This is a genomic window from Edaphobacter lichenicola (genome assembly GCF_014201315.1).
Lineage (GTDB): Bacteria > Acidobacteriota > Terriglobia > Terriglobales > Acidobacteriaceae > Edaphobacter > Edaphobacter lichenicola_B.
The window spans coordinates 1-57,671 of sequence record NZ_JACHDY010000007.1; the positions used below are offsets into that span (position 1 = coordinate 1).

The window sequence follows — 57,671 nt, forward strand, 5'->3', positions numbered from 1 at the left end:
CCGCCGTCAGCGTCGTCTTGCCATGATCGATGTGCCCGATCGTCCCGATGTTTACGTGCGGCTTTGACCGGTCAAACTTTTCCTTGCCCATGACTCTCTCCGTGTTTCGTACTTCTAAAGTTCAACTACTAAATTGTTTGCGCCTTGCGGCACCGGCTTATTTGTCGTTACCGTCTTTGCCCTGCACCTTGGCAATAATCTCTTCCGAGACCGAGCGGGGCGCCTCTTCATACTGCTTGAACTGCATGGAATAGTTAGCGCGGCCCTGCGTGGACGACCGCATGTGGGTGGCGTAACCGAACATCGTGCTTAGCGGAACCGTGGCCCGTATGGCCTGGGTGGTGCCGACCATCTCCATACCTTCAATTCTTCCGCGGCGCGAGTTCAGGTCGCCGATGATCGTGCCCATGTACTCTTCGGGGACTGTAACCTCGACTGCCATCACCGGCTCCAGCAGAACCGGCTTTGCCTTGCGGGCAGCCTCCTTGAACGCCATCGAACCGGCGATCTTGAATGCCATTTCGTTCGAGTCGACATCGTGATAGCTGCCGTCGTAGAGCGAAACCTTGACGTCCACCATCTCGTAGCCGGCCAGAATGCCACGCTGCATCGCGTCCTGAATTCCCTGATCGATCGGCTTGACGTACTCCTTCGGAATAGCGCCACCCTTCGTATCGTTGGTGAACTCATAGCCCTTACCCGGCTCGTTGGGCGAGATACGGATCTTGCAATGGCCGTAGTTACCCGAACCGCCGGTCTGACGGATGTACTTGCCTTCAGCATCAGAGTTCGCGCGAATGGTCTCACGATAGTTCACCTGGGGCTTACCAACGTTGGCCTCGACCTTATACTCACGCATCATGCGGTCAACGATGATCTCAAGGTGCAGCTCGCCCATTCCGGCGATGATGGTCTGGCCCGAATCAATATCCGTGCGGACGCGGAACGTAGGATCTTCCTGCGCCAGCTTGGCCAGCGCCATACCCATCTTCTCCTGGTCAGCCTTGGTCTTCGGCTCCACAGCAACCTCGATAACCGGCGCTGGGAAGTCGATCGACTCGAGCACTACAGGGTGCTTGTCCGTGGTAATCGTGTCGCCGGTGACGAGATTCTTCAGACCAACCGCAGCGCAGATATCGCCTGCGAGAATCTCAGTGATCTCTTCACGCTTGTTGGCATGCATCTTCAACAGGCGGCCAATGCGCTCCGTCTTGCCGGTACGCGGATTCAACACCGAGTCGCCGGTCTTCAACTGACCCGAGTAGACGCGAATGAAGATGAGCTGACCAACGAACGGGTCCGTCATGATCTTGAAACCAAGCGCCGAGAACGGCTCGTTATCATCAGCCTTGCGGATAACCTCTTCTTCCATGTTGTCGGGGTTGTGTCCGATCATGGGAGGAATATCCAACGGGCTGGGCAGGTAGTCGACCACTGCATCAAGCAGCGTCTGAACACCCTTGTTCTTGAACGACGAACCGCAGAGCACCGGGAAGATGTTCATCGCGATGGTCGCCTTACGGATGCCAGCCTTGAGCTGTGCTTCGGTAGGCTCCTGACCCTCAAGATAGAGATGCATGATCTCGTCATCAGAGTCAGAGACAGCCTCGATCAGGGAAGCACGTGCAGCCTTGGCCTTCTCGAGCAGGTCGGCAGGAATCTCTTCCACCGAGTACTCAGCGCCCATGGTCTCGTCGTGCCAGTAGATCGCCTTCATCGTAACCAGATCGACGACGCCGAGAAACTTCGCCTCGGCACCAATCTGAATATTGATCGGCACAGCGCGTGCGCCCAGGCGATCAACAATCGTCGAGGTCGCATACACAGCATCCGCGCCAGCCTTGTCCATCTTGTTGATGAAGCAGATCCGGGGAACCTTGTACTTGTCAGCCTGACGCCAGACAGTCTCAGACTGAGGCTGCACACCGGCAACGGCATCGAAGCACGCAACCGCACCGTCGAGCACGCGGAGCGAACGCTCCACCTCAGCCGTAAAGTCCACGTGGCCGGGCGTGTCGATGATGTTGATGCGGATGTTCTTCCAGGTGCAGGTCGTCGCGGCGGAGGTAATCGTAATGCCGCGCTCCTGCTCCTGCTCCATCCAGTCCATGGTCGCAGTTCCCTCGTGCACTTCGCCGATACGGTGCGTGATGCCCGTATAGAAGAGAATGCGCTCGGTCGTCGTCGTCTTGCCGGCGTCGATGTGCGCCATGATTCCGATGTTCCGGCAACGATTCAGAGGTGTAGTGCGTGCCACGGTCTATCTCTCATCTGCGAGCGTCTGCTCGCGGTATAAAAAGCGCTAAAACAAAACAACACTCTTTGCTGAAAAACTTCTTCTTTACCAGCGGTAGTGCGCGAAAGCCTTATTGGCTTCGGCCATACGGTGAACGTCTTCCTTCTTCTTCATCGCTGCGCCACGGCCATTGGCGGCATCGAGCAACTCAGCGGTGAGCTTCTCAACCATGCCCTTCTCGCCACGTGCGCGGCCGTAGGTCACCAGCCAACGAATCGCGAGCGAGGTGCGGCGCTCCGGCAGAACTTCAATCGGCACCTGGTAGTTCGCTCCACCAACACGGCGGCTCTTGACCTCGAGAAGCGGCTTGCAGTTCTCGATCGCCTTCTTGAACAGCTTGAGGGCCTCGTCGCCACCCTTCTGCTCAAGGTTGGTCATGGCGGTGTAGAAGATTCCCTGTGCGGTCGACTTCTTGCCGCCCCACATCATCGAGTTGACAAACTTCGTGACCAGGGTGGAGTTATAGACCGGGTCTGCAGCAACTTCACGCTTAGCGATGTAACCTTTTCTCGGCATTGCTTTCTCTTCTCGTCTTCCTTCAGGACCGTAGAACTCTCAAGCCCTGAACCTGATTTATGCAGCCAGCCCAAGCCATCGGGCCAGCCGGGGTTAATCTAAAAACTCAAACTGCTTCAAACCACAAACTACTTCGCAGCAGCCTTCGGACGCTTCGCGCCGTACTTCGAGCGGCTCTGCTTCCGGTTGGCCACGCCGACCGAGTCGAGTGTTCCGCGAACGACGTGATACCGAACGCCCGGCAGATCCTTCACGCGGCCGCCGCGGATCAGCACAATCGAGTGCTCCTGCAGGTTGTGGCCGATGCCCGGGATGTAGGTCGTAACCTCAATCCCGTTGGTGAGGCGAACACGCGCGACCTTACGGAGAGCCGAGTTCGGCTTCTTCGGGGTCTGGGTGTAAACGCGGGTGCAGACGCCACGGCGCTGGGGCGAACCCTGGAGCGCGGGGCTGGCGGTCTTATAACGAGTGGGCGTGCGGCCCTGCTTGACGAGCTGATGGAACGTAGGCACTAGAACTCCTTGTTAATGCGCGCAAAACATCTACAACCAAACCTGTGTGAGACGCGCAGGTAGGATTCAAGCTTCGCCTCGTGCGGTACCTGCACGGCACACGCAAAAAAATGAGAACGCTGAAGCGTCTCGGACGAAGATCTTCCCTGCTGCGTCTGTAAATCGGTACAACAAACCAGACGTAAACAGTCGACGGTGGTCGAGCGTCTTTCCTCAGTTAAGGATGAGCCGACTCCGTTTCGCTGTCCCGGCCCGCATAGCCCATCCAGGGTGGAGGGTGTCGCAGGCACGATTGCGATAGGCCGCAGACTTACAACATTTCAGACCGAGCAACAATGATCAGGAATGCTCTGCGGTGAATCTCTTGTATCCAGTATAGCGCAATCCTTCGGCACCCGCCTTGCGACAGGGAGACGAATCTTGGTGATTGCGTGGGTTTTTCTCCACCCATCCGTGCGTCGAGCTTGCCAACAACTGCGTTGAGCTTGCCCTACAACACGGTCCGGATACTCGCGGAACCTTCTTACAATAGCAATCTAATGGCGAAACGTCAAATTTTTTGGCGATTTCTACCGTCAAATCCTGCCAATTGCGCCAACGGTCCCGCCAATTGCACCATCACGGCTGCACCCAGCTCTGACAAATGCGAGCCCTCGCCATGCTAGGCTTTTCGCATGGCTTTGGCAGATCTCCGCAAGTGTTCCCCCTCCTCTGGTTTCACCGCCCTCACCGCCGCCGCATTCACCGCCCTGCTGATGCTTGGAGCCGCCTCCGCAGCCCAGGCCGAGTCCGACGCCACACCCCTCGCCAACGTCTCTAATCTCAAAGACCCGCGGATCGGCTCCCTGATCCAAACCCTCGGCCAGACCAGAACCCCTTCCGCCGCGGCCATCTCGCCCGATGGGTCCACCGTCGCCTGGTCGGTCCGCACCCATGATGGCACTCAGATTCACCTCTCCGACGTGGCAAACCCAGGCCCCGCCAAAGAGAAGATCGTCACAACCGGCTCAGGAGCGACAAACTGCAGCAGCTCCGATCCAAAGTGGTCACCCGACGGCGAGTCCCTGGCCTTCGTATCCGACTGCACCGCCAAGACAGATCAGCCCGGACAGGATCAAGTCTTCCTCTGGTCGACCACCACCGGCGAATCGAAGCAGCTCACCCACCTCACCGGCAACATCGACTCTCTCGCCTTGTCGCCCGACGGCAAATCCATCGCCTTCCTCTTCGTAGAAAACGCCACCCGCTCAGCCGGAGCCCTCGCCGCCATGAAGCCCTGGTCCGGTGTCATCGGAGAAGACGGCGTCGAGATTCAGCGCGTTGGCGCAGTCGACATCGGCAACGGCGCATTCACGCAACTGACTCCCGCCACGCTCCACGTCTATGAATTCGCCTGGGCGCCCAACTCCGAACAGATCGCCTTCGTCGCCGCCCCACCTCCCGGCGAAAACAATTGGTGGGTCGCGCAACTCTACACCGAAGACATCGTTCACGACGGCCAGGGACACTTAGTGAACGACGCATCGATCAGAGAAACAATAGAAATGCTTCCCCACTCCATCCTCGACACCACCAAAATCTCCGGCCCCCTCCACGGCCTCCAGATCGCCGTCCCCCGCTACTCCCCCAACGGCAAGCAGATCGCCTTCATCGGCGGCATCATGTCCGACCAGGGATCCACCGGCGGCGATCTCTACCTCATCCCCTCTACCGGTGGCGAACCAAAGAACATCACGCCAGGCCGCGCAGCATCGATCGCCTACTTCGGCTGGGCCGGGCCCGAACTCATCGCCATCGCCGAACACGCAGGCGGCAACAGCCACCTCACCGCCCTCGATCTCGCCACCGGCAAAGACATCCCGCAGGCCAGCGTCACCTTCCCCGAGACCATCGGAGCCGGCGGCATGGTCATGAGCGTCTCCCTCTCGCACGAGCACACCATCGCGATCATCCGCAGCTCCTTCGAGCGCGCCCCCGAGGTATGGGCCGGCCCGCTCCACGACCTCAAGCAGATCACCCACCTCAACGACGGCCTCAAGCCCGCATGGGGAAAGACCGAGAACATCGAATGGACCAACGGCGGCTTCAAGGTCCAGGGATGGCTCCTCTATCCCGCCAACTATGACCCCGCCAAAAAATATCCACTCCTGGTCAGCGTCCACGGCGGCCCCTCCGCAGCCGTCACCCCGCGCTGGCCCGGTGTCGGCTACGGCGGAGTTCCATTCTCCGCACTCGGATACTTCGTCTTCATGCCCAACCCGCGCGGCAGCTACGGGCAAGGCGAGAAGTTCACCCAGGCCAACATCAAGGACTTCGGCTACGGCGACCTTCATGACATCCTCACCGGCATGGACGTTCTCGAAAAGCGCCTCCCCATCGACAAGAATCGTGAGGGCCTCACCGGCTGGAGCTACGGCGGCTTCATGACCATGTTCGGCGTCACCCAGACCACGCGCTTCCGAGCCGCCGTCGCCGGAGCAGGCATCAGCGACTGGAAGAGTTACTACGGCGAAAACTCCATCGACCAGTGGATGGTGCCCTTCTTCGGCAAGACCGTCTATGACGATGCCGACGTCTACGCAAAGAGCTCCGCAATCGAATACATCAAGAAAGTAAAGACTCCAACCCTGGTGGTCGTCGGCGATCGCGACGGCGAATGCCCCGCTCCGCAGAGCTTCGAGTTTTGGCATGCGCTCCGTGCCGAAGGCGTAAAGACGCAGTTGGTGATATACCCGAACGAGGGGCATGCGTTCCACGACCCCGCGCATCGCAGAGACGTTCTCGAGCGGGCCCTCAACTGGTTCGAGACGGAGATGCCCGCAAAGTAGAAGTCTTCCGGTCTCGCTCCCCGCCGCAATCTTTCGCGAAAGGGAGCAATCTTCGCACGATGCGAAACGATTGGTTGGATCGTCCAACCAACGTTCGAACAGTATTTATGTCCGGAAGATTTGCTTCCGGTCTGTGCAGCTTTTACACTAAGGGTTCAGCTATTCAGCGGTTGCGGTGTGACCGTTCAGCTTGAGTTCTGGTTGGACGGGGAGGTTCAATGCGTCGGTTTGCCACGTTAGTCTTTCTTTTGCTTTTCACGATTCCTTTTGGTGTCTCGATCTCGGGTTGCTCCAAGAAAACAGCCGCAGTCTTCTGCAACGGCGGAGACACCGGCCCAGTCGTCGGCCAGGTAGCGACCATTAACCTCCAACCCAAGATCTTCGGCATATCGTTGAACTTCGCGCAGATCGGCCAGGTCGGCTCACCCGCCGCCATCGACTGCAAGGGCACCGCCGTAACGGTGACCGGCTACACCTACGCCACCTTCCTCCCCAATGGCCAGCCCGACATGACCATCGCCGACGTCCAGCCAACCACCGGCCGGCTCTGCGCTGGCACCTGGAACAGGAACACCGGTGGCGGCATCGCCGACTTCACCACCTGCAACCCCACCAACAAATCCGGCACCGTCTACGTCATAGCCAATGGCAACGGAGTCAGCAGCAATCCGCTCCCGATCTTCATCCATCCCGTGGTCACCAATGTGACCCTCGGAGCGCTCTCAACCGACTGCGTCAACGACCCGGCCACCAACTGCAGCCCCGCAGCCTTTATTACCCAGACATCGACCTGCGCGCAGACCACCAACGGAAACGGTTGCTGCGCCGTGCCGGTGCCCCCACCAGCTGCCGCGGTTCCGGCAACAGGTTGTGTCTCCCAATTCGTCACCAGTCAGCTTGCAGCCAGAGTCCTGGCCGGAAACGGGACCAACATCAGCTGCCAGGTCGGCCATCTCTCCTACGCCCCGCAGACCGCCTCCGTCGTCACCATCGACCAGAACGGCGTCGCCACCGCGCAGCAGCCCGGATCGACTGTCATCACCGCAAACATCGCGAACGCCGGAAGCTCCGCCGGCTTCTTCTCCACCTGCCCACCTGTCTCGATCGCACTCACCGCCTCCGTCGGCACAGGCAACTCAACCAGCGTGACCGTAAATCCCAACAACGTGCAACCGATCAACGCGGTGGCAACGGATACCAACGGAACGATCCTCACCGGCCTCTCCCTTAACTTCGAATCCACCACTCCGACGACCATTCCCGCAGCCTCCGCCGCCTCGGTGACCCCCATCTTCCCGGGTGCAGCCGCCATCACCGCGGTCTGCCAGCCTCCCACCTGCAACCCGTCCCCGTTTAACCAGATTGGCCTCTTCGGCAACGGAAAAGCAGTCACCTCGAATCCAGTCCTCGTCACGGCCCCTGGCGCCAACAGCACCAACCTCTATATCGCGAGCACCAACTCCTTCTATCTCGTACCCGTGGACTTCACGCAGCCTCAACTCGGAAACCCCGTACGCCTGCCCTATCAGCCAAACTCCATGGTCATCAGCAACGACGGCGCCTCCATCTACATGGGAAGCTCCTTCGAACTCATGACCTTCAGCGCGACCACAAACAGCTTAGGCGCTCAGGACGCCACCGTACCCGGCACCGTGCTCGCAGTCTCGCCTGACGGCACAACACTGGTCATCACCGACCCTATCCGTCAGTTTGTCTACCTCTACAACACCAAGGGCAGTATTCAGACCCAGTACGGCGGCGTTGCCACCCACGCCGTCTTCTCGCCCGACAACACCACCGTCTACATCACCCTCGGCGACTACAACGCCTCGACCGGCGTCACGACTCCCAACAACACCCTGCTGGTTCACTCCACCTTCACCGGCTGGTATCAGACGACGTCCTCTCAATCGACCAGTGACGTGGCCATCGGAGTACCAAGCGTCGGAGCCTTCTTCGGCGGCAACCCAACCACCGCCCGCTCCTACTGCCCGGTGACAACGATCGTCGGTGGCGCCCCCACCACCTCTTCGACAACCACCAACCTCTTCTATCCCGACGCCGGCGTGCTTGGACCGCAGACCGACCGAATCGCCACCACCAACGATGGCCTCCACGTTCTCGGCGCAACCGTCACGCCTACACCGACCTTGACCGACCTCGCGATCAGCCACCCGGCCGTCGGTACCGTTGCCGCCGGCCCGCGCCTGCCGATCAACGCGTGTCCCGGTCAGACCCCAGTAACCGCACCGCAGACGTTCACCACCACCACTGCCTTCACCGGTGCACTCCCCGGCGTGACCGCCTCAGCCATCACCGGCGTCTTCCCCACCTCTGACTCGAAGATTGCCTTCGTGACCTACCAGGGCAGTGGTGCCGTTGTGCCCGCCTATACCCCCCAGACCACTGGCGCCGGCACTCTCGGCAGCATCCCCCTGTCGACCGCGCTCGGAACCCCTATCGCGCCGATCGTCGGCGTGGTCAGCGCGGACAACCAGACCTTCTACGCAGGCACCACGGGAGACAACGCCGTCCATCTCATCACCAAGCAAAGCGACGGCACCTACAAGGACACGACAACCCCACTCGCACCGAAGCTGCCGGATGTGAATGGAAACATCGTCGCCCCCAACCTGCTGGTGCAGAAGCCGCGCAAGGCTACCTCCTAGAGAAGCTGTCCTGCCGGACGGGCGCCCTGCGCGGGCGGCGGTCACTTCGTGACGCGTATACCGGTCTTGGCTGGACTCACCCTCAGGCCCTCCCGTTGGTCGGCACGAACTCCTCCTTGCGACCAACGGGAGCACCACGCGAAGCGGTATACAAGTCACGGAGTGACCGCCGCCCGCGCAGGGCGCCCGTCCGGCAGGACAGCTTCTAAGCCAGCCGCTTCTTCAGCAGATCCCGCGCAATCGCATCCAGCACGCCATTCAAAAAGTGAATCGACTCCGGCGCAGCGTACCGCCGTCCAATCTCCAGCGTCTCGTTGATGATGATCGCCGCAGGCGTATTAGGAAATCCCAGCATCTCCGCCACCGACGCCCGCAGCAGATTCCGATCCACCACCGGCATCCGCTCCAGCCGCCAGTTCTGCGCATGCTCTTCAATCAGCTTGTCGATCTCCTCATCGCGAGTCGTCGCAATGCGATAAAGATCCTCCGCAAACCCACGCGTCTCGGCATCGACATCCTCCACCGACGCCCAGAAGACCTTCTGCACCTGCTCGGGCGACTGCTTGCCCAGATCACCCTGAAACAGCATCTGCATCGTAAGTTCGCGCGACTTGCGGCGTGTGCCCATTATTTTTTCCCCTGGCCGTTCTGCGCCGCGAGCTTGCGCTGGATCGACACCATCTCAATCGCCGCGCTGGCCGCCTCAAAGCCCTTGTTTCCCGCCTTCAGCCCCGCGCGGTCGAGCGCCTGCTCCAGCGTCTCGCAGGTCAGCACCCCGAACGCATGCGGAACCCCAGTCTCCTGCTGCGACTGGCCAATCCCCCGCGCCACCTCGTTGTAGATCGCCTCGTAGTGCGCCGTCTCCCCACGCAGCAAACATCCCAGCGTGATAATCGCATCGAACCTCTTCGACTCCGCAAGTGTGCGCGCGGCCGACGGAACCTCCCACGCACCAGGAACCCGAACAATCTCAATATCAGCCCGCGCCGCACCGCTGCGATGAAGCGCATCGAGCGACCCCTGCAGCAGCCGGTCGGTAATCACCGTATTCCACCGCGTCGTCACCACCGCAAAGCGCATACCCGCCGCGCTCAGGTCGCCCTCCACAGCCTCAGGCTGGCCATGCAGCGGATTCTCCGACTGCCAGAACCCAATCCGCAGCTCGGTAGTAATCTGCACCGTGAAGAGCCGGCTGTTCCAGTGCGTCAACTCCGCGGCAGAGAGAATCTCCGGAATCTCCTCCGTGCGATAGCTCGCAAGCAGCCACTTCTCCACCAGCGAACGCATGTGGTCCAGCTGCGTCACCTCGACCAGCACCGTTGGCACCGCGGGCTCCCTGCCCGTCACAAACTCAAGGTTGCCGATCGGCGCAAGGAAGGCAGCGCCACGGCCCTGGGCATCCTGCCAACCCTTACCCTGTTCAAAACCAAGAGCAGAAAAGAGGCTGGAGACACGGTCAAACTCCGCCCCCGAAGCAATCGCGCTGACGTGCGTAATTCCCTTAATCATAGATTCGATTGTATCGTCTGGAGTGCGGTGCGAGATCGCCCACGAGATCGCCCAGAGGAGAGGTCCGTGAACTACGAGACGTTGCTGTGCGAGGTAAAGGATCAGGTAGCGCGAATCACGCTGAACCGCCCCCAGGTGCTCCACGCCCTGAACACCCAGGTCTTCAACGAACTCGAAGCAGTGTTCTCCGCACTCGCCGCAGACCCCACCGTCCGAGTCATCCTCCTCACCGGCGCAGGCGAAAAGGCCTTCGCGGCCGGCGCAGATATCAAAGAACTCGCAGACACTGACGCAGCCGCCGGAGAGTCCAAAGCCCGCCGCGGCCAGGGCGTCTTTCGCCTCATCGAGACCTGCGGCAAGCCCGTCATCGCCTGCATCAACGGCTTCGCTCTCGGGGGCGGCTGCGAGCTGGCCATGGCCTGCACCATCCGCCTCGCCAGCGAGACCGCGCGCCTCGGCCAGCCCGAAGTCAAGCTCGGCCTCATCCCCGGCTATGGCGGAACCCAGCGCCTCCCACGCCTCGTCGGCCAGCCCATGGCGCTCAAACTCCTGCTCACCGGCGAGATGATCAACGCCGCAGAGGCCCTGCGAATCGGCCTGGTAGATGAGGTCCTGCCTGCAGACAAGCTGATGGAGCGCGCAGACACTCTCGCCAAAGCCATCGTCGCCATGGCCCCCCTGGCCGTCACCGCATGCCTCCAGGCGGTTCGCGACGGCAGCGAGATCAACCTCGAAGAAGCCATCGACATGGAAGCAAAGATCTTCGGGCAGCTCTGCGGAACCGCCGACAAGGAGGAGGGCACAAAGGCCTTTCTGGAAAAACGCCCCGCCGTATGGACCGGCCGATAGCGATGGGCCGAACGATAGACGATAGGCCGAACAAGAAGCAGAGAAGAAATGGACCAGACGATAACCACTCGTCTTCATCGAAAAATGCCGGGAACTTTGGCCTTTTGATCGATGCCATCGCTTGATATGCTGGTGATCGTGCCCTCGCTATCCAGATATTCGCTATCCAGACACTCGCCGACCGGAAGGTTTTCGTTGCTACGAGACTCGCTCCTTCCCGCCGCCCTTCTGCTTCCGCTCGCCCTCGCCGGCTGTTCCCGGCCCGCCATCCCCGCCATCCCCAACGTCGCCGAGCAGAACGCCCTCGCCGCCGAACACCAGCAGGAGAACAACCTCGCCCGCCAGCAGATGGAGCTGATCCCGCCCCCTTCGAAGACCCGCTACATGGCCGTGAAGAGCCTCAATCTCTGGGAGAATCCCTACCTCACCGTGCAGGGCGAGATGGCAACCCTGCACGTAGTCGTCGCCGACGGCAACACCAGCGGCCTCGGCGTAGGCGGAATGCTACGGCCCATCGGCGCCCGCCGTCGCGACCTGAACGTGCGCGTCATCGATCTGCCCACCGCGCTCAACGCCATCCCCGAAAACTCCTGGCCCTATGGACGCGTCGTCGCCGTCGAAGAAGCCCACGAAGTCCCCGTCAAAGCACGCCCGGAGGTTCGCAGAAACATGGAGGCCGTCATCAAAACCCTCAACGACCTGGGCGTAGTCGTCTACGAGTGGAGCGACAACGGACGAAGTTAACTCAGCAAGCATCCCTCTTCCTGCACCGTTGCGCTAACCTGTGAGTGCGGTAAATCTTTAGAGCTGGGTGAACGATTGCAACTGCATACGACGGCACTGATAGTCTTCTGTTTTTTCTTTTTGCTCGTAACGCTCGCCGGATTCTGGGCCGCGCGGTGGCGGAGACCGAAGGCAGGAATGGGCTCGCTCGAAGAGTGGGGCCTCGCAGGCCGCAGCTTCGGCACCTGGATCACCTGGTTCCTCATCGGCGGCGATCTCTACACCGCCTATACTGTCATCGCCGTGCCGGCAGCACTCTACGGCGCAGGCGCCATGGGATTCTTCGCAGTCCCCTACGCCGTCATCGCCTACCCCTACATGATGCTCGTCCTGCCGCGCCTCTGGACAGTATGCCACCGTCACGGTTACATAACCTTCGCCGACTTCGTCAGTGGCCGCTACGGCAACCGCTGGCTCACCATCGCCATCGCGCTCACCGGCGTCCTCGCCCTCATGCCCTACATCGCGCTGCAACTGGTCGGCATCCGCGTCGTCATCGGAGCCATGGGCATCCACGGCGAGTGGCCCCTCGCCGCCGCCTTCGTCATCCTCGCCGCCTACACCTACTCCAGCGGCCTCCGCGCTCCCGCCGTCATCGCCATCGTCAAGGACGTCATGCTCTACATCATGGTCCTCGCCGCGCTGACCTACATTCCCCACAAACTCGGCGGCTACGCACGAGTCTTCGAACTTGCCAACCAGCTCCTCGCCCATCACACGCCAACCGCCACGATTCATCTGAAACAGGGTCAGTTCCTCGGCTACTCCACCCTCGCCATCGGCTCTGCCATAGCGCTCATGCTCTACCCCCACACCGCCACCGCGGTCCTCAGCGCGCAGAGCGCCAACGTGGTCCGCCGCAACGCCGCCATGCTGCCCGCGTACAGCTTTCTCCTTGGACTCATCGCCCTGCTCGGCTATCTCGCACTAGCCGCCGGAGTCGTCACCAAAGATCCCAATCAGGCCGTCCCGCTGCTCTTCCTCAAGATGTTTCCCGAGTGGTTCGCCGGCTTCTGCCTGGCAGCGGTCGCCATCGGAGCGCTCGTCCCCGCAGCCATCATGTCCATCGCCGCCTCCAATCTCTTCACCCGCAATCTCTACGGCGCGCTCATCCGGCGAAAGATGCTCCCCGAAGAAGAGTCCCGCATGGCCAAGATCGTCTCGCTCGTCGTAAAGTTCGGCGCTCTGATCTTCGTTCTGAAACTCCCCGCACCCTACGCGATCGAGATGCAGTTGCTCGGCGGAATCTGGATGGGCCAGCTCTTCCCCTCGGTCGTTCTAGGTGTCTTCACGCGCTGGTTCAATCCCTGGGCGCTCCTGATCGGCTGGGCAGCAGGCATGTTCAGCGGCACAGCCATGGCAGTGGCGCTGGGACTGAAGAGTTCGGTCTACCCGCTTCATCTCTTCGGCAGCACACACCCCATGTACGCAGCCGTACCCGCGCTGATTTTGAACCTCGCCGTCTCTGCGATGTTGACGATACTGTTCCGCGCAATGAAGTTCAACGCAGGGACCGACGTTACCGACGCTACAGCCTATATAGGCTAGCAATGTCCTGCCGGACGGGCGCCCCGCGCGGGCAGCGGTCACTTCGTGACGCGTATACCGGTCTTGGCAGAACCACCGCCACAGGGCCTCCCGTTGGTTGGCACGGACTTTAGCTTGCGACCAGCGGGAGCACCAAGCGAAGCGGTATCCAAGTCACGAAGTGACCGCCGCCCGCGCAGGGCGCCCGTCCGGCAGGACAGCCTTACTCCCACTCAATCGTCCCAGGCGGCTTCGAAGTAATGTCATACACCACCCGATTAATCCCCCGAACCTCACTCACAATCCTGCTCGAGATCGTCCTCAGTACCTCATAAGGCAGCGGAGCCCAATCCGCCGTCATCCCATCCTCACTCTCCACCGCCCGCACCGCACACGTATTCGCATAAGTCCGCTGATCCCCCATCACGCCGACGCTCTTCACCGGCAGCAACACCGCAAAGCTCTGCCAAACCTTCCGATACAGCCCAGCCTTCTTAATCTCATCCACCACAATCTGATCGGCCTCCTGCAGCATCGCCACCCGCTCCGCCGTCACCTCGCCCAGAATCCTCACCGCCAGCCCAGGCCCGGGAAACGGCTGCCGCTCAATAATCTCTTCTGGCATCCCCAGGTCCCGCCCAATCCGCCGCACCTCATCTTTGAACAAGTCCCGCAGCGGCTCAATCAACTTCAACTTCATATCCGCCGGCAAGCCACCCACATTGTGATGGCTCTTGATCGTATGACTCGGCCCATGCACGCTACTCGACTCAATCACATCCGGATACAGCGTCCCCTGCACCAGCCACGCGACCTCCTCAGCGCCCGCGGCAGAGGACTCCCAGATCTTCTTCGCCTCATCATCAAACACAGCGATAAACTCGTTCCCAATGACCTTCCGCTTCCGCTCCGGATCGGTCACACCCGCAAGCTTCTCCAGAAACCGCTGCGAAGAGTCCACCGCGACCACCTTCAACCCCAGCTGCTCGCGCATCGTCGTCTGCACCTTCAGAAACTCATCCTTCCGCAGCACGCCGTTGTTCACAAAGATGCAGGTCAGCCGATCCCCAATCGCCCGCGCCACCAGCACCGCAGCCACACTCGAGTCCACACCGCCGCTCAACCCGCAGATAGCATGCCCCGTCCCAACCTGCGCCCGCACCCGCTCCACCGTCGACTGAATAAAATGTTCCGGCGTCCAATCCTGCTCCGCCCCGCAGATATCCAGGCAGAAGTTCTTCAGCAGCTCCATCCCCTGCCGCGTATGCGCCACCTCAGGATGAAACTGCACCGCCCAGATCCTTCTCGCCTCATCCGCAATCCCCGCCACCGCATTCGAGGTCTTCGCCGTCAGTTGAAATCCCACCGGCAGCGTCTCGGCCTCATCGCCATGCGACATCCACACATCCAGCGTCCCCGGCAGCCCACGAAACAACGGCGTCTCCGCCACCACCGTCACCTCGGCGTGCCCATACTCCCGCGCCGCGGCCCCCACCACCTTTCCACCCAGATGATGCACGATAAACTGCAGCCCATAGCAGATCCCCAGCACCGGCACACCCATCGCCAGCACACCCTCATCTGCATCCGGCGCGTCCGCGTCATACACAGAGCACGGCCCGCCCGAAAGAATCACACCCTTCGGGTTCAGCGCCTTCACCTGTTCCAGCGGGGCCGTACAAGGCAATACAACAGAAAATACATTAAACTCACGAATACGCCGCGCAATCAGCTGCGTATACTGCGACCCAAAATCCAGAATGACGATCGTTGAGGTATCCACCTACCCAGTGTAAATGCGGCGACGCGCGCCTCAGTAGAGGCCGGGCCCTCGACGCAGGTGGGTGTTCCTCAACCTCGCACTCTCCATCCCGCTCACCACGCCAATGGCCACCATGATGATGGCGATCGCAATAATGTAGGACTCAGGAATATGGCTCAGATAAGCCAGGTAGGAGACACCAGCGATCAGCAGCAGATAGGCAGCAGCATAAAGGGCAGAGGACATGATCTCTCTCCAAAAGGGGAAATGAGGGGGCCCATGCACAAATAGGATGCAATATTTTCCGTCCGGTAAGAAAAAACTTTAGTACTCGAATACCCCGAAAGCCACTAGCTTGGGTCTCTCTGTCGTGTAGTCTGCACACCCGTCACAATCCCAACTCCCAGCATGATCAACGCAATCGCCACAATGTAATGCTGCGGAATATGCATCAGGTGAGCCAGATAAGCCACACCTGCAATCAGAACCAAATAGCCAATCGCATAGATCCCAAATGACATAGTCAAATCTCCCTCTTTTAACCCGATCCTCGTAGGATGCTGAATCGGTGTCTCCGGGAGAGGAAAATCTTCTGAGAAGCTGTCCTGCCGGACGGGCCCACTACGCGTGGCGCGGTCACTTCGTGACTTGTATACCGGTCTCGGCAGGATCAGCAGCATAGGTCCTCCCGCTGGTCGGCACAATCCAACCTGCGACCAACGGGAGCACCACGCGAAGCTTTAAAAAGGCGTGCGAACGCCCGCCCCACGCGCAGTGGGCCCGTCCGGCAGGACACAGTCTCTCAATCTTCGTAAGCCCGCCAAAGCTGCAGATAAGCCACCTGCCGCGCCACATGGAAGAAGTCAGATCCAAGAAAATAAAGCACCGTAACCCCCACCCACCACCAAAACAAAAACTCCGGCGTCGTCACACTCTCAAACGGCAGCGGAGTCGCCGAAAACACCATCGCCAGCACAATCAACGCAATCTTCACAATCCCCATCACCAGGTTGATCTCCACCAGCTTCGACTTCAACGGCCCCAGCCGAAACGCCGCCGCCAAACTCCCCACAACCCCCAACCCACGCAGCATTGCCACCAGCGGAGCCACCGACAGCGCCCAGCTCACCACCGCCCACAGCGTAAACAGCCCCAGCGTCGCCACAATCACCAGCGCAAAATATCCCACCAGGTTCGGCTCCCCACCCAACGCAATTGGCCCCGTCACCGTCCACTCCGCCACCCGCTCCATGCACCAGAACCACACCGCAAAACTCCCCAGCAGCGCCACCACCCGCACCGCCTGCAACACAATCAACGTTCCCACCCGCGCATGCAGCTGCACATCCGCCCGCCGCAACACTACAGTCCGGCCGACAGCAGAAACCACCACCCAAGCCACCACCAGCAGCGGTGCTAACCACAACGCCACGCGCATCACCTGCGGCACCAACAGCGCCAACGCCTTCGCCAGCGTATGCGCCGACCCCAGCGGATCCACCACCGTCATACTCTTCAGCGCCGCATAGTCCAGCGGAGTAGCCTGCAAAATCTTCAGCCCTTCATACCGCAGCAGCAACAGCGCAGGCACACCATAAGCCCACCGCCACAGCACCTCCAGCGCCGTCAGCGAAGGCCGCCGCCAGCACTCCGAAAGAGTATGCACAAACGACTGCGTCCCCCGTACGGTCCCCGCAGCAATCACCACTCCATCCTGCGGAATCTGCTCCACTACTTCACCACAAGATTCACAAGCTTACCCGGCACCACAATCACCTTCACCACAGTCTTGCCTTCAATCCGCGCGATCACCTTAGGATCAGCCAAAGCCGCAGCCTTCACCGCAGCCTCATCGCTGCCCGCCGGCACCCTCACCACAGTCACCAGCTTGCCGTTCACCTGCACCGGAATCTCAATCTCCTCTTCCCGCGCAAGCTCTTCATTCACCTCAGGCCACGCCGTGCGAAACACCACACCCTCGCCGCCAAGCTCCTCCCACATCTCCGCCGCAAAGAACGGCGCAAACGGAGCCAGCAATAAAATCAATCCGCGAAACACCTCAGCCACAGCCGCCGGCGAGATCTCGCCAGCATCCATCGCAGCTTCGTTCGCCGTAATCTCATTCACCAGAATCATGATCGAAGAGATCGAAGTATTGAAGTGCCACCGCCCATCAAAGTCCTGCGTGATCTTCGCAATCGTCTTATGCAGCCGCCGCAGCAACGCCTGCTCCTTCGCAGAACTCTCCACGCGCGAACCACCGACCGCCATCCGAGCAACAGTCGAGTACTTCGTCGTCAGCCGATACACCTTCCCCAAAAACCGCGAGATCCCCGCAACCCCTTCCTCCTGCCACTCCAGATCCCTATCCGGCGGAGCCGCAAACAGGGCATACATCCGCGTCGCATCCGCGCCATACCGCCCAATCATGTCATCGGGCGAAACCACATTGCCCTTCGACTTCGACATCTTCGCGCCGTCTTTGATCACCATCCCCTGCGTAAACAGCCGCTCCGCAGGCTCGTCATTTTTGATCAATCCAAGATCCCGCATCACCTTCGTCCAGAACCGCGAGTAGATCAGATGCAGAATCGCATGCTCCACCCCGCCAATGTATTGATCGATCGGAAACCAGTAGTTCGCCTTATCCGAATCAAACGGCACCCTCGAGTTCTTCGCATCCGTATACCGGTAGAAGTACCAGCTCGAGTCGACGAACGTATCCATCGTGTCCGTCTCCCGTCGCGCCACTCCGCCGCACTTCGGACACTTCGCATTCACAAACTCAGCCACCCGCCCGAGCGGCGACCCGTTCGTCTGCGTGATATCAATCTGCTCCGGCAGCAGGATCGGCAGCTCGCTCTCAGCCACCGGCAGCGGCTCCTCCGGCGAGCACCTGTCGCAGTACACCATCGGAATCGGCGTCCCCCAGTACCTCTGCCGGCTCACCCCCCAGTCCTTCAACCGATATGTAACCGTAGCAGTACCAAATCCCTTCGCCTTCGCAAACGCAGCCATCTTCTCCTGCGCTTCGACACAACCCAACCCAGTCCACTCGCCCGAATAAATCAACACCGCTTCCTCTTCGGCAAGATAAGGAAGATCACCCACGACATCCTCGGCGTCAACCTGAGCGGAGCGAAGGATCCCTGTATTTCGTTCTAGCTTCTGCTTCGTCGCGTCAACAGGAGCGTCCACAGGAGCAATCACCCGCCGCACCTCCAGCCCATACTTCTGCGCAAACTCAAAGTCCCGCTCATCATGCGCCGGCACGCTCATAATCGCGCCCGTCCCATAGTCCGCCAGAATGTAGTTCGCCACCCAGATCGGCACCCGCTCGCCATTGAACGGATTCACCGCAAACCGCCCCGTATTCACTCCATGCTTCTCAATTGCACCCAGCTCATCGGTCTCCCGCGCCTTCTGCTGTTCCGCCAGCAACCCTTCAATCTTCAAGCGCAGCGCGTCATCCTCCAGCGCAAACGTCTTCGAAACCGCATGCTCCGGCGCAAGCTGCACCGACGTCGCGCCAAAGATCGTATCCACCCGCGTCGTAAACACTGTGATCTTCGCATCGCCATCCGCAACGGCGAAATCTACATGCGCCCCCTCACTCCGCCCAATCCAGTTCCGCTGCATCGTCCGGACCTTCTCCGGCCAACCCTCCAGCTTCTCGAGCCCGTCCAGCAGCTCATCCGCATACTTCGTAATCCGCAAAAACCACTGCGTCAGATCGCGCAGCTCAACCACCGTATCCTCATGCCGCCAGCAGCGCCCGCCGATCACCTGCTCATTCGCAAGCACCGTGCAACACTCCGGACACCAGTTCACCTTGCTCTTCTTCCGATACGCCAGCCCCTTCTCAAACATCTTCAAGAAGAACCACTGGTTCCACCGGTAGTAATCCGGCAAACAAGTCGTGACCTCGGTGGACCAGTCGAACCCCATCCCCAGGCGCTGGAACTGCTTCTTCATCGCCGCAATATTCGCAAACGTCCACTCCCGCGGAGGCACGCCGTTCTTCAGAGCAGCATTCTCCGCCGGCAGCCCGAATGCATCCCACCCCATCGGGTGCAGCACGTTATACCCACGCATCCACATATGCCGCGCCAGCGCATCGCCGATCGCATAGTTCCGCACATGCCCTATATGCAGCGCGCCGCTCGGATACGGCAGCATCTCCAGGCAGTAGTACTTCGGCTTACCCGAATCATGAGCCTCAGCCGCATACAGCGACGCATCCGCATCCCACCGGGCCTGCCACTTCGGCTCGATCTCCGCCGGGCTATACCGCTGCGGCTGATTCCCCTCCGCAGCAGAAGAATTCTCATCAATACTCACTGTTTTCCCGCCGATTTCGCTCGTTCGTGTCTCAGGCATACTCCTTCGATTGTACCGTCCACCTAGCCTCAACGCCTCACGCTCCCAATCTCTGTCACTCGGCAGCCCTGAATCTCTGCTCTTAGCGAATCGCTTGCATAGATTGCGGCAAATCCTTATAAGGGTCTGACCAACAACAAGGTGTGGCGCGTCTCACAGAATCAGCCACCACCTTCACCCAATCGAGTGTGCGCGACGTGAATAGACATGAATAAAAGACAGTTCCTCAAAGGCTCCTGCTCCCTGCTCACCGGAACCATGCTCTCCCGCTTCGTCTCCGCGGCCGAACAGCAAACAGCCCATCAAACAGCCGACCAGTCCGCACTCCAAGCCGCCGCCCATCAAACCGCCCCGCGAACCAACTGGGCCGGCAACCTCACCTTCCACACCGACACTCTCTACCAGCCCAAAACCACCGACGAAGTCCAGCACATCGTCAAAAGCTGCGACAAGCTGCGCGCCCTCGGCCGCGGCCACTCCTTCAACGCCATCGCCGACAGCACCCACGCCCAGATCTCCCTCAAGCAGCTCGACTCCATCGACATCGACGCCAAAGCCCGAACCGCGACCGTCGGCGCCGGCGTCACCTACGGCAAACTCGCCCCCATCCTCGACGCCCAGGGCTTCGCCGTCCCCAACCTCGCCTCGCTCCCTCACGTCTCCGTCATCGGAGCCTGCGCCACCGCCACCCACGGCTCCGGCAGCAACAACGGCAACCTCGCCACCATCGTCTCCGGCCTCGAACTCGTCACCGCCGACGGCACCCTCCACACCCTCTCGCGCGCCAAAGGCGGCGACCGCTTCCTCGGCCAGGTCGTCAACCTCGGCGGCCTCGGCGTCGTCACCAAAACCACCCTCAACCTCCAACCCACCTTCCAGGTCGCGCAAGTCGTCTACGAGAACCTCTCCTTCTCCCAGCTCGAACACCACCTCGAAGAGATCTACCTCAGCGGCTACAGCGTAAGCCTCTTCACCAACTGGCAAAATCATCAAGCCGCTGAGGTCTGGGTCAAGCGCCGCCTCGAACCCGGCGCCACCTCCGTGCAATTCGCGCCCGAGTTCTTCGGCGCAAAGCAAGCCACGCAAAAACTCCACCCCGTCGCTGGCCACTCCGCCGAAAGTTGCACCGAGCAGTTCGGCGTCCCCGGCCCCTGGTACGAGCGCCTCCCCCACTTCAAGCTCAACTTCACACCCAGCAGCGGCGCCGAGATCCAGACCGAGTACTTCGTCCCCCGCGAGCACGCCTACGAGGCCATCCTCGCCGTCGAGCAGCTCCGCGACCGCATCACGCCCCACCTCTACATCACCGAGCTCCGCACCATCGCCGCCGACGACCTCTGGCTCAGCATGGCCTACCAGCGCCCCTCCCTCGCCATCCACTTCACCTGGAAGCCCGAGAACGACGCCGTCCAAGCCCTCCTCCCCCTCATCGAAGAAAAGCTAGCCCCCTTCAACGGCCGCCCCCACTGGGCCAAGGTCAACACCATTCCCCCCGCGACCCTCCAGCGTCTCTACCCTAAGATGCCTGACTACAAAGCCCTCCTCACCCAATACGACCCGCAAGGAAAGTTCCGCAACCAGTTCCTCAACACCAACCTCTTCGGAGCCTGATCCCCGTCCCACAGGGAATACTCACGCGAAGCACCAGCCAACGTCTTACAATGAGCGAACCGTGTCGCAATCTGCCATCCGCAAAACATTCGCTCCCGTAAAAAAACTTCTGCCCGCCTGGCTGTCCAACCCCATACGCAACAGCCTCACCGCGATCCTCACGCCCATCCTCTACAGCGTGCGCACCGGTCACTTCCGCAGCAGTTTGAAGATGGCAGCCGTATCCCGGCATGGCGAACCCATCCCCTGGTACACCTACTCCAGCCTGGACTTTCTAAGCGCCCGCAACTACACCGGAAAAACCATCCTCGAATTCGGTGGCGGACAATCCACCCTCTGGTGGTCCGCACGGGCAAAGCACGTCGTCACCTTCGAAGGAAAGAAAGACTGGTACGAACGCATAGCACCCGGCTTGCCTGCCAACGTCGAGCTGCACTACGTAGAAAAAACCGTGCCCATCACCGACGCACTGCAAGTCGCTCAAATCCTCTCCACCAAAGCCTCCGGCCACTACGACGTCATCGTGATCGACGGCCTCACCCGCTCACAGCTGATCGACATCGCCTGCGAACGCCTGGCCCCAGACGGAATCATCGTCTGCGATAACTCCGAAGGCTACGGCATCTACGAAGGATTCAAAGACAAGGGCCTCGACCGCGTCGACTTCTTCGGTAACGCCCCCGGCGTCGTCCTCCCCCACTGCACCTCCATCTACTTCCGATCCACATCCTTCGTCTTCAGCCCCTCCATCCCAATCGATCTCCCCACCTGAAGGGTCTGTACAATCCCTCGCCGTCTATAATTCTTCCTGTTTCCGGAGTCAGACATGCGAACAGCTCTATTGTCCGTGATTCGCCCGTTCTGTTTCACTGTCGCGCTCCTCGCCGCGCCCACTCTGCTCCTCTCTCAAACGCCGTCACCCACCGTCAAAACCTACGACGGTGGAACGCGACAAACCCTCGAGAGCATCTTCATCCCACCCATGACGAATGCGCCGTTCAGTCTCACACTCGAAACCGAGTGGACGCGGCCCATGGGAGGAGGCAGCGGCACCTACACCCTCGTCAACAAACGGCAAATCATGCGCGACCGCACCGGGCGCATCTACCAGGAGCGTTGGCTGCTCGTCCCAAAGAATGGAAAGATGCAATCCGTCATGGACTTCATTCAAATCTCGAATCCCGCCGACCACACCCTCTACAACTGCCAGATCGACATAAAGCGCTGCTTCTTGATTCCCTACACCGGCTCAATCACCACCACATACCAGCCAGCAATCCATCCCTCCGGTGCGCTCGCCGACAACGCCGGCTATCAGCAGCTCGAAGATCTCGGCCACAACAACATCGCAGGCATCGACACCGTCGGCTACCGCGAGATCACCACCCTCAACCCCGGCGTCTTCGGCAACGATCAGCCGATGATCACCACGCGCGAGTTCTGGTACTCCCCCCAGCTCGGCATCAATATCCTCTCGAAGCTCGACACTCCACAATCCGGCAGACAAACCTTCACCGCAAGAGACCTCTCAACCTCCGAACCCGAAGCTCACTTCTTCGCAATCCCCGAGGGCTTTACCATCGAAGATCACCGCAAGCTCGAACCCGAAGCAAGTCCGCAGTCAAAATAACTCACCAAACTACCCCGCAGCCAGCGTCCGCAGCACCCCAACATTTCTTGCCTCATCCCCCGGAGCATCAACCGGAGTCTCCGCAATAAACACCGCATGCCCAAACCGCTCATCATGCAGCAGCCGCCGAAACACCTCCGCCCCAATCGTCCCCTCCCCGATATGCTCATGCCGGTCCAGCTTCGACCCCATCGCCGCCTTCGCGTCATTGCAGTGCCACACCTTCACCGCATCGAACCCCACCGTATCCTTCACCAGCAGCATCGTCTCCACATACCCATCCGGCGACACCAGGTCATACCCCGCCACATGCACATGGCACGTATCCAGACACACCCCCACCGGTGCACAAGCCTTCAGCCTCTCCACCAGCTCCGCCACCTGCTCCAGCTTTCCGCCAAGTGAAAACTCCGCTCCAGCCGTGTTCTCAATCAAAATCTTAAAGTCCTTCCCCTGCCACGGCACCCCATCGATCGCCTTCTCAATCGACTCGGCCGCCAGCCGCAAGCCCTCCTCCCGCGTGAGCCCCTTCCAGCTCCCCGGATGCAGCACCAGATACTCCGCACCCAGCGCCAGCGCCCGCTCCACCTCTCCGCGAAACGCCGCCACCCCATTCACCCGCACGCTCTCCGTCTGGCTGCAAAGATTGATCAGATAGCTCGCATGAATCGCCACCGGCCCCACATCATGCTTCGCCCGCAGCTCCCGCATCTTCACCGCGTCCTCGGGCTTTACCGCCGCCGCCCGCCACTGCCGCGGACTCGAAGAAAAGATCTGAAACGTATTCGCCCCCGCCGCCACTGCCCGCTCAACCGCGGTCCACGTTCCACCCGCCGTCCCCACATGTACGCCAATCCGCTTCTTCGCTGAACTCTTCATCCCTCAAGGCTACCGCATCACAAGGTATACAAGTCACGAAGTGACCGCGGCGAACCGGGGTCCCCGCAAACAGGTCTTCGTTTGCGGGGGTGGCCACGCGCAGGGCGCCCGTCCGGCAGGACACCCTCAACCCACGAAACCATCTCGCCCCACACGAGGGAGTGCTATGCTGGCCCCGCCATCATTTCACGCAAAGAGGACGCCGTATGCCCGCCGCACAGAACTTCAAAAACCACACGCGCTTCCATCCGCCCTTTCACTTCGTCATCCTCCCTCTGCTGATCCTCAATCTCATCTTCTCCATCTACATCACCATCCACCGCTGGCCCGCCTACCAGCACACCAATCTCTGGTGGATCGCCATGTCCATCGTCTTTTTCCTGATGGCCGGCCTCTCCCGCGACTACGCGCTCAAAGCCCAGGACCGCATCATCCGCCTCGAGGAGCGTCTCCGCCTCCAGGCACTCCTCCCCCCCGCCGACCGCGCCCACATCGACGAGCTCACGGTCCCCCAGCTCATCGCCCTCCGCTTCGCCTCCGACGCCGAGCTCCCCGACCTCGCCCACCGCGCCCTCACCAAAAACATGGATCCCAAGGCCATCAAGCAGGCCATCGTCAACTGGCGCCCCGACAACCGCCGCATCTGAATCTCGAACTGCAATCGTCGCCCGACGAACGAAGCTCCGGACAGTATCACCGTCCGGAGCACAGAGGTAGTCTTCCGATCTCATCTCTCTTGCATTCGCTCTTCAGGCCGTCTCCGAAGCCCGCACCTGCAGCAACCTCGCAAACGCCGACCGCACCCCATAAGCCACCAGCACCCACAGCGCCGTCACAAACAAAGCCATCGGCAACCCTGCCGGAGCCATCAGCGCGTGGAAGCAGACAATGTTCACGATCACCGGCCCAAGCAACACCAGAGCCAGCGGCACAAACCGGTTGATCAGCAGAAGAACCGCCGGAATCAGCTGAAGCAGAAAGATGATCACCAGATAGTGCGACTCAAACAGCACAATCATGAAATCCCCAGCCACTCCCGGAGGAGGAGGCGTAGGAATGAAGTGCAGAAAGCCGTTCAATCCGAAGACAAGAAAGATAAAGCCAAGCAGATACCTGGCAACCAGCGATGCGATCTTCATAACAATACCTCCTCCTTGGAGATCAACTAACTTGGAAATTCAACTAACAACTCAGCGATTAAGCCGCCACAAACTGCGAACGAATCGCCTCAACATGCGGCTTCAGGAACGTCGCCCGATCCGCCTGCCCAGACATCAGTACCGAAGCGCCGCCAGCCAACACGAACTTCGGATCCGTCACACCCAGGAAGAAGAACACCGAACGCAGATACGGCTCAACGTGGTTGAACGAAGCCATCGCAGTCCCCGCGTCATAAACCCCGCCGGTAGCCACCAGGAATGTAGCCTTCTTCCCCACCAACAGACCCTTCGGCCCTGCCTCCGAATACGCAAACGTCTCGCCAACGCGAGCAACCTGGTCGATCCACAGCTTCAGCACCGAAGGAACCCCGAAGTTGTGCATCGGAACGCCAAAGACATACTCATCGGCCGCCCGCAGTTCGCCGAGCAGCGTGTCCGACACCTCAAGCACCTGCTTCTGCTCCGCTGTGCGAGCATCCTTCGGCGTATACGAAGCCCCAACCCACGCAGCGTCGACCGTCTTCAGATCGCTCGAGGTCAGGTCGCGGGTAATCACTCTCCCGTTCGGGTTCGCCTGCTTCCAGTTCTGAACGAACTCCTCGGACAGGTGGCGGGAGACCGAGGTCTCATGAAAGGGGCTGGAATTCACAACAAGTAAAGTGGGCATGGCAAAATCTCCTATACAACATCTGACGTTTAAACAACTTGTGTCGATTCATAAAAACACGACAAATGTCGTTTAAGCAAGCAACGTCGTCAAAGTCGAGTAAAATAGAGCCAGGTCAATGTCAGAATCCTCTCCAAAATTCGAGGAAGCCGCCGAAAGAGTGCATAACAAGACCACCGACCCCCTCATTCCGCGCACTCGGAAACTAACCCAACAGGCCATCGTCAAGCTAATGAAGGACAAGGAATTCGACAGCATCTCTGTCCAGGACAGCGCCGAAGCCAAAATCGGGGAAGCTCCCATTGAACGAGCGCCGGAAAGGACGACCGACCCGCGCATCCTCCGCACCCGCAAGCTCCTTCAGCAGGCCCTCGTCAACCTCATGAAAGAAAAGCAGTTTGACAGCCTCTCCGTGCAGGACATCGCCGAAGCCGCTACCATCAACCGCGCCACCTTCTACGACCACTACCCCGACAAGTTCGCCCTGCTCGAGTGCACCGTCGCCACCCGCTTCAACGAGCTGCTCTCCAAACGCGGAGTCACCTTCAACGGCACCTGCACCTCCGCCCTCCGTGCCATCGTCCTCGGCGTCTGCGACTTCATCGCTTCTGCCCAACTCCTCTGTTCCGACCGCCCCGGACAGATGGAGCCCCACATGGAGTCCGCCATCATCGCCGTCGTCCGCCGCATGCTCCTCTATGGCCTCGAACAGCATCCCTCCGCCGCCCCCAGCTCCCCCCAGATGATCGCCACCACCACCGCATGGGCCATCTATGGCGCCGCCAAAGAGTGGGCCCAAACCCCCAACCGCCCCCCCTCCAGCCACATCGCAGACATCATCCTCACCCTCGTCTCGCCTGTCCTCGCACTCGCCGAAACTACACCGCCCACCGTCTCAGCCTGACCCATCTGACCGTTGGGGCGCACATTCCCGCACGCAATAACCTCGCGGCCAGTAAGCTTCTACTTCGGAGCAGATCCACCGCGGCCGCTGCTTCCGGAGGACCCGCCGCTCGCCGACGGAGCGCTCAGGCTATGAGAAGCGCCCGATGACGATGACGCCGAAGATCCCCCATACGATCCCGTTCGCGATGCTGGAGCATTCGATGTATTCGCACTCTGGATCGGCGCTCCTGCACGCAATGTAACCGGCCCGCTGTTCCCACCGTGACTCGACGACATGAACCCCGCAGAAGGCGCGGCAGCATAGACCTGCATATTTGCCGATCCGTGCTGCTCTACATGGCTCGAAATCTTGTTCAGGCTTCCCAGCGACCCCCTCGGCACGCCCAACCCCGCCGAGTTCTTCTGGAACACAAAGTTCCCCGGCTTATCTTCCTTGGAGAAGACCATTGGCGTATGGTTCGCAAGTACCAGCGAGCCTGCGCCCACGGTCGGCGCTTGCGGCGAAGCAGCACGCGTGGGCGAATGCACCGCAGTCCCGACCAGCCCCCCTGCCCCGCCACCACCACTCGCAACATTGTTCAATCCATTAAACGTGCCACCCGGCTGCCATCCCCACCCATATCCCGGGAAGAACGACCAGTTGCCAGAGTGATACGGCAGCCAGCCCCATGGATACGGTGACACCCACGAATAGCCTGCTCCCGGATACAGCGCCCACACACCGTTACCGTACGGACTCCATCCTGCGCCCACAAGATACGGCTGCCAGAATGATCCAAACGCTCCGCCATTGATAAAGTTCCCGTAGTAGTTCAGGTCACTCAAGCCATAGGTAGAGCCTCCAGCCACCATCGCATTCGCCTGCGAGTAGCGCGCATGATATTCGTTCGCTTCCTTATCCCACGCATCAGACGGCGCTTCCTCGATCTTCTTCGCAACAACCACCTGCTCTCCACCCAACGTCAGTGACTCCTTCTTCGTCACCAGCGTCGTCTCCGAGCCGTGCTTCGCCTCCACGCTTCCGTTGAAGACCGAGACAACCGTCTTCCCGTCAGCCACCGTCATTCGCACATGCGTCGACGGCGACACCGTCATCGTCTGATCTCCCGCCCGCAGCACGAACTCATTTCCCTTCGTGCTCTGCAGGTTCACATACACCATCCCCCGCACTACCTCTATCGTCGAGGCCTTGGCTCCCGAGCTGCGCAGCGCCAACAGCGGAAACTCCACCAGCGAGTTCGGCGCCACACGCAGCGTGCTGTTGTCCTCAAACTCCACCTCAGCGTACCCTTCGGCGGTCCGAAGCCTCTCGCCTTGGATGATCGGCATATTCGGCATCGTCTGTTCAAAGCCGTTTCCCGTCTTACGATCGAGCGAGAGCGTTCCCTTCACATCACTCAGTCGCACAATCCTTACGTGCGAATCGCCCGGCCGCGCCCCGTTGTCTACGGGCACGCGCGCCGCTGCCACATCAGCCGTAGGTGTACCAGCTACCGGGACACGAGCCGTTGACACATCAGCCGTAACCACATCAGCCGTCGCCACGTGCGCAGTCGATGCAGAATCCCGATCTAACGGGTTACTTTGCTCCGCGGCCGCTCCACTCTGTGCTCCCGCGGCCGCAACTCCCGCCACCGAAAACGCCATCGCCAGAAACACTCCGCATCCGAATCCGATCTTCATCACCGGCCTCCCAACAACCAGAACAGTGCAACTTCAGTTGCGGGGAGTATACGTCCGCGACTACAGCCAAGGTGTCACCAAAACTCAAATAGTCTGGCTTTTTTGTCGTCACACATAGAAAGGCTCCATACAAAAAAGGGCCGTCATTCTGACCCTGAGCTTGCCGAAGGGGAAGAATCCCCGTATTTAGCCCTTGCTTTACTTGCACCTTCTGCCGTTGCCGAGCCACCATCCGGTAACGAACGAAGATACCTCTCAACCTCCGTCTTACCGCCGTACCTGGCCCAATCCGCGGGAGTCCCTCGCCACAGAACATCCTTCCTATCCACCCTCGCACCGCGCTCAACGAGAAGCTTCACCATCTCCTCATTCCCCGCGACCGCAGCGTTGTGCAAAGGCGTAGCGTGGGAGTGCCCTCCAACCGGGTTGTAACGGTTAGGGTCCTCTCCGGCATCCAGCAGCAGTCTGACGATCTCGACCTGACCGTACTGCGACGCCAGCGCAAATGCAAGATGACGATCCTCACCGTCGGACGCTGCAAGCAGACGGCGAAAGTCGTCGACTCTGCCCAGCGCAGCCGCGACCGGCAGATCGATTCGTGCGCCACGCGCCATCAAGGCATCTACCGCGTCAACCTCTCCATGCAGGGCAGACGCCCGCAGAGCACTCTCAGGATTCGCTCCGCGATCGCAAAGCAGATCGATCAGATCAAGCTTGACGCCACACTCCCGAGCGACACTGCCGGTAGAGACGAGCATCAGAGTCTCCTCAATGGCCGAACGCTCCGCACCCGCATCAAGAATCACCTTGGCTACCTCGACAATGTTGGCAGGCAGACTGCCATGGCGAATCGGATTCTCCGCCACAAACTCCAGCAACGTCGGGTTCCGAAAGTAGTTTCCCCCCTCAAACACAACATGCTGATGAACCAGCCTGGGATGCTGCTTGAGATGCGAACGCAAACCCGCCGCATCGCCCGCGTCGAGAAGCTTCACCGCGAGACGAAACGCCGCATCCTCAATTCGTTCGTGATGCGGCAAGCTGATCTGGCCGGAGAGTGTTGGCCTCTCGATATGCGACTTCAATCGGACCCAACTTGGGAATCCATGCTCACGAGCAATTGTCACCTGCGCATCGCTCAGCTTGAACGGAGCTTGGAAGACCTCAGCATCGGTCACGCGGAGAAACCGCGGATGAAACTCTCGAATCTGCTGTGCCGCTAGCGGATCATGGTCAGCATGACCACGGAGCAGATCCTTGGCTTGATGCTTGAGGTGGTCGAGGTTGGGCTTGGGTGGGAGCTGTCGAACTGGCATGGCGAACTTCCTCTCGTATGCCCAGGTCCGCGCTTCGCGGGCAGAAAGTAAGTTCGTGGCGCAATTTGTAAAAGCAAGGTGGACTTCTGTCCTCTCCGCGGACCGGATGCGCCCTCTGCGCTACCGGCGAGAGTACCACAACCTCTCGAACAACCTCTATCTCGACGCAGGCGCGAAAGCTGTCAAGCCCGCAACCCACTCAAGTCACTCATTCTGAAACAAATCTAGGTTGCGTATCAGTTACACTCTCACATCTATAATGGAATCAGGGCAAAAGAACCTCAACCTCCAGCCCGCCGCTTGAGCGGTCTAGCTTCTGCAATCTTGGAGTGCGGTAGCATGGCTGGCATGAATAGTGCGAAAGCTGGTTCGATTGGAGCGACAACCGCAGTAACAGTGTTCGGCATCGTGGCAATCGCTTTCTGTCTTTTGGAAGCTGGCTTTAGAACATGGTCTGTCGGTCAATATTTAGAAAATCGTGCTGGCATATTTGTTGACCTATTTATCGCCGCTGCACTCTGTTCTGTCACAACATTGATCCTTTCTTGTCTTGGCCGAGGAAGAAGCCGAGTGGTCGGAATCGTTTTTAGCATTGCGTCGCTGGCATCAATCATCTTCATCTTTGGCACAAACAAATGATCGCCAATGCAAAGAAACAAACTGCCAGTGGGTTAGGCAAACGTATTTATTGCCTGTGTAAGCTATAGAAAACAAGTATTTTGTACGCAACCAATCTGCAATCAATAGCTTACAGACACTACCCACCCGCAAACCCATGTAAACAAAAAGCATTCCTGCAAAATGCCCCAAGGGGGAGGGGGGAGGGTGTCCAAAGAGACTCGACTCAGAAATACCGCAAGACAAGAGGCAACAACACACCACGGAATCACCACAACGCACCACCGAAACACCACGAAGACACCGCAAAAGAACACACCTTCGCAAGCATTTTGCCCCGATGCGTTTTACCATAGAAAAATGACTGAAGTGGAAGCCCAAGAAGCCCAAAAAGACCAGCAGGCAAGCGGACACGCGTCCAAATACACCCGCAACAACCCCTTCCTCTCCACCGTGACCTACAACCGCCTCCTCACCGGCGAAGGCTCGGAGAAGGAGACCCGCCACGTCGAGCTCACCCTCGAAGAGGGCATGACCTACACCCCCGGCGACGCCGTCGGAATCATCCCCGAAAACCGCGCCATCGCCGTAGCCGAGGTCCTCGAAGCCCTCCACTACACCGGCCGCGAGCGCGTCCTCGACCACTACAAGGTCGAAATCAGCCTCGAAGAGGCCCTCCGCACCCGCCTCGGCATCGGCAAGCTCGCCCGCGGCTCCGTCGGCCAGTACGCCAAACTCGCCCCCACCATCGAAGGCCTCAAATGCCTCATCGGCCCCGAAAACAAGGCCCGCGCCGAGGAGTACTGCTGGGGACGAGAGTTCGTCGACCTCGCCACCGACTTCCCCAGGGTCGTCACCGACCCCCAGCAGCTCTTCAACATCCTCCAGCGCCTCACCCCCCGCATGTACTCCATCGCCTCCAGCCAGGCCATGCACAAGGACAACGTCCAGACCACGGTCCGCGTAGTCCGCTACGAAGCCCATGGCCGCGACCGCCAGGGGGTGGCCTCCGGACACCTCGGGGACCGAGCCGGCGAAGGCACCGCCATGCCGATCTTCCTCCACTCCAACAACAACTTCCGCCTCCCCGAAGACACCGCCAAACCGGTCATCATGATCGGCCCCGGCACGGGCATCGCCCCCTTCCGCGCCTTTCTCGAAGAACGCCAGGCCACCGGCCAAAAAGGCGACAACTGGCTCTTCTTCGGCGAACAACGCGAAGCCATGGACTTTCTCTACAAAGATCAGTTCCTGGCCATGCACAAGGACGGCATCCTCACCCGCCTCGACACCGCCTTCTCCCGCGACCAGGCCCGCAAAGTCTACGTTCAGGACCGCATGCAGGAGCACTGCAAAGAGCTCTACCAGTGGCTGGAGCGCGGAGCCTACTTCTACGTCTGCGGCGACGCCACCCGCATGGCCAAGGACGTAGAGACAGCCCTCCTCGACGTCATCGCCCGAGGCTCGAACGGCACCCTCGACCACGCCGCCGAGTACCTGGCCGCCATGAAAAAACAAAAGCGCTACCAGCGAGACGTCTACTAAAACCGCACGACACCAAGGGGATACGAGGGGATGTGGCGAGCTTGCACCAAGCCGTCACATCCCCCATCTCAAGAAAATAGAGTCCGCGATTTTACCGATCAACGCTGTTCTTGAGCAGAACGGCAAAATCATATCCTGCTTCAAACTCTGACAGGCTAATGCACTCCACACGCATAGCGTCGGCAAGTTCTTTCGCCTTACCGAATGCGTGGTTGCTCGACTCGGTGTCGACGACCAAACCGGGACATCGAATCTTAGCCGCAGCCTGCAACGCGTCATCCCAGGCGTCGTTGCTGCGATAAGGAACATTGGCCCGCCCATCGGTGACAAGCAATAAGAGCGTCTCGGGGGTCACAAGTTCATTCGCCAGTTCAAGCGCATGCGCAAGAGGGGTACGGCCACCTGTCGGCAAATACTCCAAAGCAGCAACCACCGCCGCTACGTCGCTTGTAGGATCAACTAGAATCTCGGCAGATTCTCCGCGAAATACAATCACGGCTATCTCGTCACGGCGACGCAGGGAACGTTCAATCAGCCCGGCCACCGCCCCCTTGACCACTCGCATCCGTTCGCGCGCGGCATGCGACCCGCTTGAATCCACCACAAACAAAAACCGCGACCCCACTATCGGCTCACGCACCTTGTCATATAAATCCTGCAGACGCGGACTCGGTCGACCAGTTCGGGCAATAGCTTCCAGTACGGAAGAGCGAGAATCCAGCTCCGCGGGGCTCTCGCTCTTTCTATTTCTGACAACGGGACCCGGTGCCGGCCCTTTGCGCGCCCCGGTTGCTCCGCTTCTACCGCCATTTGCAGTCCAACGCAATTCGGGTGTTCTGACTGACAGAGAAGAAAAGCGCTGCTCCGTCGTTTCATCGGTCTCTTCGCTCTCCCTGCTCTGCGCCGGTGTTTGGGGCAATAGTGAAGGAGAAGTTTGTGGAAGAGGTGGCTTCTGAGGTGAATGCGTTATGCGGTGAGCCAAGGCAAGCGGCAGCACGGCCCCGATATGTTCGTCCGTAACCTCTTCACAACCCAGCAGAGCGGCCTGTGCGCAGCTCGCACGCGCTATGGCGAGATCTGCACGAAGGGATCTGACTCCATGTTCACAAACGATCGTGCTAATGTGCTCCAACATAACGGTAGAACATTGCACAGACGGAAGCATCACCCTCGCAGCTGCTATCCGCTGCTGAAGATATATCTGCTGCTCCATCCACCGGGCCGCGAAAAGTGCAGGGTCGGCGTCATAAATCAAGCGCCGTTCAACGACCTCCCGTCTTTCAGTCGCCAATCCGCTGGCAGTAATATCGGCAACGAGGGCAAACCGATCGAGTAACTGTGGCCGCAGCGATCCCTCTTCCGGATTCATGCTTCCCATCAAAACGAATCGTGCCTCCTGCACTGCGCTAAAGCCTTCTCGCTCGACTGTGCTCACGCCGGTCGCGGCTGCATCCAATAGCGCGTCGGCAAGATGGTCCGGCAGAAGATTGACCTCGTCGACATAAAGAATGCCACCGTTTGCTTCTGCGACCAGGCCGGGCCGGAGCGCCGGTTCGCCCTTCAACGTACTCGCTAAATCCAGCCCACCTAAAAGACGATCTTCCGTTATCCCTATGGGCAGATTCACAAAGCGCCCAGGCTTCGGGAGCAACTCGGCGAGCGCTCGCGCCGTCGTGGTCTTCCCCGCGCCTTTGTCTCCACGCAAGAGCACTCCCAGGCGCCAATCCACAGCGGCGAGAAGCAGCGCCATCTTCATCTGTTCCTGGCCGACAATCGCAGCGAACGGATAAGCCGGGCCGGTCATACCGTGCTCCTTCTAGTCTCCCCGCGCGCTTCCAACAAGGTTTCGCTGTCGAGCAGAACTTCACGCAGCGCGTCGAGCGTCTCTGGTTTAGCATCCTCCCAAAGCCCGCGTTCCTTTGCTTCGAGCAAACGTTCTGCGATCGCATTCAACGCCCAGGGATTTGACTCTTTCAGGAAGCTCTGTGTCTCACGGTTAAGCGCATACTCTTGTGCAAGTCCTTCATAGACAAAATCCGGAGCAATATGCGCCGTCGCATCAAAGCCGAAGATATAGTCCACCGTCGCGGTTAGCTCCAGGCCACCTTTGTAACCGTGACGCTTGATGCTCTCGATCCACTTCGGGTTAATGACACGCGAGCGATAGACACGCAGAGCCTCTTCGCGCAGATCGCGCACGCGGACTGCATCAGGACGGGAGCTATCGCCGAAGTAGGCCTTGGGCTGTACTCCTGTGAGAGCTCGGATAGTAGCCACCATGCCGCCGTGAAACTGAAAATAATCATCAGAGTCAAAGATGTCGTGTTCTCTATTGTCCTGGTTATGTAACGCAACCTGAACACTCTTCAACCGCTCGGCAAAGATGTGTCGGGCATCCACACCATTCGCCGACTTGCCATACGCGTAGCCGCCCCATTCGAGAAACACCTGCGCGATATCCCCGTCAGTCTTCCAGTGATGTGTCTCCATCAGCGCTTGAATGCCCGCTCCATAAGTACCTGGCTTCGCACCGAAGACTCTGAAGCGCGCAGAAGCCTCTGCCTCTTCGGCTCCCTGATCGCTATTTTTATCAAGGTCCAGCAGATAATGCTTTTTAGGAAAGTTCATCTCCAGCGGTTCATCTTGCTGAATGACGAGCGCGACCGCGTCATCGATCATGTCAATAAGATGAGGAAACGCATCCCGGAAAAAACCACTGATGCGAAGTGTGACATCCACACGCGGTCTGCCGAGTTTTTCCAATGGAATCAAAATGATCCCTTCCGGACGCCTGGACTGTTTATTCCACACCGGCTGCACACCGAGTAACGCCAGAACCTCGCTTACGTCGTCACCGTGCGTACGCATCTGCGAAGTACCCCACGCGCTGAGCCCTACTGTCTCAGGGTACTGGTTTTCTTCGGCACGATAACGCTCTATCGCCTCGCGAGCTAGCTGCTGACCTACGCGCCACGCAGCTTCAGAAGGCAGGGCGCGTGGGTCGACTGCATAGAAATTTCTACCAGTCGGAAGAATATGTGCCATACCACGTGTCGGTGCCCCAGCCGGGCCCGCGGGGATATAGCGGCCTTCCAAAGCATCGAGAACATGCTCAACCTCTTCATCCGTTCGCTCAAGATTTGGAACAATCTGCAGGCAGGCGAAAGTAAGCGCCCTCGAGACTTCGTCCGAAGCACATCCGACGACGGCGTACTGCAACTCTTCCAGACGATCAACACGGAAGCCAAGCTCTTCAAGTTTCGTATAAAGACTTAGGGCCATTCGATCCAGCACATCGAGGACGTCAGCATTTGCGTAACAAACGGTGTCAGACAGAGTAGTAGCAACATCTAGCTTTTTTCCTGGAGTGTCGAGAAGTTCTCGGTAATCAAATTGAAGATTGCGGGCGATCGCACCGAGCAGGCTGGGCGATCCCACGTTCTCCAGTCGAGTCATCGATCGAAGCATCTCCGGAAGCGGTGGCATGTTGCCAAGAATGTGCAGACCATCGCGTATCTGCGCCATGCCGAGTTCGCACAGATACCCATCGATATCTTCAATCAGATGGGCAACGTCGCTTCCGCTCATCTCCGCCAGCGTGACCGGAACGCCCTCCGGCGTGAGCTCGTCATCCCAATCATGTTTATGATCGCCATGATCACGCGATAGCAGATTCTTTAGATCGAGATCCGCTTTCAGGTTCGCATCCTGAATCAACTCCCAGATCTGTTGTTGAATGAAAGGCAGCTTCGACGGATCCAGCTTTTCCACCGCGTAGTACTCATTCACCAGTTGATTTAGTGCCGCGAGCGGTCCGTAGGTCTCTGCACTCGTCATCGGTGGTGTCAGATGATCCACAATTACCGCATGGCCTCTTCGCTTCGACTGACTCCCCTCTCCCGGATCATTGATGATGAACGGGTAGATCAGCGGCATGTCTTCGAGTAGTAGATCGGGAAAGCACTCTTCCGACAGACCAACAGATTTTCCTGGCAGCCATTCGAGCGTTCCATGTTTTCCAACATGCACGATTGCATCGGCACCCCATCCACCATTCTCCACGGAAGTCCCCAGCCATTGGTAGAACGCCGTGTAATGATGAGTCGGCGGAAGATCAGGGGTGTGATAGATGGCATCAGGATTCAGGCCGTACCCCCGCGGCGGCTGGATCGCAATCAGTGCGTTCTCGAGATGCATTGCTGCAAACAAGTAATCGTCATTATCACTAAATGGTTCAAAGTTCATCGCGGCAATCTGAGCTGCAACTTCGCTCATCAGCTTCTTATCGATCTTCGGCGAAGTCGATCGCAGCGTATATCCGCGATCAGCGGGCTGCCCCCACATATCTTTCATCCGCTTCTGTGGAACATCAGGAAAGCGTTCGAAACGTCGCCGATACAGCGTGCGCGAGTATCGATGAGCACGTTGCCCATCGAGGGGATGCGCGTCGTCATACGTTCCACGCGAAAGAAGATCGTGAATCAGATCATCAGCCGACTCCGGCAGATCTCCGACAATATACCGGCGTCCCTTCATGGCGCGGAGCAGATTCAGTAAGCTCGCTGGCGAATCGAGACCAACTGCATTTCCCACCTGCGCAGCCTTGGTCGATGAATTTGTAAGAATAAACGCGACACGCTTGTAAGGATTGGATAGGGTCTGGAGTCTCGCAAGCCGGGCAGCGATTCCGGCCACTCGATCTGCGCGCTCCTGGTGAGGGACATACAAATCTCCGGATTGAGCATTTCCCCGTTCCTTAAACGAGACCGGAACGGAGATGATGCGGCCATCAAACTCCGGGAGTGCTACATTGATCGCTGTGTCCAATGCGTTTAAACCGCGGCGCGAGATCTCCCAGTTTCCTCTTGGCATCCCGCTTGGGATCGCCTGAATAACGGGAACTCCCAACCGTTCCAGAATCGAAACATTCTCGCCTACGAGTGTTACATCACCGGTATTTATCTCGCCCAATGCAAAAGATAACGTAGTGACAACGACATTGACGCGTCGTTCTACCAGCCTGAGCGCCGCTGGGAAACCATCCACCAGAGCCTTCATGCTCGAGGTGAAGATGCAGAGCGCGTTCAAGCCGTGAGACTCCAGTGCTTCAGCGAGAGCGTCAACGAACGCAGTATTTCCGCTAAGAAGATGAGCACGATAAAACAGGATGGCTGCGGTAGGCTTCGCAGGATCTGCGCGTTTCTGCCAGTCTTGATACTCCGCATGCTCTAGATCTTGCATGTAAATTCCGTGCTCTGTGGGAGTTGTAGGTTTCTCATAGCCGTGCCCGGTCATCAGGAGACGGTCAGACAAAAACTTCAGGCATTCCACAACATTCGATGTTCCACCGCGCTCGAGATAAGTCGTCACCGACGCGACTACATCCGGATCGACAGTCCCGGCACTGAGAAACTCGGGATTCATCTCTCCGGTGCCGCTCACCACTACGAGGGGTCGGTTCTGCATCATGCACTTAGAGCGAAGAAGAGGGAATCCGGCGACAGAGTTCAGTGGTCCATGCAAACGCAACACAATAATCTGAACGCGCGCTAAGCTTCCCTCTAGCAGCGCCACCATCTGTTCCTCGCTGCGCAAGCCGTTCAGCGAATAAGGAAAAACATCCAAATCTGAGGGAAGTGCTGCGCGCGCGTTCTGAAGAGTCATCAGATCGGTATCTGCGTGCGTCAAGAGGGCGATGCCGTGCACCTCTGGCTGTACGCTCTCGGCAACAATCGAGGCTGGAACCGCAGGTCGCACGTCCCAGTCATAGAAGTTAAAAACGTACTCAAGCAGTTCTTCGGGCGGTTGCAAAAAGCGATCTGCTTCCAACATCGCATCGATGTACTCGAATATCTGCTTCACCTGCCAAGGGCTGTTGACGGAATGAAACCACACCGATCGTCCATCAAAGACCAGACTCGCAACATTCGACAGCACGCACGGCCCGAGGCACCCAGCCTTCGTCAGATGGATCGTATTGCGCATCTTCCGGCGAGTCCACTCTTCTTTATACGTTTCGACCGGGACCTGCGCATAACCGCGCTCCGTCCTTCCACAGCAGCATCCTGAGAAACAATAGGAGAGGTGCGCGCGCCGCTGCACGATATTCACAGGCCGCCCATCCGCCCGTACTACGCGTTGGCGATGGATATCAGTCAAGACTTACACCTCTTTCTGATGCCTTGGCAGCAGGTTCGAGGCAGTAAGTCCAAATACGAAACTGTATGGAAATAATAATCATGCAACTTCCTGTTCTCCGCAGAAGTCTGCCGGTATTCTCGGGTAGGTCTCCTGGCTTGGAGGTTGCAGGAACTCTGCACACCGCTTTACCTTCCCCAGCCCTCGGCCGAGTGGTACTTCAAAGCAGCTTTCCTCACTTACAGTGGCGGAACCGCGCCGGCTCTTCACCGGACTTCCCTGTTATGCCCTGGTGGGCACCCGAGATAGATTTCGTTATACCACAACGAAACCGCACAGATGTCGCGCTCGCGTCAGCGTCAATAGAGTGAACTCGCAAGCGGATACTTTGGCTAGACCAACGGATTGACGGTCATCACGCATAGATCCGGAGAGACTAGAAGCTTCGCCTCGGTCCGCGCCTGGACTTCAGCGACGTTCATGCCTTCTACGACTTCGGTCAACACCAGCCCTTGGGCGGTCACCCGAATCCAGCAAAGCTCCGTCACAATATCATGCACTACACTCTGTCCAGTCAGCGGGAGCGTGCACTCCTTCAAAATTCTCGAAGCTCCATCCTTCGTCTGATGTTCCATTGCAACGATCACTCGACGCGCCCCCGCAACCAGATCCATAGCGCCCCCCATGCCCTTCACCATCTTTCCCGGAATCGTCCAGTTGGCGAGATTGCCCTGCTCGTCCACCTGCATCGCCCCAAGGATGCTCATATCCATGTGGCCGCCGCGGATCATCGCGAACGATTCCTCACTCGCAAAAAACGAACACCCCGGCAGTTCTGTCACCGGCTGCTTCCCCGCGTTGATAAGATCAGGGTCAGCGCACTCATCGGTCGGAGGCGCACCAACACCCAGCATTCCATTCTCCGACTGAAACATTACATCGATGCCTGCAGGCACATATCCTGCGATCATCGTTGGCAGTCCAATGCCAAGATTTACATAAAAGCCATCGTGAAACTCACGTGCAATCCGCCGTGCGATCCGCTCCTTCCCTGTCACAAGGCACCTCCGGATTCAATAAACTTCGACTCAATTGGTTTTCGATATGCCGCGCCCACCACAATGCGGTTTACATAGATTCCTGGAGTAACGATGTGATCCGGATCAAGCTCACCCGGCTCAACTAGCACCTCGACCTCTGCGATCGTCACCTTCGCAGCAGTCGCCATCGCCGGATTGAAGTTCCTCGCCGTCTTACGATAGATCAGATTTCCCAACCGGTCTCCCTTCCAGGCTTTGATCAGTGCAACGTCTGCATGAAGCGCCTGCTCAAGCACATAAGTCCTGTCGCCAATCTTGCGTGTTTCTTTGCCCTCGGCCACAACCGTACCTAAACCCGTCGGCACATAGAACGCCGGGATACCTGCGCCGCCTGCACGAATCCGTTCAGCGAGTGTCCCTTGCGGAATCAGGGTTAGATCCAGCTCCCCTTTCAATACCAGGGCCTCCAACCGACGGTTTTCGCCCACGTAGCTGCCGATGTGCGAGGCGATCATGCCGGCCTCCAACATCAACCCCATGCCAAAGCCGTCAACGCCCATGTTGTTGCTTATCGTGTGCAGTCCGGTAATCCTGCGCTTCACTAAGGCGGCGATCAGGTTCTCTGGGATCCCGCAAAGACCAAAGCCGCCAAGCATTATCGTAGAACCTGGCGCAACATCTACCACAGCGTCGTCTGCTGTCGGAACGACTTTATTCATCGGATAAAAACCTCACGTGCGGCGGAAGAGTACACGCCGCGTTGGGGCGAATCGTTATTTGGTTTGCGTAGAAAAAGTAAAGGTCGTCGTGCTGTGAAGCACCTCGCCCGGCTTCAACTCCGTGGTGGGAAAGGAAGGATGATTCGGTGAATCGGGAAAGTGCTGCGTCTCGAGACAGAGCGCGGTGTTCTTCGCATTGCTCTGCTGCGCGCTGCCATACGCCGCACCATTGAGTGAATTGCCGGTATAAAACTGAACTCCCGGCTCGGTTGTCGTCACAGTCAAAACACGTCCGCTCGCAGGATCGTAGACTCGAGCCGCTGTCTTCACTTCCCCATTCTTGCCGCGCAGCACCCAGTTATGGTCATAGCCGCCGCCGATCTTCAACTGTTCATTGTCTTCGTTGATCCGTGCACCAATAACCGTAGACTTACGAAAATCAAACGGTGTGCCCTCTACCGAAGCCAGCTCCCCCGTAGGGATCTGGACCGGATTCACTGGCGTGTACTGGTCTGCCGGAATCATAATCTGCTCGTCAAGAATGGTCTTCTTCGGATCGCCTGAAAGGTTGAAGTACGAGTGATTGGTGAGATTAAGGACCGTGTCTTTATCGGTCGAGGAGCTATAGTCGATGCGCAATGCGCCGTGATGAACCGTGTATCGCACGTGTACCGTCAGCGTTCCTGGATATCCCTGATCGCCGTCCTTGCTCACCAACGTCATCTCCACTCCATCTGCAATGGCTCGCCCCTTCCACACCAGGCGATCGAAACCGACGGTGCCACCATGCAGCGAGTTGGCGCCATTGTTCGTTGGGATCTGATACTGATTGCCATCCAGTGAAAACTTTCCGAACGCAATGCGATTCCCATATCGCCCCACGATCGCGCCAAAGTAGGTCGACTTATCCGCAAGATAACCGTCCAGCGCGCTGTAGCCAAGCACCACATCGGCGATTTTTCCGTCGCGATCCGGCGTCTTGATCGAAACCACGCGAGCTCCGAAGGTCATAATGCTTGCCTCAATCCCTTCGCTCTTCAGCGTGTAAAGATCCACTGCCGTGCCATCCGGGGTTGTTCCAAATGGAGTCTTCGTTACCGAGCCGTGTGCCGCCATCGCAGTTGTCATGCTAAGCAGCATAATCTTTAGCCATCTCATCGTCATTCTCCTCGTCATTTTTCCTGCCTGGCATCCTCTATGCGGTCTGTTTGCAGCGCAATATAGTTCGCTCCAGCGGCCTCCGCCACTATACGTGAAGCCCTGCGAAACAGCGACACGATGAGGCATCGAATCAACTGCAGGAAGGAGACAGCATCGGGCATCCGGGCCGATTCCACAAGCTCACAGAGAGCTCACGAAGCACTCAGCGTCGAGATCGTCGAACGATGTGTCAACTTTCGCAAAACACTTTGAGAGTTACCTAATCGATGGCCGACTCAACCACAAGAGCCTTCTCGCGCTCCCATGGCTGCAAGATCTTCACTGATGCCATCCCAGCCGCCGTAGCGGCCTGAATCCCCATCTCCGTGTCTTCAAAGACAAGGCAGTCTTCCGGCTTCACTCCCAACCGCTTCGCCGCAATCAGAAACGGCTCTGGGTCAGGTTTGCTTCGCTCATAGTCCCCCGCGCAGACCAGCGTTTCAAATTTATCCAGGAGCCTCAGCACATCCAGCGAGGCCGTCACAGAGTCCCGGGTACTCCCCGACACCACTGCAAACGGGATATGTCCGTGGCTGAACTCAATATGCTCCAGCACCTCCGGGACAGCCTTTAGCTCTGGGAGAATCTCGAAATATAGCGCTTCCTTGCGCTTTGCTATCTCTTCCACTGGCATCGTAAGACCGTCCCGCACATTCAAGGTGGAGATGATCTCAGCTACCGGCATTCCACCCCACGCATAGAATGTCTGCTCTCCAAACTCGCAGTTCCACTCCGCAAGGACTCTTTTCCACGCAACGTAGTGCAGCGGCATCGAGTCAACAATCGTCCCATCACAATCGAACAAGTAAGCCTTGAAGGGTCCCTTCGGCAACTTCATCTGCGGCGCTACAACTCCCATCAATCTGTCCTTCTCCGTCTATCCTTCTGCGGGGCAGCGAACGCGACGGCTGCTCTTGACGAATGCTCTTGACGACTTAAGGATCACAGGCGACGGGCGCGACCAGAACACTCTGATTGCGCCCGCCGCCGACTGGTCCCGAATCAACCAAACTATTTCAGCTCGTAACCGGGGAAAAAGTACCCGATCTCAAACGCCGCGGTATCCTCGGCATCCGAACCATGAATGGCATTTTCTCCAATCGAGGCGGCAAACTTCTTGCGGATGGTTCCGTCCTCAGCCTGGGCCGGGTTGGTCGCGCCCATCAGCTTACGGAGGTCGGCAATCGCGTTATCCTTCTCGAGCACCATCGGAAAGATGGGTCCGCTCGACATGAACTCCGTCAGTTCGCCGAAGAATGGCCGAGTTGCATGGACGTGGTAGAAGCCTTCGGCCTGTGCCTTTGAGATCGAAAGCCGTTTGATCGAAACGATCTTAAATCCTGCCTTTTCAATCTCGGCGAGGATAGCTGCGGAGTAGCCCTTACGGACGGCGTCCGGCTTGATGATGCTGAATGTGCGTTGTGACAACGTATTTCTCCTAGGTGCGTCTCTACTGCTTAGTGTAGAACAAGGCCAGCGAACCTCGCCCGTTCGACCCTGGCCGCAACTTCTCCCGGGAGCATGGCTGCATGCGGATCTTCCAAAAGACAGCGTGGATATGGTTTCTGGGCTTTGCCGCGTGGCTCGCGGACGCGCTGCTCAGCCTGCGTCTACATAACATCGTTCATGCCCGGCTCGCCATTATGGTCGCTATTGTGTTCTTCACCGCCGGACTTTTTTATCGCCGTCAGATCTGAGGAAGAGGGCGCTTGAGGAAGCATGCGGTCCTTTTCGTTGCTAGGAGCAGCAGCAACCCATAGCTTTGCTCTCGTGAGCAGAGCCCTTTCACCTTTCCTCTGCCACTCCTGGAGGGTCTTTCGCGCCCGCTTTCGATTGTCAACCCCTCGAACCCTGTAAAGTAAATGTAATCATACACATCCGCTTGGCGTATCAGTTAGAGTCCATTCGATATACTGGATAAATAGGGAAAAGCAGCCAGAAGTCTTCAGGGTGTTATACAGCTTTGGAAGCAACGAAAGAGCGTAACCCCTTTGCTTGGCAGAATTTAGAAGTAACCCCTTTTAGAATGTTATTTTTGCGAGCCTATACCCCCTCGTAAGCCATTGATAAATAACGACTTACTCTCCGGTAATAGGGGGGGGGGGGTACCCTCCTAGGCAGGAAAACTCGCTCAGAACAAGGGGGAGATTGGCTGGCCAGGCGACACATAGGGTGGGACGCCCATGGCCAAGTCGACAGCCCTGTCATCGGAAGTCTCCGAGTGCAGCCTGCCGTTGGAATAAAGGACCTGTCTACCAGGAACGGCAGGAACACGATCCCCTGGGATCACGACGCCGACGAGGTTCATCGGGTCGGCAGCGGCTACGGCGATGATCGCGCTGCACTCGCGGCTGCGGGAGGTGCGGAGGGACTCGACGGCCTCGGGGAGTGCATATTGCTCGCCGCCAAAGCCGGACAGGAACCGGCCACCGCGGATCTCACCGCGGGCTTCGAGACGACGAAGGATCTGGAGAAGATCGCGCCATCTGGGGGCGTTGGATTCGCAGAGGAGCAGGTCGCGAAATAGAACGCCGTAACGATTGAGAAGTTGGCGGGCAAAGGATTCCAGAGCGGCTTCGGTGCGGTGTGCCTGCTCGATCGCTGTCGGCGCCGCGTGAAGCTCTGCGTTGAGCAGCGACCATCTGCCAGCCGAGCTGCGTGCCGTACGTCTGGCAGAGGTCTCGGTGGTAATGGATTTGCGACGGGGACCCATGCAGGCGCGAAGCTGGTCGAAGCCGTCTGCAGCTGCAAGGCCCGCGGTGGCGAGCTCCCACAGAGCTTGCTGGGTTTGCTGCCGGGTGAGATTCGCGATGCGCTGAATATCGTTGGCGAAGCAGGCGCCACGCTGCTGAAGCAATGTTCGAACCTGCAGAGCTGCGGGGCTGAGTGCCGCGGCCAGCTTGTCCTCTTCAACGCACTGTTGAGCCAGTGCGTAAGGAAGCCAGTCTGCAGTCTCGCGGATGTAGAAGGTGACGGGTGCAGCGTTGGTGGGAATGACCCGGCGCGGGGAGGCTCCATCCCCTGCAGACCACGCTGAGTGAGGTGAGATGCGCCCCCAACCTACGGCTCCAGAGAGACAGAGGGCATCGAGCCAGCGGGGGTCATAGTGGGCGACGCGGGAGGGAAGGAGGGTGCGCTCCCACTCGACGGCAGGAGCTTCAAAGCCCTCTAGTTGACGAAGAGCTTCGAAGACGCCCTCTTCGCCGGAGAGCTGGGTTTGCGGGGCCAGATGCTGCCAGTTGAGCAGCCAGCGCATATAGACCGCAGGAGTGACAGGCTCGACCTGCTTACGGAGAGTGGCGACGGTGCGACGGTGGATACGCTGGAGAATGCGGCGTTCGCACCACTCGATATTGTGGCTTGAATCTGCTCCGGTTGATGGCGCTGCAGATGGTGCGGGGTACTCGAAGGCTCCACGCATGAGGAGACCTTGCATCTCCATCGCGAGGAAGGCTGGAAAGATCGCCGCCGGCTCGAGGGTGACGGTGCGGCCGAGAGCGATGGCGGTGATGGGTCCTGAGATTTGTAACCATCCCTGAACTAACTTCTGCAGGGCTTCTTCTTTTGTAACGGAATTGGTTCGATTAGACGCACTTTGCCACAACGCGTCGACATAAGACAATCGTTCGGTAGCAACCCAGCCCAGGTTTCCGCCGCAGTCGATCGTGTGGACGCGGCCTGAGCGTGCAAGCCGGTCGTAAAAAATCTGCCAGTCGTTGGATTCAGCTGTACCGATCGCGTGCAACGGTAAGACTATGAGCGAATGCAAAAGATCATGGAGTTCGTGCTCGTTGCGGAGATCCGGCCAAATCTCTTTACGAATGGCTGTAATGGCGGCTTGGTCCAGCTTGCCGGGTTGGTCCGGAAGGTTGCGGCCGAGTGAGGTAGCGCGGGCGCGACGCGCTTCGAGACCAGCTTCATCCAGATAAGCGTAGGGATTGGCGTTGAGGAGTTCATGCGCGAACTGGGAGGGAGTTGGAGTATCAACCGCCACGCAACGGATGGCGCCTTCCTTGATCCCGCGAAGAAGTTCGATGAGTCCTTCCAGGTCCATCGCCTCCTGGAGGACGTCCTGCATCACCTCGTTGACCAGTGGATGGTTGGGAATCTGAATATCTCCGACAATGGTCTCGAAGCAGGCCGCGGCCTGTGGGAAGACCGAGGCCATGAGATCTTCGGAACGAGTGCGCTGGATCTGTGGGGCGATGCGTTTGCCCTTTGAGAAACGGAGAAGCTGCAGGCTGCGGCCGGCGGCCCATCGCCAGCGGTTTTTGAAGATGGGGGACGCGATAGAGGCTTGCTCCAGAAGCTCCTTCGCTGTGTGTTCGGTGAGGAACTGGAAGACATCGGCGAGGGGAAAGCTGTGTTGCTCGGCGAGAGAGATGTTAATGCCATTGTCGGTGGCTGCGGCTTGAAGCTCGAAGTTAAAGCCACGGCAGAAACGTTTGCGCAGGGCCAGCCCCCAGGCTTTGTTGATGCGGCCACCGAAGGGAGCATGAAGGATGAGTTGCATGCCGCCACCGTCGTCGAAGAAGCGTTCGGCGATGATGGTGGTTTTGGATGGAACGGCACCAAGTGCAGCGCGACCGGCGACGATGTAGGCGATAAGTTGCTGGGCTCCGCTGGCGCAGACACCGCACTGCTGCATGAGCCATGCGGCGGCGGCGGTGACCTCTGGCTGGGCGGGAGACAGGTAGCCCGGGACCACGTTAGGAGTGAGAGCGGAGATTTGTTCGCGTAGCTCGCCTACTCCATTCGAGAGGACAGCGGTTCGTTGCGGGGCTTCGCCCTCCCAGAACGGCAAGCTGGGAGGTGCGCCGTGGGCGTCTTCGACGAGGACGCGACCAGTGGCTTCGACGCGCTGGATACGCCAGCTTGAGGTGCCCAAAAGAACGACATCGCCGGGGCTGGAATCGACGGCGAAGTGCTCATCCAGAGTGGCAATCTGAACGCCTTCCGGCTGGAGGATGACGCTGTAGAGCGCCGTGTCGGGGATGGCACCACCGTTTGAGATGGCGATCATGCGAGCACCACGACGTGGATGGAGATGGTGTTGGACTTCGTCGCGAAGGAGATAGGCACCATAGCGGCCGCGGGTAGATTCGATGCCATCGGTGAGAAGGGTGAGGAGATCGTTGAAGGCTTCGCGGGTGAGGTTGCGATAAGGATACGCTCGGCGAAGAATGTTGTAGAGGGCGTCTTCTTCCCAAGGCTCGGCCCCGCAGGCAGCGACGATCTGCTGCATGAGAACGTCGGCGGGCTGTGGCGGAATTTGTAACTGATCCAGTTCTCCGGCACGCATCTTCCTGATGAGGGCAGCTTGTTCGAGAAGGTCATCACGTGTGGTCGCGAAGAATCTCCCTTTCGGAGTTGCACCACGCCAGTGGCCTGCACGCCCCACACGCTGCATGGCAACGGCTACCGACCGGGTCGTAGTGATCTGGCAGACCAGGTCTATGTCGCCGATATCGATACCGAGCTCCAGGGACGCGGTGGCTATCAAAATTTTGATCTCGCCATGCTTGAGGCGCTGCTCGGCGTCGAGCCGGAGGGTGCGGGAGAGTGAGCCGTGATGTGCCGCTACGTGTTCGGGGCAAAGACGGGTAGCGAGTTCAAAGGCAATCTTCTCGACTAGGCGGCGGGTATTGACGAAGACCAGGGTAGAGCGGTGATTCTGTGCATGGGCAGCAAGCTTGTCGAAGATCTCTTCCCACATGCCGCTGTTGGTAACGGAACTAAGCTCGTCACTTGGGACTTCAATCGCGATGTCGAGCTCGCGGCACTGACCTACCTGCACGATAGTGGCAGGTTTGCGATCTTCGTGGCTGCCAGTGAGAAAGCTGGCCACCAGTTCAATCGGATTCTGCGTGGCGGAGAGGCCAATCCTTTGTGGTGCCGCAGCGAGGCCAGTGAGGAACTGACCGGGGCTGAGACGATTTTCACCTGTGACAAGAGCGTCGAGACGCTCGAGGGAAAGAGCCAGATGGGCACCGCGTTTGTCGTCGGCTACTGCGTGGATCTCGTCGACGATGACGGTTTGAACACGGCGGAGGTGTTCCCTGCTCTTGCCGGCGGTAAGAAGGATATAGAGGGATTCGGGTGTAGTGACGAGAATGTGAGGCGGGTTGCGGAGCATGGCAGCGCGCTCTTTTGGAAGCGTGTCGCCTGTCCGGACGCCGGTGCGGATTTCAGGACAAAGGTACCCGCGCTGCATTGCCAGTTGCTGGATCTCGGCGAGGGGTGCATCGAGATTTTTCTGGATGTCGTTGGAGAGGGCCTTGAGGGGGCTAATGTACAGAACCTGCGTGCAGGGCGCCAGCCGGCCTGAGATCGATTGCCGGAGGAGGTGATCGATACAGACTAAGAACGCTGCGAGGGTTTTGCCTGAGCCGGTTGGAGCTGAGATGAGTGTGGCATTGCCATCGAGAATGCCTGGCCAACCGTAAGTCTGCGGCTCGGTAGGGCTGCCGAATTTGGATAGAAACCACTCGGCCGTGACAGGGTGAGCCCAAGCGAGTGATTGTGGAACTTCCAGCGACATTCGCTGATTGTAGCGCGGTTTTATTCGTTCTTTCTTCGCCTCTTTGTTATCTACATGTTGCCGGTACCGACGTCGGAAGCGGCGGCAGCAGTACTCGATTCGTCGAGATACTGCTCGATCACTTTTTCAAGAGTGCCCTGGGCCGAGAGGATAAAGTCAATGGCATCGCGACCGGCTCCGAAGCCGCCGGCATTCGCGGTAACATAGTGCGCTGCCGATTTTACCTGCTGGCGAGCATTGGCGGTGGCAATGGCGAGACCACAGCGGCGCATGACCGGAAGATCGATAATGTCGTCCCCAACATAGGCAAGCTGGTCGAGCGTGTAGCCGGTCTTCTCTAGGATTTCATTGATCGCGTTCATCTTGTGAGATTGGCCCTGGTAGATGAACTCTAACTTCAAGTCCTTAGCGCGGATGGCTACCGTCTGTGACTGGCGTTTGGTGATGATTCCGATGCGGAGGCCGCCGAGACGCCCTAGAGAGATTCCAAGCCCGTCGTGTGCAGAGAAACCTTTTGCTTCGATTCCGTGGCCTTCTGAGTTTGGAATGACGAAGATCTGTCCATCGGTTAAGACTCCATCCACATCGAAGATAAGGACTTTGATATTTTTAGCTCGGGCTTCGGCGGTCATGCTTGATCATAGCCTGACAGCCCCCGTAAGGCGGGGACCGCAGGCTTCCTGCAGTTGTTCCTGAGACGCTGTAGGAGAGATCAGCTTCCGGCCTATCTCATGTTGTAAGGAAATTCGAATACGAGACCAGCTATGGGCAGGACGATATTTACGAGTTGCTCATGTTTGACACGCTCGAAGTAGACCCGTCCACGAGCAACTTCGTTAGGAGATAGAGAGGTTGCCTCGAGAGGATGTTCGCTTGCGACCTGCTCGGCCGTTTTAGATTTTGCTTCCGGGTCAGATTGGTCGGCATTGGGGGCTTGTGAGGCGTCCGCCCCGATCAAGGCGGCGGTTTGTCGGGGGAGCAGGGAGGAGCCACGCTGGGGGGTAGGAGATGTCGGCGGCTGCGGGGCCGGGGATGAGGAAGGGAGGTCCTTCAGGTCGCTGGGTGGGACATACAGGAGGACTTTGGGCTTGGGCGTGACGACCTCGACGCGGAAGTCCTCGGGGGTCACATTCTGGGGCAGGACGGTATTGTTGGCGATGCTGACATCGGCGCGGGTGTAGGGACCCTCTTGCGAGACGGAGATCATTACGGTGAAGCGCGGGGAGTTGATCACCTTATAGTTTCGACCGTAGAGCTTCTTGCTGAAGCAGTTTGCGTTGGGCTGGCAGGTGATTACGTTATCGGGAAGGATGGTCTGGGGGACGCTTGCGGCAAAGAGGACGGTTGGGGAGGTGAGGGCTAGGAGGAGGGAGATTTGCTGCATTCGAGTCATGGGGAGACCTCCTGCTGGGTCGCAGTGCAGGTAACTTAGCAGTTACCAAGGAGGTACAGAATGACTCGATAGTTGTAGGGTGCGTGGCGGGGGTGGAGGGTAAGTTGCGAAGGGTTGCGATGGACGCCTGGCGACCATCGCAACCCTTTTGTAACTTTGTTGGACGCGGAGGTGCCTGCCTGGTTCTGCAGCTTTTCCGCGGAGAGGGGGTGGATTAGGCGGGCTGGATGTTTGCAGCCTGCTTGCCCTTGGGGCCAGTGGTGATGTCAAACGTTACGCGCTGGCCTTCCTGGAGGGACTTGAAGCCGCTGGAGTTAATTGCAGAGTAGTGCGCGAAGAGATCCTCTCCACCGTCTTCCGGGGTGATGAAGCCAAAACCTTTTGCGTCGTTGAACCATTTCACTGTACCGTTTGCCATGATGCGTCCTGCTTTCGTAAGGCGATATTTCGCCGTTACTTATAAGCGTAGCAGGATGTGAGCGATTTTCAATCAATAAGGTTACAGGTTTCTTCAGAAAGAGGCGGAAGCAGGTCGGTTGGGGTTGACTGGAGTGATTTTGAGGGGTGGGGTACCCCCTCCCCCCCTCCCCCCTTGGGGTATTTTAGGGACAAGTGCAATGGATGCTTTGGTTTAGCGGCAGGGTGTGTCGCTAAACTATTGCATTCAAGTGGGTTGTGCACAAAATATTTATTTTGTGTGGGTTAGAGGTTGGTTTCGTTTAATTTTTCATAATTTCGGGCTTCGAGGGTCTTCGTGGAGACTGCTTCATCGTGGTGGATTGCTGGCCTTTCGTGGTGAGTTCGTGGTGCGTTGTGGACAGTTAAAGGCCAAGGGCTGCCGCAGCTCTCGCCGCTGGCAGCCCCTGGGACCTGATCTCTCTTTGACTTACTCTTACTCGAGCTCTCTTTGAACTCTTTTACCTGATCTCTCTTTTAATTGTAACGAACTGGAGATAACTCATACGCCAAGTTTGGCGAAGATTTTTTTGATTTTTCTTTGGGCGTGAAATTTGGCCGGTCGAGACTTGGTCGTTTCCGGGTTTCAGAGGCTAGGATAGGCATTGTCCTTATGACGACCACAAAATCGAGTTCTGTATTTCTTCTGGCCAGGAGTGCTATCACTGGTGCGCTGGGCGGCCTGCTGTTTGGCTTCGACACGGCTGTGATCGCTGGAATTACCCATGCACTGACGGACAAGTATCAGCTGTCGCCGGCGAATCTTGGCTTTACGGTTTCGATTGCGCTGTGGGGGACGGTGATTGGGGCGATGGGCAGCGGCGCCATGGGCCAGAAGCTGGGCAGCCGCAAGGCGCTGCGATGGATGGCGGTGCTGTACGTGATCTCGGCGCTTGGCTGTGCGCTGGCGGGTAGCTGGACCATGTTTTTGTTCTTCCGGTTTCTTGGCGGGCTGGGGATTGGCGGCTCGTCGGTGCTGGGGCCGGTTTATATTGCGGAGCTTTCGCCGGCGAAGTGGCGCGGGCGGATGGTGGGTCTGTTTCAGATTAACGTGGTGGTTGGAATTCTGCTGGCGTATCTCTCGAATGCGATTGTGGCGCACTTTGGGTTGGGGGCGATTGAGTGGAGGGTGCAGATTGGAGTGGCGTTTGTTCCGGCGGCGCTGTTTTTGATCATGCTGCTGAGTGTTCCTCAGAGCTCGCGGTGGTTGATTACGCAGAACCGGATTGCGGAGGCTACGCTGACGCTGCAGCGGATGGGTTCGCCTGATTCGGAGGCGGAGGTGCAGGAGATTATCGAGTCGATTCGGCAGGAGCGGCTGGAGTCGGCCACGAAGTTATTCTCTGCGCAGAACCGTCTGCCGATCTTTCTGGCGATTTCGATTGGGATGTTCAATCAACTAACGGGGATCAACGCGATTCTTTACTACCTGAACGATATCTTTGCCAGTGCCGGGTTCAGCCGGGTATCGAGCGATCTTCAGGCGGTGGCGATTGGGGCGATGAACCTGGTGGCGACGCTGGCTGGGGTTTCTCTGATCGATAAGGTGGGACGCAAGAAGCTGCTGCTGGTGGGGGCGGTGGGTTGCGGGGTTTGCCTTCTGGCTGCGGCGATGATCTTCCAGACTCAGTCGCATCAGCAGTTTCTGCTGGTGGTGTTGATTGCTTATATTGTCAGCTTCGCCTTCTCGCAGGGGGCGGTGATCTGGGTTTATATCAGCGAGGTGTTTCCGACGAGTGTTCGGTCGAAGGGGCAGAGCCTGGGCTCGTCGGCGCACTGGATTACGAATGCGCTGATTGCGAGTATCTTTCCGGTGCTGGCTCGATATTCGCGGTCGATTCCGTTTTTCTTTTTTGCGGCGATGATGGTGGTGCAGTTCCTGGTGGTGCTGTTTGTGTATCCGGAGACGAAGGGGTTTACGCTGGAGTCGATGCAGAAGCATTTGCATGAGAAGGTGAAGCCTGCGGTGTGAGCTTGCGAATGCAAACGCAGATCCCCTTCGGGGATGACAACCAGAGAGGCAACAACAAATACAAATACGGGGGTCTCTCCACTACGTCGCGCGATGAGACTGCGCGACTTCGGTCGAGATGACGCTTTATGAGGAATTGGCGGGGAGTTGTGACTTTTTGGGTTAAGGAGATTGGACGATGCGGTTAGGGTTGTTTACGCCGATATTCAATGGGTTGTCGCTGGATGCTCTGCTGGCGGAGTTGAAGAAGTATCCGCAGATTGAGGCGCTGGAGATTGGGAGTGGCGGATGGCCGGGGAGCAGCCATCTGGATCTGGAGGGGATGCTTGCGAGTAAGGAGGCGGCGCGTGCGTTTCGTTCGAAGCTGGAGGATGCGGGGCTGACGATCAGTGCGCTATCGTGCCATGGGAACCCTGTCCATCCTAAGAGAGAGATTGCGGGGCGCGACGATGAGCTGCTGCGCAAGACGGTCAGGTTGGCCGAGCAGATTCATGTGCCTGTGGTGGTTACATTCTCTGGATGCCCCGGTGGGTCGGCGCAGGATGTGACGCCGAACTGGATTACTGCGGCCTGGCCTCCGGAGTTTTCGGAGGCGCTGGCCTGGCAGTGGGAGGAGCGGCTGATTCCCTACTGGAAGGGTGCGGCTCAGTTTGCGAAGGATGCTGGGGTGAAGGTGGCGCTGGAGGCTCATCCGGGGTTTTGTGTGTATAACCCTGAGACTGTTTTGAAGCTGCGTGCGGCTGTGGGTAGTTCTGTTGGGATCAATCTGGATCCGAGTCATCTTTGGTGGCAGGGGATCGATATTCCTGCGGCGATTGGTGCGCTGGGGGAGGCGATCTTTCACTTTCATGCGAAAGATGTGGCGATCAATGCGGCGATGCGTGATGTGAATGGGGTGCTGGATACGAAGAGTTATCGTGAGATGGCGAAGAGGTCGTGGTTGTTTCGGTCGGTTGGGTGGGGGCATGGTGAGTTGGAGTGGAAGAGGATTGCTTCAGCGTTGCGGCTTGCTGGATACGACTATGTGATGAGCATTGAGCATGAGGATGCTCTGGCTTCGACGCAGGAGGGGTTGTCTTCTGCCATTGGGATGTTGTCGCGCGTGTTGTTGAAGGAGCCTCCGGTGGAGGCCTGGTGGGCTTAAAAGATAGTGTCCTGCCGGACGGGCCTCCTGCGCGGAGGGCGGTCACTTCGTGACTTGTATACCCCTTCGGTTGGCGCTCCCGTTGGTCGCGAGGGAAGATTATGCCGACCAACGGGAGGACCATGCGAAGCTCTAAAAAGGCGTGCGAACGCCCGCCCTCCGCGCAGGAGGCCCGTCCGGCAGGACATTTTTTTAGAGAGGCGCTTCGATCGGGGTTGCGCCTGCGCTTTCTGCTGCTGTGACTGGTGAGCTTTCCTTGTCGGTGAAGGTGAGTAGGAAGAGCACGAGGACTGCGGCTGATGCAGAGGCAGCGACAATCCAGATCGATTGCCACGAATGAATCGTTGCTCCGGTTGCTGATGTTGTGGTGTAGCGCTCTACCACTGCTCCAGAGAGCCAGGAGCCTACGAACATGCCCGCGCCATAGGTGATGAAGGTAATGAGTCCCTGGGCTGCGGCTCGTAGCGCGTGGGATGCCTTGCGGTCGATGTAGATCTGGCCGGTGACGAAGAAGAAGTCGTAGCAGATGCCGTGGAGAAGGATGCCGAACCAGAACATCCAGACCTTGGTGTCGGCGTTGCCGTAGGCGAAGAGGAGATAGCGGAGGACCCAGGCGGACATGCCCGCGACGAGCATGTACTTGACACCGAGACGGCGGAAGAACCAGGGGATGAGAAGCATGCAGAAGAGCTCGGACATCTGGCCGCCGGTCATCTTGCCTGCGGCGTTGTGGACGCCTGACTCGTTGAGGAAGAGGTTGGTGAAGGCGTAGTAGAACTGCAGCGGGATGCAGATGAGGAAGGAGGCGATGGCGAAGATGGCCATGGAGCGCTCGTGGAGGAGAGCGATGGCTTCGCGGGGGAAGATGCTGGAGAGGGAGAAGCGGCCTTCGCGGGCGAGGGGTGGGGTGTCGGGGAGGGTGAGGCAGTAGAGGGCCATGAGGATGGAGAGGGCGGCGGCTAGTTGGAGGGGGCGCGCGGTGGCTTCGAGGCGGAGGGTGCCTACGAGGAGGCCGGCTGTGATCCAACCAGCGGTGCCGAGGACGCGGATGGGGCCGAACTCGAGCTTGGGGTCGGACATTTGGCGGAAGGCTAGCGAGTTGGTGAGGGCGAGAGTGGGCATGAAGCAGAGGCAGTAGAGGAGGAGCAGCGGGTAGATAGCGCTGAAGACGATCTGTTGCGAGGCGAGGAAGAGGAGGATGCCGCCGAGGAGATGGAGTCCGGCTAGGACGCGCTGGGTGGCGAAGAGCTTGTCGGCGATGAGGCCGACGAAGAAGGGAGCGATCATGGCTCCGACGGCGGTGGTGCCGGCGGCTAGGCCGATCTGCTGGCCGGTGAAGTGGAGGGAGGAGGCGAGCCAGGTGCCAACGGTGACATACCACGCTCCCCAGATGAAGTACTCGAGGAACATCATTGCGCCGAGTCGTACACGGATCTGCATGTTCACGTTGGTTGAGTTCCCTTCTTGCTTCGCTGCTTATTTCGCTGCTTGTTCCGCTGCTTGGGTTAGGGTAACGCGAATGCTACGTAGGCTGCTCCCTGAGGGCCTTTGGGGTTGCGGGCGTTGCTGGTGGCGATGACGACGTACTGGCGGCCGTCGACCATGTAGGTGGCAGGGGTGGCGTTGCCGGCGTAGGGGAGGTCGCCTTGCCAGAGGAGGGTGCCGGTGCGGCTGTCGAAGGCGCGGAGGGTGTGGTCGAAGTTGGTGGCGGCGATGAAGACGATGCCGCTGGCGGTGACGATGGGACCGCCGTAGTTTTCGGTGCCGGTGTCTTTGAGGCCCTTGGCGGCGAGCTCGGGATAGTTGCCGAGGGGGATCTTCCAGAGGTAGCGGCCGGTGTTGAGGTCGATGGCGTTGAGAGTGCCCCAGGGTGGCTGGACGGCGGGGTAGCCGTCGGGGTCGAGGAATTTGCGGTAGCCGGTGAAGCGGTATTTGGCGAGGCCGCCGGGTGGGGCTAGGGCGGACTCTACTTCTTTTTTGGAGAAGTTGTTAGAGGTGACGGCGGATTCGACGATGGGGGCGCTGTCGCCGAGGAAGCGGAGGAGGGCGGCGGTGTCGGCGGCGGTGAGCTTGTGGAAGGCGGGCATGCGGCCTTTGCCGTCGTGGATGTTGGCGAGGATCTGCTGGTCGGTGAGGCGGAGGCGGACGCCGAGGAGGCCGGGGTAGTTGGAGGGTGCGCCGAGGAGGTCGTCGCCGTGGCAGATGGCGCAGTTTTTGTCGTAGATTTTGGCGCCGGCGATCTCGTTGCGGTTGGCGGATTTTGGGGCGGAGGTTGTTGCGCTGCCGCCGGTGTCGCCGGTTTTGAGGTACTCGAGGACGGCGGTGAGGCGGGCGGCTTCGACGTTGGGGAAGGAGGGCATGCGGCCCTTGCCGTTGTGGATGATCTCGGTGATCTGGGCGTCGGAGAGATGCTTTCGCTCGTCGATGAGAGAGGGGAATGCGGGAGGACTTCCTTTGCGGTCGCCTCCGTGGCAGATGGAGCATTGGCTTTGGTAGACGTTGGCGCCGAGGCTGCCGCCTGGCTTGTTTTCGGTGAGGCCGCCGGTCCAGACGATATCGTTGGCGTTGATGTAGATGACGCCGGTTTTGATGTCGACGGCCGAGCCGCCCCACTCGGCGCCACCGTCGAAGCCGGGGAAGACTACGGTTTGCTTGTCGACGGTGAAGGGGACGAAGAGGCCGTTGCTGATGAAGGATTTGAACTGCTCGGTCGCCCAGGCGTGCGCTTCGGGGGTGCGGGTGGTGAGCATGTCGGCGGTGAGGAGCTGGCGGGCGTAGGGCGCGGGGATGGATGGGATGGGCTGAGTGGGGGAGGCTTTTTCGCCGGGGGCGGTGGAGGCGGGGAAAACGCGCTCCTCGATGGGGAAGAGCGGCTTGCCGTTGGTGCGGTCGAAGAGGAAGAGGTAGCCCTGCTTGGTGGTTTGGGCTACGGCGTCGATTTGTTTGCCGTGGGAGCGGACGGTGACCAGCGACGGGGGCGAGGGGAAGTCGCGGTCCCAGATGTCGTGGTGGACGCCTTGAAAGTGCCAGAGGCGTTGGCCGGTGTTGGCGTCGAGGGCGAGGAGGGTGTTGGCGTAGAGATCGTCGCCGATGCGGTCGAAGCCGTAGAAGTCGTTGACAGCTGAACCTGTAGGGACGTAGACGATGCCGCGCTTTTCGTCGAGGGCCATGCCGGTCCAGTTGTTGGCGGAGCCGGTGACCTTCCAGGCGTCTTTGGGCCAGGTTTCGTAGCCGGGTTCGCCGGGAAGGGGGATGGTGTGGAAGATCCAGCGGAGCTTGCCGGTGTGGACGTCGTAGGCGCGGATGTCGCCGTGCAGGGCAGGCTCGGTCTCAGGCGCGCGGAAGCCGACGATGATCATGTCTTTGTAGACGATGCCTGGCGTGGTGAGGGCGGCGAAGGATTGAGTGACGTCTTTTTCGTTGAGGTCTTTGCGGAGGTCGATCTTTCCACCGTCGCCGAAGGTGGAGATGAGTTTGCCGGTTGCGGGATCGATGGCGTAGAGGTTGGTCAGTAGACCGGCGAAGAGGATGCTTTGGGTTCCGTCGGTCCAGTAGCTGAGACCACGGGTAGGTTGGAGGCCGGGGGTTCCGGTGCTGAAGGTCCAGAGATTTTTTCCGGTGGCGGCGTCGAGCGCGATGACCGTTTGCGTTGGGGTGAAACCGAAGAGAACGCGACCGACGATGAGCGGATTGGTCTGGAGGCCGCCCGGCTCTTTGGTGTCGAAGGTCCATGCGACTTTGAGCTTGTGGACGTTGGTGCGGTCGATCTGATGGAGAGCGGAGTAGTGATCGTCTGCGCTTTGACCGCCGTAGACTGGCCAGTCCGTGCGTCGTGCGGGATGCTTCTTTGTTCTGGTTTCGGCAGAGATGCGCTGGTTCGACAGTGGGGATGAGGCGAGGGCAGCTGCGATTAGAAGCGTGGCTATGATTGCTCTGCGTGTCTTCGTCTGAGAAGCTGTCTGAGCACAAGAGGAAGAAAGGCAACGACAAATACGGGGGTCTCTCCACTGCGCCGCGCGATGAAGCCGCACGGCTTCGGTCGAGATGACGGTTTTTATCGGGCTATTATGCAAGTTCTTCACGTTTTTCTGTCGGCCCATGGCTAGTCCGTGTATTTGATGATCTGCATGAAGCCGTAGTCCATGTGGAGCTGCTGATGGCAGTGCAGGAGCGAGTCGCCTGGGTTGTCTGCGAGGAAGTCTACGGCGACGGTTTGGAGCGGCATGACGTTGACGGTGTCCTTGATGAGTCCGCTGAGGTGCTGGTCGTCGATCCTGGTGACTTCGAAGCTGTGCCGGTGGAGGTGGATGGGATGCTGGTCGCCACTGGCGTTGCGGAAGAGCATGCGATAGCGTTTGCCGTGCTTGACCATCAACGGTTTGACGTTGGGCCATGCATCGCCGTTGATCGTCCAGGTGTCGAACTTCGAACCGTTGAGTGTGCCGGCGTCGCGGAAGGTGAGGGTGAAGGTCTCTTCCGGCTCTGCGACTTCGTCTTTGGCGGCGAATCGGGTGTAGTCCCACTCAACAGGTTGCGGGTCGCGCCAGACGGGTTCGCCTGATCTGCCGGCGTACTCGACGACGACGCAGAGGCCAATGTCTCGGCTCTGCTTGAGGGTTGAACCGAGGATCCAGACGCCTGGGGAGTTCATCTCGACGATGGCATCGACGCGTTCTGCGACGGCGAGGGAGAGGACTTCGACGGAGTATGGATTGGGGACTGGGTTGCCGTCCATGGCGATGACCTTGAAGGTGTGGCCGGGGAGAGCGAGCACTGCGTTTTCGGTTGCGCTTGCGTTGAGGAGGCGGAAGAGAACTCGCTCTCCTTGTTTGACGCGGATGGGTTCCCCTGCGCCGAGCATGTGCGCATTGATGGTGGCGTGATCGTAGCCTACGTCGGAGCCGGCGGTCTGTGGCATGTTCTGCGATTCGGCGCGCATGGTTTCGACCATCGGGACGAAGTGAGGGCCCCAATGACGGATTGCGAGGTTGACTTCCTTGTCGTGACGGCCTGGGTCAGGTGCGCCGTCGACGAGAAGAAAACCGAACTGGCCGGTGTAGGCGGCGAGGGAGAGATCGCCCATGGCCATGGCGTGGGTGTGATACCAGCGGGTGCCGGAGGGGTTCGGCGTGAGGTGATAGCGCAGGGTCGCTCCAGGCGCGATCAACGGAGAGCCTTCTTCTACAGCGCCGTCATTTAATGAATCGGTGGTGAGGCCGTGCCAGTGGACGAGGTCAGGATTTTTTGAGGCGTTGGTGACGTCGATCGTGACTGGCTTGCCTTTTTTCAAGCGGAGCAGAGGCCCAGGAACCTGGCCGTTGTAGGCGATGGTGTTGATCTGGACGCCGCGACCGATGTCCAGAGTGCAGGGCTCGATGCGCAGGCGAAGATCGGCGGCGTGTTCCGGTGCTGCCAGTCCCCA

General features: G+C 59.0%; 45 protein-coding genes and 1 riboswitch (1 of these 46 running past the window's edge). Of the genes, 15 read left to right on the plus strand and 30 right to left on the minus strand.

What is annotated here, in order from left to right; translation table 11 throughout:
• The 4 genes from HDF09_RS18735 to rpsL form a co-directional block, all read right to left on the minus strand.
• Nucleotides 1-91 (minus strand): GTP-binding protein (locus tag HDF09_RS18735; RefSeq protein WP_183769003.1); only part of this gene is annotated, 91 nt, incomplete at its 3' end.
• 66 nt (nt 92-157) lie between these two features.
• Nucleotides 158-2,257 carry an elongation factor G gene (gene fusA, locus HDF09_RS18740; protein ID WP_183769004.1) on the minus strand — a complete coding sequence of 700 codons (2,100 nt, stop codon included), beginning with the start codon at nt 2,255-2,257 and terminating at the stop codon, nt 158-160.
• Nucleotides 2,258-2,341: 84 nt separating this feature from the next.
• A complete protein-coding gene (gene rpsG, locus HDF09_RS18745) occupies nt 2,342-2,812 on the minus strand; it encodes a 30S ribosomal protein S7 (RefSeq protein ID WP_158943903.1) in 471 nt (156 codons plus the stop codon).
• A 128-nt stretch (nt 2,813-2,940) separates the two neighbouring features.
• Nucleotides 2,941-3,324, minus strand: coding sequence for a 30S ribosomal protein S12 (gene rpsL, locus HDF09_RS18750; protein ID WP_014263802.1), 384 nt, complete (start codon nt 3,322-3,324; stop codon nt 2,941-2,943).
• 674 nt (nt 3,325-3,998) lie between these two features.
• Here rpsL and HDF09_RS18755 point away from each other — a divergent pair.
• Both HDF09_RS18755 and HDF09_RS18760 read left to right on the plus strand, forming a co-directional pair.
• The gene (locus tag HDF09_RS18755) at nt 3,999-6,152 is read left to right on the plus strand and encodes a S9 family peptidase (protein WP_183769005.1); all 2,154 of its coding nucleotides are present in this window, start codon (nt 3,999-4,001) and stop codon (nt 6,150-6,152) included.
• 218 nt (nt 6,153-6,370) lie between these two features.
• Nucleotides 6,371-8,821: a hypothetical protein gene (locus HDF09_RS18760; protein ID WP_183769006.1), complete on the plus strand. Its 2,451-nt coding sequence runs from the start codon at nt 6,371-6,373 to the stop codon at nt 8,819-8,821.
• A 205-nt stretch (nt 8,822-9,026) separates the two neighbouring features.
• Here the strand turns inward: HDF09_RS18760 and nusB are convergent, their stop codons facing one another.
• Nucleotides 9,027-9,449, minus strand: coding sequence for a transcription antitermination factor NusB (gene nusB / locus HDF09_RS18765; protein WP_183769007.1), 423 nt, complete (start codon nt 9,447-9,449; stop codon nt 9,027-9,029).
• Nucleotides 9,449-10,330: a 6,7-dimethyl-8-ribityllumazine synthase gene (gene ribH, locus HDF09_RS20950; protein ID WP_183769008.1), complete on the minus strand. Its 882-nt coding sequence runs from the start codon at nt 10,328-10,330 to the stop codon at nt 9,449-9,451. The genes nusB and ribH overlap by 1 nt, the downstream gene beginning before the upstream one ends.
• 66 nt (nt 10,331-10,396) lie before the next feature.
• On the opposite strand from ribH, the gene HDF09_RS18775 reads away from it, so the two are divergent.
• The 3 genes from HDF09_RS18775 to mctP all read left to right on the plus strand — a co-directional run bounded on the left by HDF09_RS18775 (nt 10,397) and on the right by mctP (nt 13,510).
• Nucleotides 10,397-11,179, plus strand: coding sequence for an enoyl-CoA hydratase/isomerase family protein (locus HDF09_RS18775; protein WP_183769009.1), 783 nt, complete (start codon nt 10,397-10,399; stop codon nt 11,177-11,179).
• 195 nt (nt 11,180-11,374) lie between these two features.
• Nucleotides 11,375-11,923: a hypothetical protein gene (locus tag HDF09_RS18780; protein WP_183769010.1), complete on the plus strand. Its 549-nt coding sequence runs from the start codon at nt 11,375-11,377 to the stop codon at nt 11,921-11,923.
• 75 nt (nt 11,924-11,998) lie between these two features.
• Nucleotides 11,999-13,510: a monocarboxylate uptake permease MctP gene (mctP, locus tag HDF09_RS18785; protein WP_406705061.1), complete on the plus strand. Its 1,512-nt coding sequence runs from the start codon at nt 11,999-12,001 to the stop codon at nt 13,508-13,510.
• Nucleotides 13,511-13,712: 202 nt separating this feature from the next.
• Here the strand turns inward: mctP and guaA are convergent, their stop codons facing one another.
• The 5 genes from guaA to leuS form a co-directional block, all read right to left on the minus strand.
• Nucleotides 13,713-15,272 carry a glutamine-hydrolyzing GMP synthase gene (gene guaA / locus HDF09_RS18790; protein WP_183769011.1) on the minus strand — a complete coding sequence of 520 codons (1,560 nt, stop codon included), beginning with the start codon at nt 15,270-15,272 and terminating at the stop codon, nt 13,713-13,715.
• Between the two features lie 30 nt (nt 15,273-15,302).
• Nucleotides 15,303-15,497, minus strand: a complete 195-nt coding sequence (locus HDF09_RS18795; protein WP_183769012.1) for a hypothetical protein — start codon at nt 15,495-15,497, stop codon at nt 15,303-15,305.
• 104 nt (nt 15,498-15,601) lie between these two features.
• On the minus strand, nt 15,602-15,772 hold the full coding sequence (locus tag HDF09_RS18800) for a hypothetical protein (RefSeq protein ID WP_183769013.1): 171 nt from the start codon (nt 15,770-15,772) through the stop codon (nt 15,602-15,604).
• 281 nt (nt 15,773-16,053) lie between these two features.
• Complete coding sequence (locus tag HDF09_RS18805) at nt 16,054-16,983, minus strand: hypothetical protein (RefSeq protein ID WP_311720000.1); 930 nt, start codon at nt 16,981-16,983, stop codon at nt 16,054-16,056.
• Complete coding sequence (gene leuS / locus HDF09_RS18810) at nt 16,983-19,631, minus strand: leucine--tRNA ligase (protein WP_183769014.1); 2,649 nt, start codon at nt 19,629-19,631, stop codon at nt 16,983-16,985. The genes HDF09_RS18805 and leuS overlap by 1 nt, the downstream gene beginning before the upstream one ends.
• Nucleotides 19,632-19,838: 207 nt before the next feature.
• Between leuS and HDF09_RS18815 the strand changes: the two genes are divergently transcribed.
• From HDF09_RS18815 to HDF09_RS18825, 3 genes are all read left to right on the plus strand, one after another.
• On the plus strand, nt 19,839-21,242 hold the full coding sequence (locus tag HDF09_RS18815) for an FAD-binding protein (protein WP_183769015.1): 1,404 nt from the start codon (nt 19,839-19,841) through the stop codon (nt 21,240-21,242).
• A 61-nt stretch (nt 21,243-21,303) separates the two neighbouring features.
• Nucleotides 21,304-22,014, plus strand: coding sequence for an O-methyltransferase (locus HDF09_RS18820; RefSeq protein ID WP_183769016.1), 711 nt, complete (start codon nt 21,304-21,306; stop codon nt 22,012-22,014).
• A gap of 54 nt (nt 22,015-22,068) precedes the next feature.
• A complete protein-coding gene (locus HDF09_RS18825) occupies nt 22,069-22,872 on the plus strand; it encodes a hypothetical protein (protein ID WP_183769017.1) in 804 nt (267 codons plus the stop codon).
• A 9-nt stretch (nt 22,873-22,881) separates the two neighbouring features.
• Here the strand turns inward: HDF09_RS18825 and HDF09_RS18830 are convergent, their stop codons facing one another.
• Complete coding sequence (locus tag HDF09_RS18830; RefSeq protein ID WP_183769018.1) at nt 22,882-23,751, minus strand: deoxyribonuclease IV; 870 nt, start codon at nt 23,749-23,751, stop codon at nt 22,882-22,884.
• A 206-nt stretch (nt 23,752-23,957) separates the two neighbouring features.
• Here HDF09_RS18830 and HDF09_RS18835 point away from each other — a divergent pair, with 206 nt between their 5' ends.
• Complete coding sequence (locus tag HDF09_RS18835; RefSeq protein WP_183769019.1) at nt 23,958-24,398, plus strand: DUF6526 family protein; 441 nt, start codon at nt 23,958-23,960, stop codon at nt 24,396-24,398.
• Nucleotides 24,399-24,500: 102 nt separating this feature from the next.
• On the opposite strand, the gene HDF09_RS18840 is transcribed toward HDF09_RS18835, so the two are convergent.
• Both HDF09_RS18840 and HDF09_RS18845 read right to left on the minus strand, forming a co-directional pair.
• A complete protein-coding gene (locus HDF09_RS18840) occupies nt 24,501-24,890 on the minus strand; it encodes a hypothetical protein (protein WP_183769020.1) in 390 nt (129 codons plus the stop codon).
• 58 nt (nt 24,891-24,948) lie between these two features.
• Nucleotides 24,949-25,578 carry an FMN-dependent NADH-azoreductase gene (locus HDF09_RS18845; protein ID WP_183769021.1) on the minus strand — a complete coding sequence of 210 codons (630 nt, stop codon included), beginning with the start codon at nt 25,576-25,578 and terminating at the stop codon, nt 24,949-24,951.
• Nucleotides 25,579-25,696: 118 nt separating this feature from the next.
• On the opposite strand from HDF09_RS18845, the gene HDF09_RS18850 reads away from it, so the two are divergent.
• Nucleotides 25,697-26,482, plus strand: coding sequence for a TetR/AcrR family transcriptional regulator (locus HDF09_RS18850; RefSeq protein WP_260181801.1), 786 nt, complete (start codon nt 25,697-25,699; stop codon nt 26,480-26,482).
• A 59-nt stretch (nt 26,483-26,541) separates the two neighbouring features.
• Here HDF09_RS18850 and HDF09_RS18855 read toward each other — a convergent pair whose 3' ends face one another.
• On the minus strand, nt 26,542-28,167 hold the full coding sequence (locus HDF09_RS18855) for a FecR family protein (RefSeq protein ID WP_183769022.1): 1,626 nt from the start codon (nt 28,165-28,167) through the stop codon (nt 26,542-26,544).
• Between the two features lie 143 nt (nt 28,168-28,310).
• The gene (locus HDF09_RS18860) at nt 28,311-29,483 is read right to left on the minus strand and encodes an ankyrin repeat domain-containing protein (protein WP_183769023.1); all 1,173 of its coding nucleotides are present in this window, start codon (nt 29,481-29,483) and stop codon (nt 28,311-28,313) included.
• 339 nt (nt 29,484-29,822) lie between these two features.
• Between HDF09_RS18860 and HDF09_RS18865 the strand changes: the two genes are divergently transcribed.
• Together HDF09_RS18865 and HDF09_RS18870 are read left to right on the plus strand one after the other, a co-directional pair.
• Nucleotides 29,823-30,122 (plus strand): hypothetical protein, encoded by a 300-nt coding sequence (locus HDF09_RS18865; protein ID WP_183769024.1) that lies wholly within the window; start codon nt 29,823-29,825, stop codon nt 30,120-30,122.
• 339 nt (nt 30,123-30,461) lie between these two features.
• A complete protein-coding gene (locus HDF09_RS18870; protein WP_183769025.1) occupies nt 30,462-31,646 on the plus strand; it encodes a diflavin oxidoreductase in 1,185 nt (394 codons plus the stop codon).
• A gap of 91 nt (nt 31,647-31,737) precedes the next feature.
• Here HDF09_RS18870 and HDF09_RS18875 read toward each other — a convergent pair whose 3' ends face one another.
• The 7 genes from HDF09_RS18875 to ndk all read right to left on the minus strand — a co-directional run bounded on the left by HDF09_RS18875 (nt 31,738) and on the right by ndk (nt 42,171).
• On the minus strand, nt 31,738-33,450 hold the full coding sequence (locus HDF09_RS18875) for an AAA family ATPase (RefSeq protein ID WP_183769026.1): 1,713 nt from the start codon (nt 33,448-33,450) through the stop codon (nt 31,738-31,740).
• Entirely contained in the window at nt 33,447-37,757 is a 4,311-nt protein-coding gene (locus HDF09_RS18880; RefSeq protein ID WP_311720006.1) for a cobaltochelatase subunit CobN, read from the minus strand. Before HDF09_RS18880 ends, HDF09_RS18875 begins: the two co-directional genes overlap by 4 nt.
• A 153-nt stretch (nt 37,758-37,910) precedes the next feature.
• Nucleotides 37,911-38,103, minus strand: a riboswitch (cobalamin riboswitch).
• A gap of 73 nt (nt 38,104-38,176) precedes the next feature.
• On the minus strand, nt 38,177-38,842 hold the full coding sequence (locus tag HDF09_RS18885; RefSeq protein ID WP_183769027.1) for a 3-oxoacid CoA-transferase subunit B: 666 nt from the start codon (nt 38,840-38,842) through the stop codon (nt 38,177-38,179).
• Nucleotides 38,839-39,543, minus strand: a complete 705-nt coding sequence (locus HDF09_RS18890; RefSeq protein ID WP_183769028.1) for a CoA transferase subunit A — start codon at nt 39,541-39,543, stop codon at nt 38,839-38,841. Before HDF09_RS18890 ends, HDF09_RS18885 begins: the two co-directional genes overlap by 4 nt.
• A 54-nt stretch (nt 39,544-39,597) precedes the next feature.
• Nucleotides 39,598-40,701, minus strand: coding sequence for an aldose epimerase family protein (locus tag HDF09_RS18895; protein WP_260181802.1), 1,104 nt, complete (start codon nt 40,699-40,701; stop codon nt 39,598-39,600).
• A 262-nt stretch (nt 40,702-40,963) separates the two neighbouring features.
• On the minus strand, nt 40,964-41,602 hold the full coding sequence (locus HDF09_RS18900) for an HAD family hydrolase (protein WP_183769029.1): 639 nt from the start codon (nt 41,600-41,602) through the stop codon (nt 40,964-40,966).
• Nucleotides 41,603-41,754: 152 nt separating this feature from the next.
• Nucleotides 41,755-42,171 carry a nucleoside-diphosphate kinase gene (ndk, locus tag HDF09_RS18905; protein WP_183769030.1) on the minus strand — a complete coding sequence of 139 codons (417 nt, stop codon included), beginning with the start codon at nt 42,169-42,171 and terminating at the stop codon, nt 41,755-41,757.
• Nucleotides 42,172-42,272: 101 nt separating this feature from the next.
• Between ndk and HDF09_RS18910 the strand changes: the two genes are divergently transcribed.
• Nucleotides 42,273-42,440: a hypothetical protein gene (locus HDF09_RS18910; protein WP_183769031.1), complete on the plus strand. Its 168-nt coding sequence runs from the start codon at nt 42,273-42,275 to the stop codon at nt 42,438-42,440.
• A gap of 434 nt (nt 42,441-42,874) precedes the next feature.
• Here HDF09_RS18910 and HDF09_RS18915 read toward each other — a convergent pair whose 3' ends face one another.
• The 4 genes from HDF09_RS18915 to HDF09_RS18930 form a co-directional block, all read right to left on the minus strand.
• On the minus strand, nt 42,875-47,284 hold the full coding sequence (locus HDF09_RS18915) for a DEAD/DEAH box helicase (protein WP_183769032.1): 4,410 nt from the start codon (nt 47,282-47,284) through the stop codon (nt 42,875-42,877).
• A 50-nt stretch (nt 47,285-47,334) separates the two neighbouring features.
• On the minus strand, nt 47,335-47,916 hold the full coding sequence (locus HDF09_RS18920; protein WP_183769033.1) for a KdsC family phosphatase: 582 nt from the start codon (nt 47,914-47,916) through the stop codon (nt 47,335-47,337).
• Nucleotides 47,917-48,008: 92 nt separating this feature from the next.
• Nucleotides 48,009-48,677 (minus strand): hypothetical protein, encoded by a 669-nt coding sequence (locus HDF09_RS18925; RefSeq protein WP_183769034.1) that lies wholly within the window; start codon nt 48,675-48,677, stop codon nt 48,009-48,011.
• Nucleotides 48,678-48,891: 214 nt separating this feature from the next.
• The gene (locus HDF09_RS18930) at nt 48,892-49,095 is read right to left on the minus strand and encodes a cold-shock protein (RefSeq protein WP_020712649.1); all 204 of its coding nucleotides are present in this window, start codon (nt 49,093-49,095) and stop codon (nt 48,892-48,894) included.
• 651 nt (nt 49,096-49,746) lie between these two features.
• On the opposite strand from HDF09_RS18930, the gene HDF09_RS18935 reads away from it, so the two are divergent.
• Nucleotides 49,747-51,105 carry a sugar porter family MFS transporter gene (locus HDF09_RS18935; protein WP_183769035.1) on the plus strand — a complete coding sequence of 453 codons (1,359 nt, stop codon included), beginning with the start codon at nt 49,747-49,749 and terminating at the stop codon, nt 51,103-51,105.
• A gap of 178 nt (nt 51,106-51,283) precedes the next feature.
• Complete coding sequence (locus tag HDF09_RS18940) at nt 51,284-52,249, plus strand: sugar phosphate isomerase/epimerase family protein (protein ID WP_183769036.1); 966 nt, start codon at nt 51,284-51,286, stop codon at nt 52,247-52,249.
• Nucleotides 52,250-52,441: 192 nt separating this feature from the next.
• Here HDF09_RS18940 and HDF09_RS18945 read toward each other — a convergent pair whose 3' ends face one another.
• The 3 genes from HDF09_RS18945 to HDF09_RS18955 form a co-directional block, all read right to left on the minus strand.
• Nucleotides 52,442-53,689: an MFS transporter gene (locus tag HDF09_RS18945; RefSeq protein ID WP_183769157.1), complete on the minus strand. Its 1,248-nt coding sequence runs from the start codon at nt 53,687-53,689 to the stop codon at nt 52,442-52,444.
• A 65-nt stretch (nt 53,690-53,754) separates the two neighbouring features.
• Nucleotides 53,755-56,331, minus strand: coding sequence for a c-type cytochrome (locus tag HDF09_RS18950; RefSeq protein WP_311720016.1), 2,577 nt, complete (start codon nt 56,329-56,331; stop codon nt 53,755-53,757).
• A gap of 20 nt (nt 56,332-56,351) precedes the next feature.
• Nucleotides 56,352-57,671 carry the 3' portion of a multicopper oxidase family protein gene (locus tag HDF09_RS18955; protein ID WP_183769038.1) on the minus strand. Its footprint extends 69 nt past the window's final position, so 1,320 of the gene's 1,389 nt are visible here — the last part of the coding sequence; the start codon falls outside the window, past its right edge; its stop codon occupies nt 56,352-56,354.

What these genes read in the sequence shown, in the direction of transcription:
- rpsG (WP_158943903.1), bottom strand. Translation starts at nt 2,812, where the DNA reads ATGCCGAGAAAAGGTTACATCGCTAAGCGTGAAGTTGCTGCAGACCCG.
- HDF09_RS18840 (WP_183769020.1), bottom strand. Translation starts at nt 24,890, where the DNA reads ATGAAGATCGCATCGCTGGTTGCCAGGTATCTGCTTGGCTTTATCTTT.
- leuS (WP_183769014.1), bottom strand. Translation starts at nt 19,631, where the DNA reads ATGCCTGAGACACGAACGAGCGAAATCGGCGGGAAAACAGTGAGTATT.
- HDF09_RS18760 (WP_183769006.1), top strand. Translation starts at nt 6,371, where the DNA reads ATGCGTCGGTTTGCCACGTTAGTCTTTCTTTTGCTTTTCACGATTCCT.
- HDF09_RS18890 (WP_183769028.1), bottom strand. Translation starts at nt 39,543, where the DNA reads ATGAATAAAGTCGTTCCGACAGCAGACGACGCTGTGGTAGATGTTGCG.
- HDF09_RS18850 (WP_260181801.1), top strand. Translation starts at nt 25,697, where the DNA reads ATGTCAGAATCCTCTCCAAAATTCGAGGAAGCCGCCGAAAGAGTGCAT.
- HDF09_RS18935 (WP_183769035.1), top strand. Translation starts at nt 49,747, where the DNA reads ATGACGACCACAAAATCGAGTTCTGTATTTCTTCTGGCCAGGAGTGCT.
- HDF09_RS18945 (WP_183769157.1), bottom strand. Translation starts at nt 53,689, where the DNA reads ATGCAGATCCGTGTACGACTCGGCGCAATGATGTTCCTCGAGTACTTC.
- HDF09_RS18870 (WP_183769025.1), top strand. Translation starts at nt 30,462, where the DNA reads ATGACTGAAGTGGAAGCCCAAGAAGCCCAAAAAGACCAGCAGGCAAGC.
- HDF09_RS18875 (WP_183769026.1), bottom strand. Translation starts at nt 33,450, where the DNA reads ATGACCGGCCCGGCTTATCCGTTCGCTGCGATTGTCGGCCAGGAACAG.
- HDF09_RS18865 (WP_183769024.1), top strand. Translation starts at nt 29,823, where the DNA reads ATGGCTGGCATGAATAGTGCGAAAGCTGGTTCGATTGGAGCGACAACC.
- HDF09_RS18835 (WP_183769019.1), top strand. Translation starts at nt 23,958, where the DNA reads ATGCCCGCCGCACAGAACTTCAAAAACCACACGCGCTTCCATCCGCCC.
- HDF09_RS18910 (WP_183769031.1), top strand. Translation starts at nt 42,273, where the DNA reads ATGCGGATCTTCCAAAAGACAGCGTGGATATGGTTTCTGGGCTTTGCC.
- HDF09_RS18925 (WP_183769034.1), bottom strand. Translation starts at nt 48,677, where the DNA reads ATGACTCGAATGCAGCAAATCTCCCTCCTCCTAGCCCTCACCTCCCCA.
- ribH (WP_183769008.1), bottom strand. Translation starts at nt 10,330, where the DNA reads ATGATTAAGGGAATTACGCACGTCAGCGCGATTGCTTCGGGGGCGGAG.
- HDF09_RS18915 (WP_183769032.1), bottom strand. Translation starts at nt 47,284, where the DNA reads ATGTCGCTGGAAGTTCCACAATCACTCGCTTGGGCTCACCCTGTCACG.
- HDF09_RS18900 (WP_183769029.1), bottom strand. Translation starts at nt 41,602, where the DNA reads ATGGGAGTTGTAGCGCCGCAGATGAAGTTGCCGAAGGGACCCTTCAAG.
- HDF09_RS18930 (WP_020712649.1), bottom strand. Translation starts at nt 49,095, where the DNA reads ATGGCAAACGGTACAGTGAAATGGTTCAACGACGCAAAAGGTTTTGGC.
- HDF09_RS18795 (WP_183769012.1), bottom strand. Translation starts at nt 15,497, where the DNA reads ATGTCCTCTGCCCTTTATGCTGCTGCCTATCTGCTGCTGATCGCTGGT.
- HDF09_RS18755 (WP_183769005.1), top strand. Translation starts at nt 3,999, where the DNA reads ATGGCTTTGGCAGATCTCCGCAAGTGTTCCCCCTCCTCTGGTTTCACC.
- HDF09_RS18825 (WP_183769017.1), top strand. Translation starts at nt 22,069, where the DNA reads ATGCGAACAGCTCTATTGTCCGTGATTCGCCCGTTCTGTTTCACTGTC.
- HDF09_RS18815 (WP_183769015.1), top strand. Translation starts at nt 19,839, where the DNA reads ATGAATAAAAGACAGTTCCTCAAAGGCTCCTGCTCCCTGCTCACCGGA.
- HDF09_RS18920 (WP_183769033.1), bottom strand. Translation starts at nt 47,916, where the DNA reads ATGACCGCCGAAGCCCGAGCTAAAAATATCAAAGTCCTTATCTTCGAT.
- nusB (WP_183769007.1), bottom strand. Translation starts at nt 9,449, where the DNA reads ATGGGCACACGCCGCAAGTCGCGCGAACTTACGATGCAGATGCTGTTT.
- HDF09_RS18830 (WP_183769018.1), bottom strand. Translation starts at nt 23,751, where the DNA reads ATGAAGAGTTCAGCGAAGAAGCGGATTGGCGTACATGTGGGGACGGCG.
- HDF09_RS18800 (WP_183769013.1), bottom strand. Translation starts at nt 15,772, where the DNA reads ATGTCATTTGGGATCTATGCGATTGGCTATTTGGTTCTGATTGCAGGT.
- HDF09_RS18860 (WP_183769023.1), bottom strand. Translation starts at nt 29,483, where the DNA reads ATGCCAGTTCGACAGCTCCCACCCAAGCCCAACCTCGACCACCTCAAG.
- HDF09_RS18940 (WP_183769036.1), top strand. Translation starts at nt 51,284, where the DNA reads ATGCGGTTAGGGTTGTTTACGCCGATATTCAATGGGTTGTCGCTGGAT.
- HDF09_RS18845 (WP_183769021.1), bottom strand. Translation starts at nt 25,578, where the DNA reads ATGCCCACTTTACTTGTTGTGAATTCCAGCCCCTTTCATGAGACCTCG.
- HDF09_RS18855 (WP_183769022.1), bottom strand. Translation starts at nt 28,167, where the DNA reads ATGAAGATCGGATTCGGATGCGGAGTGTTTCTGGCGATGGCGTTTTCG.
- HDF09_RS18895 (WP_260181802.1), bottom strand. Translation starts at nt 40,701, where the DNA reads ATGAGATGGCTAAAGATTATGCTGCTTAGCATGACAACTGCGATGGCG.